Source organism: Bacillus sp. FSL K6-3149 (genome assembly GCF_038630515.1).
Taxonomy (GTDB): Bacteria; Bacillota; Bacilli; order Bacillales; family Bacillaceae; genus Bacillus; species Bacillus pumilus.
Genome location: NZ_CP152034.1, coordinates 3,280,999 through 3,338,009, shown reverse-complemented (window position 1 = coordinate 3,338,009; position 57,011 = coordinate 3,280,999). Strand labels below are relative to the sequence as shown.

67 protein-coding genes and 1 other annotated feature (2 of these 68 only partly in view) are annotated in these 57,011 nt (G+C 41.2%); of the genes, 54 read left to right on the top strand and 13 right to left on the bottom strand.

Features of this window, described 5'->3' with window-relative positions:
• Positions 1-111, bottom strand: partial view of a transporter substrate-binding domain-containing protein gene (locus tag MHB83_RS17045; protein ID WP_251190265.1) — the 5' portion only. 699 nt of this gene lie to the left of the window's left edge; only the first 111 of its 810 coding nucleotides appear in the window; the start codon lies at positions 109-111; the stop codon falls past the left edge of the window.
• Positions 112-124: 13 nt separating this feature from the next.
• Positions 125-853: an amino acid ABC transporter ATP-binding protein gene (locus MHB83_RS17040; RefSeq protein ID WP_342496506.1), complete on the bottom strand. Its 729-nt coding sequence runs from the start codon at positions 851-853 to the stop codon at positions 125-127.
• Between the two features lie 167 nt (positions 854-1,020).
• Here MHB83_RS17040 and MHB83_RS17035 point away from each other — a divergent pair, with 167 nt between their 5' ends.
• From MHB83_RS17035 to MHB83_RS16960, 16 genes are all read left to right on the top strand, one after another.
• Positions 1,021-2,085 (top strand): AI-2E family transporter, encoded by a 1,065-nt coding sequence (locus tag MHB83_RS17035; protein WP_251190266.1) that lies wholly within the window; start codon positions 1,021-1,023, stop codon positions 2,083-2,085.
• Positions 2,086-2,131: 46 nt separating this feature from the next.
• Positions 2,132-2,341 (top strand) — a binding site (T-box leader).
• Positions 2,342-2,422: 81 nt separating this feature from the next.
• Positions 2,423-5,059, top strand: a complete 2,637-nt coding sequence (alaS, locus tag MHB83_RS17030; RefSeq protein WP_342496505.1) for an alanine--tRNA ligase — start codon at positions 2,423-2,425, stop codon at positions 5,057-5,059.
• 89 nt (positions 5,060-5,148) lie between these two features.
• Entirely contained in the window at positions 5,149-5,415 is a 267-nt protein-coding gene (locus tag MHB83_RS17025; protein WP_034620648.1) for an IreB family regulatory phosphoprotein, read from the top strand.
• 3 nt (positions 5,416-5,418) lie between these two features.
• Positions 5,419-5,835: a Holliday junction resolvase RuvX gene (gene ruvX / locus MHB83_RS17020; RefSeq protein ID WP_003216519.1), complete on the top strand. Its 417-nt coding sequence runs from the start codon at positions 5,419-5,421 to the stop codon at positions 5,833-5,835.
• A gap of 15 nt (positions 5,836-5,850) precedes the next feature.
• A complete protein-coding gene (locus tag MHB83_RS17015) occupies positions 5,851-6,135 on the top strand; it encodes a DUF1292 domain-containing protein (protein WP_003216483.1) in 285 nt (94 codons plus the stop codon).
• A gap of 154 nt (positions 6,136-6,289) precedes the next feature.
• Entirely contained in the window at positions 6,290-6,856 is a 567-nt protein-coding gene (locus MHB83_RS17010; RefSeq protein ID WP_342496504.1) for a biotin transporter BioY, read from the top strand.
• Positions 6,853-8,316: an acyl-CoA synthetase gene (locus MHB83_RS17005; RefSeq protein ID WP_335365405.1), complete on the top strand. Its 1,464-nt coding sequence runs from the start codon at positions 6,853-6,855 to the stop codon at positions 8,314-8,316. The genes MHB83_RS17010 and MHB83_RS17005 overlap by 4 nt, the downstream gene beginning before the upstream one ends.
• A complete protein-coding gene (locus MHB83_RS17000) occupies positions 8,304-9,392 on the top strand; it encodes an acetyl-CoA C-acyltransferase (RefSeq protein WP_251190270.1) in 1,089 nt (362 codons plus the stop codon). Before MHB83_RS17005 ends, MHB83_RS17000 begins: the two co-directional genes overlap by 13 nt.
• Before the next feature lie 73 nt (positions 9,393-9,465).
• Complete coding sequence (gene mltG, locus MHB83_RS16995; RefSeq protein WP_137054921.1) at positions 9,466-10,548, top strand: endolytic transglycosylase MltG; 1,083 nt, start codon at positions 9,466-9,468, stop codon at positions 10,546-10,548.
• A gap of 210 nt (positions 10,549-10,758) precedes the next feature.
• Entirely contained in the window at positions 10,759-11,424 is a 666-nt protein-coding gene (locus MHB83_RS16990) for an O-methyltransferase (RefSeq protein ID WP_003216230.1), read from the top strand.
• Entirely contained in the window at positions 11,421-12,350 is a 930-nt protein-coding gene (locus MHB83_RS16985; protein ID WP_342496503.1) for a peptidase U32 family protein, read from the top strand. The genes MHB83_RS16990 and MHB83_RS16985 overlap by 4 nt, the downstream gene beginning before the upstream one ends.
• Before the next feature lie 20 nt (positions 12,351-12,370).
• A complete protein-coding gene (locus MHB83_RS16980; RefSeq protein ID WP_268459501.1) occupies positions 12,371-13,639 on the top strand; it encodes a U32 family peptidase in 1,269 nt (422 codons plus the stop codon).
• 7 nt (positions 13,640-13,646) lie between these two features.
• Positions 13,647-14,279, top strand: a complete 633-nt coding sequence (gene udk, locus MHB83_RS16975; protein ID WP_050943685.1) for a uridine kinase — start codon at positions 13,647-13,649, stop codon at positions 14,277-14,279.
• 651 nt (positions 14,280-14,930) lie between these two features.
• Positions 14,931-15,404 (top strand): transcription elongation factor GreA, encoded by a 474-nt coding sequence (greA, locus tag MHB83_RS16970; protein ID WP_003216248.1) that lies wholly within the window; start codon positions 14,931-14,933, stop codon positions 15,402-15,404.
• 50 nt (positions 15,405-15,454) lie between these two features.
• Complete coding sequence (locus MHB83_RS16965; protein ID WP_342496502.1) at positions 15,455-17,197, top strand: penicillin-binding protein 2; 1,743 nt, start codon at positions 15,455-15,457, stop codon at positions 17,195-17,197.
• Between the two features lie 67 nt (positions 17,198-17,264).
• Positions 17,265-17,930 (top strand): YrrS family protein, encoded by a 666-nt coding sequence (locus tag MHB83_RS16960; protein ID WP_050943687.1) that lies wholly within the window; start codon positions 17,265-17,267, stop codon positions 17,928-17,930.
• A 35-nt stretch (positions 17,931-17,965) separates the two neighbouring features.
• On the opposite strand, the gene MHB83_RS16955 is transcribed toward MHB83_RS16960, so the two are convergent.
• A complete protein-coding gene (locus MHB83_RS16955; protein ID WP_034620637.1) occupies positions 17,966-18,169 on the bottom strand; it encodes a YrzA family protein in 204 nt (67 codons plus the stop codon).
• 186 nt (positions 18,170-18,355) lie between these two features.
• Here MHB83_RS16955 and MHB83_RS16950 point away from each other — a divergent pair, with 186 nt between their 5' ends.
• The 7 genes from MHB83_RS16950 to MHB83_RS16920 all read left to right on the top strand — a co-directional run bounded on the left by MHB83_RS16950 (position 18,356) and on the right by MHB83_RS16920 (position 23,239).
• Entirely contained in the window at positions 18,356-18,997 is a 642-nt protein-coding gene (locus MHB83_RS16950) for a class I SAM-dependent methyltransferase (protein WP_226803762.1), read from the top strand.
• A 15-nt stretch (positions 18,998-19,012) separates the two neighbouring features.
• Positions 19,013-19,708, top strand: a complete 696-nt coding sequence (gene mtnN / locus MHB83_RS16945; RefSeq protein WP_342496501.1) for a 5'-methylthioadenosine/S-adenosylhomocysteine nucleosidase — start codon at positions 19,013-19,015, stop codon at positions 19,706-19,708.
• 46 nt (positions 19,709-19,754) lie between these two features.
• The gene (locus tag MHB83_RS16940) at positions 19,755-20,678 is read left to right on the top strand and encodes a cysteine synthase family protein (protein ID WP_342496500.1); all 924 of its coding nucleotides are present in this window, start codon (positions 19,755-19,757) and stop codon (positions 20,676-20,678) included.
• Position 20,679: 1 nt separating this feature from the next.
• Positions 20,680-21,828, top strand: a complete 1,149-nt coding sequence (locus tag MHB83_RS16935; RefSeq protein ID WP_342496499.1) for a bifunctional cystathionine gamma-lyase/homocysteine desulfhydrase — start codon at positions 20,680-20,682, stop codon at positions 21,826-21,828.
• A gap of 72 nt (positions 21,829-21,900) precedes the next feature.
• Entirely contained in the window at positions 21,901-22,131 is a 231-nt protein-coding gene (locus MHB83_RS16930) for a YrhC family protein (RefSeq protein WP_003216296.1), read from the top strand.
• 651 nt (positions 22,132-22,782) lie between these two features.
• Positions 22,783-22,917, top strand: a complete 135-nt coding sequence (locus tag MHB83_RS16925; RefSeq protein ID WP_003216232.1) for a YrzI family small protein — start codon at positions 22,783-22,785, stop codon at positions 22,915-22,917.
• Between the two features lie 166 nt (positions 22,918-23,083).
• The gene (locus tag MHB83_RS16920; protein WP_223251167.1) at positions 23,084-23,239 is read left to right on the top strand and encodes a hypothetical protein; all 156 of its coding nucleotides are present in this window, start codon (positions 23,084-23,086) and stop codon (positions 23,237-23,239) included.
• Between the two features lie 43 nt (positions 23,240-23,282).
• On the opposite strand, the gene MHB83_RS16915 is transcribed toward MHB83_RS16920, so the two are convergent.
• Positions 23,283-23,339 (bottom strand): YjcZ family sporulation protein, encoded by a 57-nt coding sequence (locus MHB83_RS16915; protein ID WP_269793919.1) that lies wholly within the window; start codon positions 23,337-23,339, stop codon positions 23,283-23,285.
• A gap of 335 nt (positions 23,340-23,674) precedes the next feature.
• Between MHB83_RS16915 and MHB83_RS16910 the strand changes: the two genes are divergently transcribed.
• Positions 23,675-24,277 (top strand): class I SAM-dependent methyltransferase, encoded by a 603-nt coding sequence (locus MHB83_RS16910; RefSeq protein ID WP_342496849.1) that lies wholly within the window; start codon positions 23,675-23,677, stop codon positions 24,275-24,277.
• A 421-nt stretch (positions 24,278-24,698) separates the two neighbouring features.
• On the top strand, positions 24,699-25,913 hold the full coding sequence (gene fdhA, locus MHB83_RS16905) for a formaldehyde dehydrogenase, glutathione-independent (RefSeq protein WP_050943691.1): 1,215 nt from the start codon (positions 24,699-24,701) through the stop codon (positions 25,911-25,913).
• A gap of 218 nt (positions 25,914-26,131) precedes the next feature.
• Here the strand turns inward: fdhA and MHB83_RS16900 are convergent, their stop codons facing one another.
• Positions 26,132-27,025: a LysR family transcriptional regulator gene (locus MHB83_RS16900; protein ID WP_342496498.1), complete on the bottom strand. Its 894-nt coding sequence runs from the start codon at positions 27,023-27,025 to the stop codon at positions 26,132-26,134.
• Positions 27,026-27,163: 138 nt separating this feature from the next.
• Here MHB83_RS16900 and MHB83_RS16895 point away from each other — a divergent pair, with 138 nt between their 5' ends.
• From MHB83_RS16895 to MHB83_RS16875, 5 genes are all read left to right on the top strand, one after another.
• On the top strand, positions 27,164-28,615 hold the full coding sequence (locus tag MHB83_RS16895) for an alanine/glycine:cation symporter family protein (protein ID WP_189282661.1): 1,452 nt from the start codon (positions 27,164-27,166) through the stop codon (positions 28,613-28,615).
• A complete protein-coding gene (locus MHB83_RS16890; RefSeq protein ID WP_342496497.1) occupies positions 28,612-29,769 on the top strand; it encodes an iron-containing alcohol dehydrogenase in 1,158 nt (385 codons plus the stop codon). Before MHB83_RS16895 ends, MHB83_RS16890 begins: the two co-directional genes overlap by 4 nt.
• Before the next feature lie 164 nt (positions 29,770-29,933).
• The gene (locus MHB83_RS16885) at positions 29,934-30,683 is read left to right on the top strand and encodes an SDR family oxidoreductase (protein ID WP_106032673.1); all 750 of its coding nucleotides are present in this window, start codon (positions 29,934-29,936) and stop codon (positions 30,681-30,683) included.
• Between the two features lie 371 nt (positions 30,684-31,054).
• A complete protein-coding gene (locus MHB83_RS16880; protein ID WP_342496496.1) occupies positions 31,055-32,275 on the top strand; it encodes an MFS transporter in 1,221 nt (406 codons plus the stop codon).
• 70 nt (positions 32,276-32,345) lie between these two features.
• The gene (locus tag MHB83_RS16875; RefSeq protein ID WP_050943700.1) at positions 32,346-33,386 is read left to right on the top strand and encodes a 2,3-butanediol dehydrogenase; all 1,041 of its coding nucleotides are present in this window, start codon (positions 32,346-32,348) and stop codon (positions 33,384-33,386) included.
• Positions 33,387-33,541: 155 nt separating this feature from the next.
• Here the strand turns inward: MHB83_RS16875 and MHB83_RS16870 are convergent, their stop codons facing one another.
• Genes MHB83_RS16870 through MHB83_RS16855 form a run of 4 tightly spaced genes read right to left on the bottom strand, consistent with a single transcriptional unit; the run spans position 33,542 to position 36,584 of the window.
• Entirely contained in the window at positions 33,542-34,255 is a 714-nt protein-coding gene (locus MHB83_RS16870) for an amino acid ABC transporter permease (RefSeq protein ID WP_342496495.1), read from the bottom strand.
• Between the two features lie 12 nt (positions 34,256-34,267).
• Positions 34,268-34,966, bottom strand: coding sequence for an amino acid ABC transporter permease (locus tag MHB83_RS16865; RefSeq protein WP_137054937.1), 699 nt, complete (start codon positions 34,964-34,966; stop codon positions 34,268-34,270).
• Entirely contained in the window at positions 34,963-35,823 is an 861-nt protein-coding gene (locus MHB83_RS16860; RefSeq protein WP_050943703.1) for an amino acid ABC transporter substrate-binding protein, read from the bottom strand. The genes MHB83_RS16865 and MHB83_RS16860 overlap by 4 nt, the downstream gene beginning before the upstream one ends.
• The gene (locus MHB83_RS16855) at positions 35,820-36,584 is read right to left on the bottom strand and encodes an amino acid ABC transporter ATP-binding protein (protein WP_342496494.1); all 765 of its coding nucleotides are present in this window, start codon (positions 36,582-36,584) and stop codon (positions 35,820-35,822) included. Before MHB83_RS16855 ends, MHB83_RS16860 begins: the two co-directional genes overlap by 4 nt.
• A gap of 144 nt (positions 36,585-36,728) precedes the next feature.
• On the opposite strand from MHB83_RS16855, the gene MHB83_RS16850 reads away from it, so the two are divergent.
• The gene (locus MHB83_RS16850) at positions 36,729-37,892 is read left to right on the top strand and encodes an acyl-CoA dehydrogenase family protein (RefSeq protein WP_137054940.1); all 1,164 of its coding nucleotides are present in this window, start codon (positions 36,729-36,731) and stop codon (positions 37,890-37,892) included.
• A 170-nt stretch (positions 37,893-38,062) separates the two neighbouring features.
• Positions 38,063-38,806, top strand: coding sequence for a BPU family class D beta-lactamase (gene blaBPU / locus MHB83_RS16845; protein WP_249118306.1), 744 nt, complete (start codon positions 38,063-38,065; stop codon positions 38,804-38,806).
• A 47-nt stretch (positions 38,807-38,853) separates the two neighbouring features.
• Here the strand turns inward: blaBPU and cyoE are convergent, their stop codons facing one another.
• Positions 38,854-39,759, bottom strand: a complete 906-nt coding sequence (cyoE, locus tag MHB83_RS16840) for a heme o synthase (protein ID WP_226803753.1) — start codon at positions 39,757-39,759, stop codon at positions 38,854-38,856.
• Positions 39,760-39,858: 99 nt separating this feature from the next.
• Between cyoE and MHB83_RS16835 the strand changes: the two genes are divergently transcribed.
• From MHB83_RS16835 to MHB83_RS16775, 13 genes are all read left to right on the top strand, one after another.
• Positions 39,859-40,455 (top strand): TetR/AcrR family transcriptional regulator, encoded by a 597-nt coding sequence (locus tag MHB83_RS16835; protein ID WP_253622398.1) that lies wholly within the window; start codon positions 39,859-39,861, stop codon positions 40,453-40,455.
• 78 nt (positions 40,456-40,533) lie between these two features.
• Positions 40,534-41,193 carry a hypothetical protein gene (locus MHB83_RS16830; RefSeq protein ID WP_342496493.1) on the top strand — a complete coding sequence of 220 codons (660 nt, stop codon included), beginning with the start codon at positions 40,534-40,536 and terminating at the stop codon, positions 41,191-41,193.
• A gap of 146 nt (positions 41,194-41,339) precedes the next feature.
• The gene (locus MHB83_RS16825) at positions 41,340-41,525 is read left to right on the top strand and encodes a hypothetical protein (RefSeq protein WP_342496492.1); all 186 of its coding nucleotides are present in this window, start codon (positions 41,340-41,342) and stop codon (positions 41,523-41,525) included.
• A 24-nt stretch (positions 41,526-41,549) separates the two neighbouring features.
• On the top strand, positions 41,550-42,179 hold the full coding sequence (locus MHB83_RS16820) for a hypothetical protein (RefSeq protein WP_342496491.1): 630 nt from the start codon (positions 41,550-41,552) through the stop codon (positions 42,177-42,179).
• Between the two features lie 56 nt (positions 42,180-42,235).
• A complete protein-coding gene (locus MHB83_RS16815; protein WP_251190281.1) occupies positions 42,236-42,841 on the top strand; it encodes a hypothetical protein in 606 nt (201 codons plus the stop codon).
• A 93-nt stretch (positions 42,842-42,934) separates the two neighbouring features.
• Positions 42,935-43,411 carry a hypothetical protein gene (locus tag MHB83_RS16810; RefSeq protein ID WP_253622405.1) on the top strand — a complete coding sequence of 159 codons (477 nt, stop codon included), beginning with the start codon at positions 42,935-42,937 and terminating at the stop codon, positions 43,409-43,411.
• Between the two features lie 188 nt (positions 43,412-43,599).
• Positions 43,600-43,947 carry a YxiJ family protein gene (locus tag MHB83_RS16805; protein ID WP_342496490.1) on the top strand — a complete coding sequence of 116 codons (348 nt, stop codon included), beginning with the start codon at positions 43,600-43,602 and terminating at the stop codon, positions 43,945-43,947.
• An 18-nt stretch (positions 43,948-43,965) separates the two neighbouring features.
• Positions 43,966-44,343, top strand: a complete 378-nt coding sequence (locus tag MHB83_RS16800) for a hypothetical protein (RefSeq protein ID WP_342496489.1) — start codon at positions 43,966-43,968, stop codon at positions 44,341-44,343.
• 53 nt (positions 44,344-44,396) lie between these two features.
• Positions 44,397-45,266, top strand: coding sequence for an alpha/beta hydrolase (locus MHB83_RS16795; protein WP_342496488.1), 870 nt, complete (start codon positions 44,397-44,399; stop codon positions 45,264-45,266).
• A gap of 75 nt (positions 45,267-45,341) precedes the next feature.
• Entirely contained in the window at positions 45,342-45,698 is a 357-nt protein-coding gene (locus MHB83_RS16790) for a winged helix-turn-helix transcriptional regulator (protein ID WP_034620552.1), read from the top strand.
• 189 nt (positions 45,699-45,887) lie between these two features.
• The gene (gene hxlA, locus MHB83_RS16785) at positions 45,888-46,520 is read left to right on the top strand and encodes a 3-hexulose-6-phosphate synthase (RefSeq protein WP_137054948.1); all 633 of its coding nucleotides are present in this window, start codon (positions 45,888-45,890) and stop codon (positions 46,518-46,520) included.
• Positions 46,517-47,074 carry a 6-phospho-3-hexuloisomerase gene (gene hxlB, locus MHB83_RS16780; RefSeq protein ID WP_342496487.1) on the top strand — a complete coding sequence of 186 codons (558 nt, stop codon included), beginning with the start codon at positions 46,517-46,519 and terminating at the stop codon, positions 47,072-47,074. Before hxlA ends, hxlB begins: the two co-directional genes overlap by 4 nt.
• A gap of 140 nt (positions 47,075-47,214) precedes the next feature.
• Positions 47,215-47,940 (top strand): DsbA family oxidoreductase, encoded by a 726-nt coding sequence (locus MHB83_RS16775; protein WP_342496486.1) that lies wholly within the window; start codon positions 47,215-47,217, stop codon positions 47,938-47,940.
• Positions 47,941-47,973: 33 nt separating this feature from the next.
• On the opposite strand, the gene MHB83_RS16770 is transcribed toward MHB83_RS16775, so the two are convergent.
• Positions 47,974-49,074, bottom strand: coding sequence for a GntR family transcriptional regulator (locus MHB83_RS16770; RefSeq protein WP_003216759.1), 1,101 nt, complete (start codon positions 49,072-49,074; stop codon positions 47,974-47,976).
• A 273-nt stretch (positions 49,075-49,347) separates the two neighbouring features.
• Here MHB83_RS16770 and MHB83_RS16765 point away from each other — a divergent pair, with 273 nt between their 5' ends.
• From MHB83_RS16765 to MHB83_RS16750, 4 genes are all read left to right on the top strand, one after another.
• A complete protein-coding gene (locus tag MHB83_RS16765; RefSeq protein ID WP_268459481.1) occupies positions 49,348-50,973 on the top strand; it encodes an FGGY-family carbohydrate kinase in 1,626 nt (541 codons plus the stop codon).
• Positions 50,967-51,671: an L-ribulose-5-phosphate 4-epimerase gene (locus MHB83_RS16760; RefSeq protein WP_268459480.1), complete on the top strand. Its 705-nt coding sequence runs from the start codon at positions 50,967-50,969 to the stop codon at positions 51,669-51,671. The genes MHB83_RS16765 and MHB83_RS16760 overlap by 7 nt, the downstream gene beginning before the upstream one ends.
• 17 nt (positions 51,672-51,688) lie before the next feature.
• Positions 51,689-53,110: an L-arabinose isomerase gene (araA, locus tag MHB83_RS16755; protein WP_106029117.1), complete on the top strand. Its 1,422-nt coding sequence runs from the start codon at positions 51,689-51,691 to the stop codon at positions 53,108-53,110.
• Positions 53,111-53,191: 81 nt separating this feature from the next.
• Positions 53,192-54,532, top strand: a complete 1,341-nt coding sequence (locus tag MHB83_RS16750; RefSeq protein WP_050943716.1) for a sugar porter family MFS transporter — start codon at positions 53,192-53,194, stop codon at positions 54,530-54,532.
• Between the two features lie 35 nt (positions 54,533-54,567).
• Here the strand turns inward: MHB83_RS16750 and MHB83_RS16745 are convergent, their stop codons facing one another.
• Both MHB83_RS16745 and MHB83_RS16740 read right to left on the bottom strand, forming a co-directional pair.
• Positions 54,568-54,780: a hypothetical protein gene (locus tag MHB83_RS16745; protein WP_003216677.1), complete on the bottom strand. Its 213-nt coding sequence runs from the start codon at positions 54,778-54,780 to the stop codon at positions 54,568-54,570.
• Positions 54,781-54,815: 35 nt separating this feature from the next.
• Positions 54,816-55,133: a hypothetical protein gene (locus MHB83_RS16740; RefSeq protein WP_342496485.1), complete on the bottom strand. Its 318-nt coding sequence runs from the start codon at positions 55,131-55,133 to the stop codon at positions 54,816-54,818.
• 178 nt (positions 55,134-55,311) lie between these two features.
• On the opposite strand from MHB83_RS16740, the gene MHB83_RS16735 reads away from it, so the two are divergent.
• The 5 genes from MHB83_RS16735 to MHB83_RS16715 form a co-directional block, all read left to right on the top strand.
• Entirely contained in the window at positions 55,312-55,605 is a 294-nt protein-coding gene (locus MHB83_RS16735; protein WP_003216648.1) for a CotD family spore coat protein, read from the top strand.
• 18 nt (positions 55,606-55,623) lie between these two features.
• Positions 55,624-55,791, top strand: a complete 168-nt coding sequence (locus MHB83_RS16730) for a hypothetical protein (protein WP_159037604.1) — start codon at positions 55,624-55,626, stop codon at positions 55,789-55,791.
• Between the two features lie 86 nt (positions 55,792-55,877).
• Positions 55,878-56,225: a GNAT family N-acetyltransferase gene (locus MHB83_RS16725; RefSeq protein ID WP_342496484.1), complete on the top strand. Its 348-nt coding sequence runs from the start codon at positions 55,878-55,880 to the stop codon at positions 56,223-56,225.
• Between the two features lie 31 nt (positions 56,226-56,256).
• A complete protein-coding gene (locus MHB83_RS16720; protein ID WP_310426653.1) occupies positions 56,257-56,796 on the top strand; it encodes a delta-aminolevulinic acid dehydratase in 540 nt (179 codons plus the stop codon).
• Between the two features lie 159 nt (positions 56,797-56,955).
• Positions 56,956-57,011, top strand: the start of a protein-coding gene (locus MHB83_RS16715; protein WP_339205748.1) for a polysaccharide deacetylase family protein. It continues 1,357 nt past the right edge of the window; 56 of the gene's 1,413 nt are visible here — the first part of the coding sequence; it begins with the start codon at positions 56,956-56,958; its stop codon lies beyond the right edge, outside the window.

Here is a 57,011-nt window from a genome sequence, read left to right as displayed (position 1 = left end):
GCTTCCTTTTTTTGCATCAGTCGAGCCTTTTTCAGCAGATCCGCAAGCAGCCAATGCAGCAATACAGCAAGTCATAAAGAGTAGTAGGCCAAAGCGTTTCATTTTTTTCATCAAATCATTCCCCCTAGTGATTTAAAATACGGCTTAAAAAGAGCTGAGCGCGTTTCTCACGCGGTTTCTCATAAAATGCAGCCGGTGTTGACTCTTCAAGAACTCTGCCTTCATCAATAAAGACAATACGGTCGGCGACCTCTCTGGCAAATCCCATCTCATGTGTGACGACAACCATGGTCATTCCTTCTCGGGCGAGCTGCTTCATCACATCTAGTACCTCTCCGATCATCTCTGGGTCAAGAGCCGATGTCGGTTCGTCGAACAGCATGACCTCTGGCTTCATCGCAAGCCCTCTTGCAATCGCAACACGCTGCTGCTGTCCGCCTGAGAGTCTTGAAGGGTAGGCGTCAGCTTTATTAGGAATGCCAACTTTATGTAAATAAAATTCGGCTGTTTCCCTCGCTTCTTCCTTGCTCACCTTTTTCACCTTCATTGGGGCAAGCATAATGTTTTCAAGCACCGTCTTATGCGGGTAGAGGTGAAAATGCTGAAACACCATCCCAATATTTTGCCTGACAAGATTGATGTTGGTCTTCGGATGCTGAACAGGCACTTCGTTGACGAGTACCTTTCCCTCATCAATGCTTTCAAGACGATTGATGCATCTGAGCATCGTGCTTTTACCTGATCCTGAAGGACCGATGATCACGACAACCTCACCTTTTTGAATATGTAGGTTAATGTCTTTCAGTACATGGAACTGGCCATAATGCTTGTTGACTTCTTCGAATGTGATCATGAAGAACCTCCTCTTGTACATGATGGAATATTCAGTGTAGACATTTTAGTGACTTTGGATGGAGCTGTATGTTTCATGTGTATTCATTTTTAACAAAGTTAGGACAAATTTTATTTACATGGATAATTACAGAAGATGGATAAACAATAAGAAAAGAGGTGAAAAAGGTGAAGAAACGTCCGGTCCAATTTCTGATATATGCCGCAGGGGTCCTGCTTGTCCTTGCATCCTTGCTCATTTTATTGCAGCTCGACGAGTTATGGATGCCTATTTTTTTGTTGTTAAAGGCGGTTCTAATTCCGCTGCTCATTGCCATTTTTATTTCTTATCTGCTTTATCCGATAGTGGAAAAATTGCACGCGGGGGGCTTGCCAAGGACTGTTAGTCTCTTATTGATTTATGTACTGTTTTTTGGCGGGATTGGGCTTGCGGTTTATAAAGGAGCGCCTGTCATGATCAAGCAGTTAAATGAGCTGTCAGAACAAATTCCTGTACTTGCGGAAACGTATAATGGCGCTTTATCACATATTCATCATCATACAAGCCATTGGCCCGACGGACTTCACGACCGCTTGGATCGCTTAATTGTTCAATCGGAGACATATGCAGCTAACGGCGCGGAGCGAATGATTCTTAGCTGTAAAGTATTACTTGATTACGCATTAGTTGCAGCGCTCATTCCTTTTCTTGTTTTTTATATGGTGAAGGACATGAATACGATGAAGCGGGCTGCATGGTATTTGACGCCGCCATCATTTCGGAAGAGGGGACATGCGTTTGTGAAGGCAGTTGATGAATCGCTTGGTAATTATATTAGAGGGCAGCTGCTTGTCTGTTCATTAATTGGAGGTGCAGCAGCCATTGTGCTTTGGCTGTTTCATATCCCGTATCCGCTTGTCCTAGGTATGCTGATTGGCGCAACGAATGTCATTCCGTATTTTGGACCGATTATCGGTGCGGTTCCCGCTGTCTTTATTGCGTTTACCATCTCGGTTAAATCGGTTATGATTGTGCTGATTACAGTAGCGGTGCTGCAATTTTTAGAAAGCAACGTCCTCAGCCCGATCATCGTAGGAAGAAGTCTTCATATGCATCCTGTCGTCATTATGCTTGTCTTGCTAGCAGGAGGAGAGTTATTTGGTTTAATAGGCATGATTTTAGCCGTACCAACTGCCGCTATCATCAGAGTGATCATTGTGCAATATATCCTCATGAGACGAAGCGTTCATTGACAAGAGAAGCCGAGTTGTCTATAATAATTTCGATTCATACTACATACTGAATTCAATGACGGACCCGAGTACGTTAAAAAGCTGTTGCAGAGAGAGGCTTTATTTTGCTGAGAAAAGCCTTATCAGACCTTTAACGGAAGCTAGTCCCGAGTGCAGATAAACACTGCCGCTCTCTTCCGGCGTTATCGGATGTGAAGGTGATAGACGGAATAGGTCTATAATCAGGGTGGTACCGCGAGAGCATCTCGTCCCTGTGTAAGTCGTTTTGTGCTTGCATAGGGCGGGATGTTTTTTCGTTTGTGTGGAGATTGATGAATGATAAGGGAGGATTTTTTGAATGAAAACTTTAACTTCAGCTCAAGTACGCCAAATGTTTTTAGACTTTTTTAAAGAAAAAGGACATGCTGTAGAACCGAGTGCATCACTCGTACCGCATGATGATCCGACACTTTTGTGGATCAACAGCGGCGTGGCAACATTAAAGAAATACTTTGATGGCCGCGTCGTACCTGAAAATCCGCGTATTTGCAACGCGCAAAAATCGATACGTACAAATGATATTGAAAACGTAGGAAAAACGGCACGCCATCATACGTTCTTTGAAATGCTCGGCAACTTCTCTATTGGTGATTATTTTAAAGAAGAAGCGATCGAATGGGCGTGGGAATTCCTCACAAGTGACGAGTGGATTGGTTTTGACCCGAATTTGTTATCTGTCACTGTCCATCCAGAGGATGAAGAAGCGTATGTTCTATGGAGAGATAAAATCGGTGTACCTGAAGAACGTATTATTCGCCTTGAAGGCAACTTCTGGGATATTGGCGAGGGCCCAAGTGGACCGAATACAGAAATTTTCTATGACCGCGGTGAATCGTACGGTGACGACATGAACGATCCAGAATTATATCCTGGTGGAGAAAATGAGCGTTATCTAGAAGTGTGGAACCTAGTGTTCTCTGAATTTAACCATAATCCAGATGGGTCATACACGCCGCTGCCGAAGAAAAACATTGATACAGGGATGGGTCTTGAACGAATGGTATCTGTCATTCAAAACGTGCCTACGAACTTCGATACAGACCTATTCATGCCAATTATTCGTGCAGTTGAGACCATTTCTGGAGAAAGCTATGGCGAGACAAAGGAAAAGGATACAGCATTCAAAGTCATTGCGGACCACATCCGGACGGTTGCCTTTGCTGTAAGTGATGGAGCGCTTCCTTCCAATGAAGGCCGCGGGTATGTGTTAAGACGTTTGCTTCGCCGTGCCGTGCGTTATGCAAAAACCATTCACATCCATCGCCCGTTTATGTTTGACCTAGTTCCAGTTGTGGCGGAAATCATGAAGGATTTCTACCCAGATGTACAAGCGAAAGAAGAATTTATTGCGAAAGTCATCAAGAATGAAGAAGAACGCTTCCATGAAACACTGAACGAAGGCTTAGCTATTTTGTCAGAAGTCATCAAAAAAGAAAGAGACAAAGGCAGCACACAGATTTCAGGTGAAGATGTATTTAAGCTGTATGACACGTATGGATTCCCTGTCGAGCTCACAGAAGAATACGCAGAAGATGAGAACATGACAGTGGATCGAGAAGGCTTTCAGGCTGAGATGGAGAAGCAGCGTGAACGTGCAAGAAATGCGAGACAAGATGTCGGCAGTATGCAGGTTCAAGGTGGCGCTTTAGGAGATATTAAAGTAGAAAGCACATTTGTTGGCTACGAAAATCTAACGGCAGATGCCCGTATCGTCGAATTGCTTCAAAATGGTGAAATTGTCACAGAAGCACATGAAGGCGATATAGTACAAATCTTGTTAGATGAAACACCTTTCTATGCGGAAAGCGGCGGACAAGTGGCTGATAAAGGGACATTGAAAAGCGCTGAAGTGAACATTGACATCAAAGATGTGAAAAAGGCGCCAAATGGTCAGCATGTTCATGAAGGAGTAGTCGTAAGCGGTACAGCCAAAAAAGGACTTGAAGTCACTGCGGAAGTGGAATCAGCTCTTCGAAAAGGCATTGTGAAAAACCATACAGCGACACATCTTTTGCATCAGGCGCTAAAAGACGTTTTGGGCAGCCACGTGAACCAGGCAGGATCATTGGTGAATGAAAATAGACTTCGCTTTGACTTCTCTCACTTTGGACAAGTCACAAAAGAAGAATTGTCTCAGATTGAAAAAATTGTGAACGAAAAGATCTGGGAAGGCATCTCTGTTGCTATTGACCTGAAGCCGATTGCTGAAGCAAAAGAAATGGGTGCAATGGCGCTCTTTGGCGAGAAGTATGGTGATATTGTCCGAGTTGTCCAAGTAGGCGATTACAGCATCGAGCTATGCGGCGGCTGTCACGTTCAAAATACTGCGGAAATCGGGTTGTTTAAAATTGCATCTGAATCGGGTATTGGTGCTGGAACACGCCGGATTGAGGCGGTGACTGGTAAAGGGGCATACGAAGAATTAAATGACCAGCTGACGATTTTAGAGCAGGCAGCGAGTGAGCTGAAGTCAAATACGAAGGATGTACCAAAACGTATCGCTTCATTGCAGGCAGATTTAAAAGAGGTTCAAAGAGAAAACGAATCTCTTCTTGCAAAATTAAGCCAGGCTGAAGCAGGCTCTATTTTAGAAAAAGTGACAGAAATCGGCGGAGTAAAAGTGTTAACTGAAAAAGTAAACGCGAAAGACATGAACCATTTAAGAACAATGGTTGATGACTTAAAAGCCAAATTAGGATCAGCTGTCATTGTGCTCGGAGCCGTTCAAAACGGAAAAGTAAACATTTCAGCAGGAGTAACAAAAGACGTCATCGAAAAAGGTCTGCATGCAGGGAAACTTGTGAAACAGGCAGCTGAAATCTGCGGCGGAGGCGGAGGCGGACGCCCAGACATGGCACAAGCAGGCGGAAAACAACCGGAAAAGCTAGAAGAAGCACTGGCAATTGTCGAAGAATCTGTCAAATCCGTTTTATAATCAGGCGATGTAGTGTAGAATAATGGTATTAGATGAGCGGTTAGAAAAAAGCTTGCTAGTAGAATGTTGGAAGAGAGGTGCAAGAAGCAGTGAGTTCATTTGATAAGACAATGAAGTTTAACTTCTCTGATGATTCAGCTGAAACCAATGTGAATGAAGTGCTCATTAAAGTACATGACGCACTCCAAGAAAAAGGATACAACCCGATCAATCAAATTGTCGGATACTTGCTGTCAGGCGACCCTGCTTATATTCCAAGACATCAGGATGCTCGCAACCTAATTCGTAAACTAGAACGAGACGAATTAATTGAGGAATTGGTTAAATCGTACTTAGAGACACATAAAGAGGCGTAAAACATGAGAATTTTAGGCTTAGATTTAGGCACGAAAACCCTTGGTGTTGCGATCAGTGATGAAATGGGATGGACAGCGCAAGGGATTGAAACAATTAAAATTGATGAAGCAGGCGGAGACTTCGGTCTCAGCCGCCTGTCCGAGATCGTCTCGCAATATGGAACGGATAAAATTGTACTTGGTTTTCCAAAAAATATGAACGGTACGGTCGGTCCTAGAGGCGAAGCCAGCCAATCATTTGCGAAAGTGTTAGAAAACACGTACAATGTTCCTGTTGTGCTTTGGGACGAGCGTCTGTCGACAATGGCAGCGGAAAAAATGCTCATCTCTGCAGATGTGAGCAGACAAAAGCGTAAAAAAGTCATTGATAAAATGGCGGCTGTTATGATCCTGCAAGGGTACTTAGACAGCTTAAATTAAAATGAGGTGAATCAAATGGAACACGGAGAAAAGCAAATTACAATCGTTGATGATAATGGAAATGAACAGCTTTGCGAAGTACTATTTACTTTTGAAAGCGACCATTTTAACAAATCATATGTTCTTTACTACCCAATTTCTGAGCAAGACAATGAAGAAATTGAAATTCATGCATCAAGCTTCACGCCGAACGAAAACGGTGAAGATGGCGAGCTAGAGCCTATTGAAACGGATGAAGAGTGGGACATGATTGAAGAAACGTTAAATACGTTCTTAGATCAAGAAGAAGACGAAGAATAGAACGAATAAAAGGCCTGTGAACGGATCTTCATGATCTTTCTTCACAGGTCTTTTTTTACGATCAATATGTTAACTTTATTTTATTTTATGTTGACATAATAAGTCGTACCTTTTACTCTATTTTTAACAATGAATTGAGTGAGGGGTATGAATATTGAAAATCCAAGACATGATGCAAATGGCGCTAATGACTGCGGTTATCGGGATGTTAGGATTGATCCCGCCGATTTTACTTACGTTTACACCTGTACCCATCACATTGCAAACGGCAGGTCTTTTGCTTGCTGGGGGTCTGTTAAAGCCAAAACATGCACTGATCAGTTTACTTCTGTTTCTTTTGGTTGTGGCAGCTGGGGCACCCCTTTTGTCAGGTGGGAGAGGCGGAATAGGGGTCTTCTTTGGTCCAAGCGGTGGATTTTTACTTGCCTATCCAGTAGCTGCCCTCATGATTAGTTTGTGGATCAACCGACTAAAAAAAGTGACCGCTCTGCGTCTTTTTATGATCTTTGCGGTATGCAGTATCGGAATTTTGTATGTATGCGGCATTCCTTTTCAAGCGATGATGATGGATATCAAGGTCACTCAGGCAGCTCTTCTTAGTCTGATTTATATTCCAGGTGATTTCATCAAAGCGGGCATATGTGCCGTTCTCACGGTGAAAATCATTTCGGCCATGTCATATCGAAAAAGGGATGTGCATAAAGGGAGGCGTGCAGTTTGAATAGAATAACGGAATGCTATGCATCACATGCAGAAATGAACCCAGATCATATCGCCATCATTGATGGACAAGAAAGGATCACTTATCAAGATTGGTATGAGCGTGTCCGGCTATCAGCGCAATGGTTACAACAAACGGCTCATGAGCAAAAAAGAGTCGCTTTTTTATTATCAAATGGTGCTTCTTTTCTCCAAATATTTGCTGGCGCTGCTTCTGCAGGGTGGACAGCTATCCCGCTTGATCCGAGATGGAGCCATGAAGAATGTGTAGAAAAGCTTTTGTTAAGTGAGGCAGCTCTCGTCATTATCGAGGATCGATATTTAAATAGATTTGAAAAGTACAGCGAAGACATGCATGTTCTTTCTTTATCTGAATGGAAGGAAAAAATGAGTCTCATCACACAAGGTCCATTTAACAAATGCGACAGCGAGATCGACCCTATCTTTTATATGGGATTTACGTCAGGATCAACGGGTTCGCCTAAGGCCTTTATCAGGCGTCAGCAGTCATGGATCGAAAGCTTTCGAACGACAGCCGATACATTTGGAATCACTCATCAAGATCATGTTCTGATAGCAGGCACACTCTTATCCTCTCACTTTTTATATGGTGCCATTAGTACATTATACTTTGGCGGCACAGTGACGCTTTTAGAAAAATTTACGCCAGTGAAAGCGAAAAAAACCTTACAGACAGGAGACATTACTGTGATGTATACTGTCCCGACAATGACAGAATCGTTGCTGGAAATAGACGCTTTTGCGAGAGACAATTCGCTTCTTGTCATATCATCTGGAGCAGATTGGGGCATTCCTTCAAAGAAACAACTCGTGACCAACTATCCGCATGTGACATTTTTTGATTTTTACGGCACATCAGAGCTAAGCTTTGTTTCCTACTTATCTTCAAATGACTTTCTACAAAAGCCTTCTTCTGTCGGACGGCCTTTCTCTCCCATTCAAATTGAAGTGAGGCGAGCTGATCAAACTGTCTGCCAGCCAAATGAGACAGGAAGAATTTATGTGAAGAGCCCGATGTCTTTTGCAGGCTACTTACATGAGGTGAAACCGCCGGAAGAGTGGATAACCGTTTATGATATGGGCTGGCTGGATGAAGACGGCTATTTGTATATGAGCGGCCGTGAAAATGGCATGATCGTCTATGGAGGGCTGAATATTTTTCCAGAGGAAATTGAGCGTGTGCTAAATGAACAGCCAGAGGTGAAGCGATCGGTTGTAGTTGGCGTTCCTGACCCATATTGGGGTGAAATCCCTGTTGCCATTATTGAACAAGGACAGCACACAAAGACGGTTCGGCAAGCTGTCAAAGAAAAACTTGCGGCCTACAAGGTGCCTAAAAAATGGCTTGTTATTGATCAAATAATTGAAACATCCGGCGGAAAAATAGCACGTGCCAGCATGAAAAAGTGGGCAGAGGAGCAGATGTCATGCAAGCAGTAATCGTACAAGCAAAACGGACACCCTTCGGTGATAAAAACGGGATGCTGAAGGATTATCGTCCAGAGCAATTAGCCGCGCCTCTTATTCAGTATTTGTCTAAAGGGATGACACCGGACGACATCATATTAGGAAATGTTGTAGGAGGCGGCGGAAATATGGCCCGTCTGTCCTCATTAGAAGCAGGGCTTTCTTTAGGAGTGCCCGGTATGACGGTTGATAGGCAGTGTGCCTCTGGTCTAGAAGCAATCCGAACAGCTTGCGTCATGGTTCGATCAGGGGAAGGCTCAATGTATATCGCTGGCGGGACTGAGAGCATATCCAGATCACCAATGAAAGAAAGAGCACGCTTTTCTCCGGAGTGGATAGGAGATCCGTCTATGGGAGAAGCAGCAGAGCTAACGGCTTCTAGATTTTCCGTCACAAGAAAAGAACAAGATGACTATGCACTTTTAAGCTGGGAAAGAAGTATAGACGCAATCAAACGTGGTACATATTCTGAAGAAATCGTTTCGATTGACGGACTGAGCATAGATGAAGCGGCCGCGAAAATAAGACCGATGGCGAAACTGATCCAGCGGGCAAAGCCTATATTTTCACCGGGAAAAGGATCTGTGACTGCCGCCAATAGCTGCAAAGAAGCAGATGGTGCAGCAGCGGTCGTTGTGATGGAAAGAGCGCTAGCGGAGGCGAATGGATTTCAGCCAATGCTGCGATATGCCGGAAGTGCTGTGGCGGCGATGCATCCCGATTTTCCAGCTGCTGCGCCGATTGATGCGATGAAGAAACTTCTAGATCAAGAGAAAATCAAGGCAGAGGATGTCGCACTGTTTGAAATCAATGAAGCTTTTGCTCTGAAAATAGCGCTGATTGCTCGTACGCTGGATATTCCTTATGACCGAATCAATAAAAGAGGCGGTGCACTTTGTCTTGGGCATCCATATAGCGCATCGGGCGCTGCGATGATGGTGAGACTATTTTACGAGGCGCGCACCTTACAGAATGGAAGCTATGTCATGGCTGCTATTGGGAGCGGTGGCGGCGTTGGTTTAGCCGTATTATGTCAAGTTCTGTCATGACATGCATGAGCAAGTAATTGCCGAACTCCGTCGAATCATGTACTATAAAAGCTAGATGTGAGGAGGGCCATGCATGTTTTCAGAACAAAAGAAACGACCATTTTTCAAAAGGAAAATGGGGATCGTCCTGTTATCTGTCCTTGCTGTCATCATCATTGCAGCATTATCAGGCTTTTTATATGTTAAATCAGCACTTGGACCGGTCGATCAAAAAAGCAAACAAACGATTAATATTCATATTCCTAATGGGACATCAGTCCGTGAGATTGCGGGAATTTTAAAAGAAAATGGGCTCATTTCGAATGACACGATTTTTACTTATTATGCAAAATACAAAAATGCGTCCGGCTTTAAAGCAGGATACTTTCATTTGAAACAAACGATGGACGCAGACACGCTGATTCAAAAGCTGACATCTGGAGGGACAGACTACGCCTTTCAGCTAGTGATTCCAGAAGGAAAACAGCTGTCTGATATTGCGGCAGTTATTGCAAACCAGACGAATTTTTCAGCGAAGGAAGTGGAAGCGAAGCTAGATGATCCAGCGTTTATTCAAACGTTAATGAAAAAATATCCGAAAACGGTGACTTCACAGGTAAATGGCAAACAGGTGAAACATCCGTTAGAAGGTTATTTATTCCCTGCGACGTATCCATTTTATCGTGAGGATGAATCACTCGAAACGATCATTGAAACAATGATTAAACAAACAGATCAATACGTGAAAACGTATGAAAAAGACATGAAAAAGAGAAACATGTCCATACATGATGTGTTAACGATGGCATCACTGATTGAAATGGAAGCAACGGAAAAGACGGATCGCGCAAAAATCTCCAGTGTTTTTTATAACCGGTTGAAAAAGGACATGCCGCTTCAAACCGATCCAACTGTTCTCTATGCACTAGGTGAGCATAAATCCCGTGTTTATTACAAAGACCTTAAGGTGAAATCTCCTTATAATACGTATAACAACAAGGGACTGCCGCCTGGACCTATTGCAAATGCTGGCGAATCTTCATGGAAAGCCGCACTGCATCCAGATAAAACAGATTATGTGTACTTCCTTGCGAAGAAAGATGGAGAAGTCGTCTTTACAAAAACGTTAAATGAGCACAACAAAGCGAAAGCCAAATACATCACAGGCAGCAATTAATGTACATGTGAATCGAAAAAGACTGTAGACAATACAAGATTGCCTGCAGTTTTTTTCGTTGGAATATCCATTTTATAGGTTCGCAATTACCACTTCTTTGTGGTAAAATATATCGGGTTGTTTTACTTAGATGAACGAAAGATTGACGAGAAAGAGAGCTGCAACAGGCAGGACTCTTCTTTTTCAGGTCATGAAGGAGCTAGACAAATAATGACTATCGAAGATGATCAAATGAATGATTATATTGAACATTTAATTCACCCAAGTCCTGATGCAATCGCTCAATTAGAGGCATATGCAAAAGAGCATCATGTGCCAATTATGGAAAAGGTGAGCATTGAACTTTTACTGCAGCTGCTGTCGATGAAAAAGCCGAAGAAAATTCTTGAGGTTGGGACAGCGATAGGCTACTCCGCCATTCGAATGGCGACAGCTTTACCAGCTGCTGAAATTTTTACGATTGAGCGAAATGCGAAACGCTATGAAGAAGCGACACGGAACATTGAGGAATTAAAGTTAAAAGAAAGAATACACGTGTTCTTTGGTGATGCCATGGAATCGGCTAAAACAGTCCAAACGATGGCGCCCTATGATGTGATCTTTATTGATGCCGCAAAAGGGCAGTACAAACGTTTTTTTGAGCTGTTTGAACCGATGCTTGCTCATGACGGAATGATTATTACAGACAACGTATTATTTAAAGGCTTAGTGGCAACGAACTATGAAGAAGAAATAGAAGATAAAAGAAAAAAACAATTAATTGGAAAAATTGATCGATACAATCAATGGCTTATGTCAAACCCCGATTTCCAAACGTGCATTATTCCAGTGGGAGACGGGATCGCCATTAGTACAAAAAGAGGTGACCAATCATGAAAAAACCAGAATTGCTTGTGACGCCAAGCAAGGTGTCAGATGTACTGCCATTAATCGAGGCGGGAGCTGATGCATTCTTAATAGGCGAACAAACATACGGTATTCGTCTTGCAGGCGAGTTTTCAAGAGAAGATGTGAAACAGACGGCTCTGCTTGCACATGCGCATCACAAAAAAGTGTATGTGGCGATGAATGCGATTTTTCATAATGATCGTGTGCAGCTGCTTGGAGATTACTTGACCTTTCTCGACGCATTAAACGTAGACGGCGTCGTCTTTGGAGACCCAGCTGTGATCATGGCCGCCAAAGAAGCAGGGGTAAGCCTGAATCTCCACTGGAGTACAGAAACGACTGGGACAAACTACTACACTTGTAACTACTGGGGCAGAAAAGGTGCAACGCGTGCTGTTCTTGCCAAAGAACTGAATATGGACAGTGTCATCGACATCAAAGAAAATGCCGAGGTGGAAATCGAAATTCAAGTCCATGGCATGACATGTATGTTCCAATCAAAACGCGCGCTCATTGGCAACTACTTTGAATATCAGGGCAAACAAATGGACGTCGAAGGCAGAAATATGGAGGAAGGACTATTCCTTCATGATCAAGAGCGTCAAAACAAATACCCTATTTTCGAGGATGCAAACGGCACTCATATTATGAGTCCAAATGATGTGTGTATGATTGATGAATTAGAGGAATTTGTTGATGCAGGCATTGACTCATTTAAAATTGACGGAATTTTAAAGTCACTTTCTTATATGACAGAGGTGACGTCTCTATATAGAAAAGCAATTGATTTATTAGCGACTGACAAAGACGCGTATGAAGATCAGAAAGAGGACTGGGTGAAGCGGATTGAAGAGATTCAGCCAGTGAATCGTTCAATTGATACAGGGTTCTTCTTTAAAGAAACGGTTTATTAATATAAGAGGAGGCAGAGGAAATGGCACTATTGAAAGATGGTATTTCTGAAATGATTGACGGGAAACGTGTCATTACAAAAAAACCAGAACTGCTTGCACCAGCAGGAAACTTGGAAAAGCTGAAAATTGCTGTACATTACGGAGCAGACGCTGTCTTTATAGGCGGAAAAGAATTTGGACTTCGTTCAAATGCCGATAACTTTTCGATTGAGGAAATGGCTGAAGGTGTTGCATTTGCAAAAAAATACGGTGCACGAATCTATGTGACAACGAATATCTTTGCCCACAACGAAAACATGGACGGGCTGGAGGAATACCTTCAAGGGATTGAAGGCGCTGGAGTAGCGGGCATTATTGTGGCTGACCCGCTGATCATTGAAACGTGTAAACGTGTCGCACCGAAGCTTGAAGTCCATTTAAGCACACAGCAATCTCTTTCGAACTGGAAAGCTGTTCAGTTTTGGAAAGAAGAAGGGCTTGAGCGTGTGGTGCTGGCTCGCGAGACAAGTGCGCTGGAAATTAGAGAAATGAAAGAAAAGGTCGATATTGAAATTGAAACGTTCATTCACGGTGCGATGTGTATTGCTTACTCTGGCCGCTGCGTGCTCAGTAACCATATGACGGCAAGAGATTCTAATCGCGGAGGCTGCTGCCAGTCCTGCCGCTGGGATTATGATCTTTATAAACTAGAAGGTTCTGAGGAAGCGCCATTATTTGGAGAGGAAGACGCATCATTTGCGATGAGTCCAAAAGACTTAAAGCTTGTCGAATCCATTCCTCAAATGATCGAAATGGGAATTGACAGCTTGAAAATCGAAGGGCGAATGAAATCAATTCATTATGTGGCAACTGTCGTGAGTGTGTATCGCAAAGTCATCGACGCCTATTGTGCGGACCCGGACAATTTTTTCATTGAGCAGGAATGGTTAGATGAATTAGATAAATGTGCAAACCGTGACACAGCACCAGCCTTTTTTGAAGGTGTACCAGGAACGGATGAGCAAATGTTTGGCATTCATGGAAAGAAAACGACTTTTGATTTCGCAGGTCTCGTTCTTCATTATGATGAAAAAGAACAAATCGTCACATTGCAGCAGCGTAACTTCTTTAAAGCTGGTGACGAAGTCGAATTTTTCGGACCAGAAATTGAGAATTTCACATGCAAAATTGAGACGATTTGGGATGAAAAAGGAAATGAACTAGATGCCGCTCGTCATCCGCTACAAATCGTCAAATTCAAGCTAGATCAAAAAGTATACCCAAGCAACATGATGAGAAAGGGGAAATAACAGGCACATGAGGAGTAAACCAGTTGTCATTGGGATTGCTGGCGGCTCAGGTTCAGGTAAAACGAGCGTCACCAATTCAATCTATGAAAAATTTAAAGGACATTCCATCCTCATGCTTCAGCAAGATTTATATTACAAAAATCAAAGTCATATGCCATTTGAAGAGCGTCTGCTTACGAACTATGATCATCCGCTCGCATTCGACAATGACCTGATGTTTGAGCATTTGGAACAGCTCTTAAAGTACGAATCCATTGAAAAACCAATATATGATTTCAAGCTCAACACACGTTCAGAAGAGACTGTCCATGTTGAACCAAAGGATGTTATCATCGTTGAAGGCATCTTTGCACTAGAAGACGAACGTCTAAGAGACTTAATGGATATTAAACTGTATGTCGATACAGATGCAGATCTTCGCATCATTCGCCGCATTTTACGCGATACGAAAGAAAGAGGCCGTTCAATCGATTCTGTGATTGAACAGTATGTATCTGTTGTCAGACCCATGCATAATCAATTCATTGAACCGACAAAGCGATACGCTGACATCATCATCCCAGAAGGCGGCCAAAACCATGTGGCGATTGACTTAATGGTGACAAAAATTCAAACGATTCTTCAAAACCGAGCAGAGTAAACGGTGGAGAAGAAAAAGACCTTTACATTGTAAAGGTCTTTTCAACATCATAATAAAGAGAATAAATACCATATTTCACTTGTTTCTAAAAGTAGAAGCTGCTTAAATATTTTAAGAAGTAACACTTTGAATGAAAGATTTGATATGATAGGAAAACAATGATGTGAAATAGATGTAGAAAAATGTCGTTTTCAAGCTGAATATTGAAGTGGTTTCGATTTTGTAAAAGTATATTAAAAAAACGACAAACAAATCATCACAAATTTTCAAACAATTCTTGATCAAAAAGCAATTATGTAATAATATAGCATAGACATATCGTACACTGACCATATTATGTATTGGGAAGATGGAGAATGGATAAGCTATTCTTCTACATATGATCGAAATGGCGAACGAGGTACAGGAGCTTCCTGTGCCTTTCCACAGTTTGTGCGATAAGATAGATCATCTTTTGACCGCTGCGGATGGTCCTATCTGAGAAAAGGCATAATAGTTGCATCTAAAAGGGACGCCATGTAAGATGGACTTTTACAAATATGGGACAGAAGGAATGAGGGCATGAAGAAGTCCTCATTCTTGTATATTTCAGTCGTCACTCACGTGCAGAAAGTATGTATGATGAGGATTAATAGAAGGAGTGAATGATTCATGGCACAAGAGAAAGTATTTCCAATGACAGAAGAAGGAAAACGTAAATTAGAAGAAGAGCTTGAACATTTGAAAACGGTTAAACGTAAAGAGGTTGTAGAGCGTATTAAAATCGCTAGAAGCTTTGGAGACCTCTCTGAAAACTCGGAATATGATTCTGCTAAAGAAGAGCAAGCGTTTGTAGAAGGGCGTATCACTACGCTTGATAATATGATTCGCAATGCCAAAATTATCGAAGATGAAGGAAACTCAAATATTGTCTCACTTGGTAAAACAGTCACATTCGTTGAATTACCAGACGGAGAAGAAGAGTCTTACACAATCGTTGGAAGTGCAGAAGCTGATCCGTTCGAAGGAAAGATTTCAAACGATTCACCAATTGCAAAAAGCCTATTAGGCAAACAAGTAGACGACAAAGTAACCGTTCAAACACCTGGCGGAGAAATGTTCGTCCAAATTGTAAAAATTTCATAATCACGTTTATACGATAAACACCTCGTCCACAATAGGGACGAGGTGTTTTTATGCGCAAAAAACGTAGAATTCAATGGACAGGTGCTATTATATTTATACTGCTGCTTGGTCTTCTCATGAGACTGGCAGAAATTCAACTGTTTTTCACAGAATCTTTTTCAAAGCTTGATATCAATTTAATACAAGAAAGTGTCAAACAGCGTACAGAAGAAGTGGTCATTTCAGATGGCCGCGGTGAATTTTTAGATCGAAACGGCGAGGCGCTTCTCACAAAAGAACAGCCTGCGGTGATCTTATTTCCTTTCCTGCAATATGATCTTCCTCATTTAAAACAAACCGCCTCTATTCTTGAGATGGAAGAAGATGAACTCAAAAAACAGCTGACAGAAACCAAAAAACCTCTGATTCTCAAAGATGACATCACGAAAAAAAAGCTGAAAGACATCAATGATATGAAATATTCAGGTGTGTACGGCGTATATATGAAAGAGAAGGACAAAAAAAGACTTGCCCTCCACACATTAGGCTTCACGAGCGAGAATCCAGAATTGCTCAGAAAGCGTTATCCTGACAAAAAAGAGCTTTCCATCCGTACAGAAATCGGCACTTTTGGGCTGGAAAGTACCTTTGACGAATTTTTATTACCCGAGCAAGACACAAAATTGTTATATCATGTGGACGGAAGGGGAAACCCTTTGTTTGGGATGGACGTCAAATATACAGCAGAGGCTCATTCATTTTATCCTCTTCAAGTTCAAACAACAATTGATGAAAACATGCAAGCTGAAATGGAGAAGGTACTGAAAGACCAGGGCGTCGAAAAAGGCGGGGCCGTTCTGCTCGACATTGAAAGCAGCAGTGTGCTGGCGATGGCAAGTATGCCAAACGTCACAAGCAAAAACCGGCATGAAGCAAGAAATTACATGCTGACTGCCATGGCACCAGGCTCTGTCTTTAAAACCGCTGTACTTGCCGCAGCAATCGAAAAAAACCTCGACCAGCCACAAACGATGTATGACTGTCGAAAGAATTTATATGGAGAGCCAGAAGGAACGCAGGAAGTGCTGAATCTGTCTGAGAGCTTTTCGCAGAGCTGTAATTATACCTTTGCAACACTTGCTGACAAGCTGATCCAAACAGATGATCAAATCATTGAAAAGACGGCTGCAAAGCTTGGACTCATTGATCGAGCTGGCTGGGAAGGGGATGTCTATCATAAGCAGCATTTCAAACAGTTTGATCGTGAAGAAACCGGCAATGTGTGGGGGGATAAAAGAGACAAGCATGTTAAAAAGGCTATTGCCCAAACCGCAATAGGGCAAAAAAATGTCAAAACGACTCCTTTGCAAATGGCCAATATGATGGCGTCGATTGCAAGAGGCGGAGAACGAAAAGAAGTGAAAATCGCTGAAAAAGTGCTGTATCAAAACGGAACAACGATGCTAACCTTTCAAAACAAACGACCAGTAGGGGGCAGTATTGACCGCTATACAGCACAAAAGCTGCAAAAGTACTTAAGGGAGGTGGTGACGTCTGACAAAGGAACAGGAAGAAGGTTTCAAGACCTTCCATTTGATGTGGCGGGGAAATCAGGCACTGCCCAAACTGGCAGTAAAGATAAAAAGGGGAATCCGCTTTATCATAAGTGGTTTGCTGGATACTTTCCGGTGGAAAAACCAAAATATGCTCTTGTCGTTGTTCACCTTGATGAGACAAGTGGCCGGGCTAAGACAAATGATGCGTTTTATGATATTGTAAAAAAGGTCAACGAAATTGAAAAGAAACAGACATAGAACATCCCTTCATGTCATGTTAAAATAGTAACGACTTAGGGAACAGAGGCAAAGGAGTGCAGAGATTTTGAGTAGAAATTCTCGATTTGAACATCGTGATAAGCGCAGAAAGGCCAATATGGTGCTTAACATATTAATTGGTATCGTTGTGGTGCTTATTTTGGTGGTCGCAACGAGTTTATTAATTTTTAATAAACCGAAAGACACAGATGTAGCGAAAGAACCATCTAAAACAGCGCCTGCAACAAGTGAAAATAAACAAAAATCAGATGAAGATGTGAAAGATCAAAAGAAAGACACATCCGATGATTCAGATGCAAAAAAAGATGACTCATCTGATCAAGACGACGATGCGAAGAAGTCAGATGATGAAAAAGAGCCTAATAAAGATGCGTTAAAAGACGCCAAAGAAACAGATGGCGGCAAAACGAGTGACGTAGACAAAACATACGAAAGCGATGACTGGGAGCCTGTAGGAACAGAGCAATCCGGTTCACATACAGCAACCTATGATTCTAACTCAAAAGACTGGAAAGAAATGATGAAAGCCATGTCCTATGCAACGGGAATTTCAGAAGATCAAATGACAGTTCTTTGGTTAGGAAATAACGGAGGCCCTCAAGATGCAAAGGGAACCATCCGTGACAAATCAACAGGCGAACGCTACCGCGTGGAAATCACATGGGTAGATGAAAAAGGCTGGAAACCTGTAAAGGTTGAAAAATTAAAATAAACATGAAAAAAAGATAGCAGCCATGCTATCTTTTTTTAGATATTCGCCTTAAAATGAACAACCGCTGTATACAAAATTCGGTCATCGATCACAGTCGTTTGATGACTGACAGAATGAACGGTCAGCAAGATTGCCTGATTATGTTCAATTTGTTTTTGGATCTTTTGTTCAAGTTCTTTTAAAGACGATGCTTCAAAGAATTCAATTTTATCCTTTAGAAAATCCAACTGGAAATCCATTTGATTCACCTCTCCATACTCTTCATTCATCTTAATCTCTCTCCTCTAAAAGAGCAAATATTTTTCTACCCCTCCCAGTATTTTTTAGTAGGAAAGAAACTGAACATGTGGTAGGATAGGAACTGTTCGACGGATTAAAACATACTATACGCATAGGAATAAATAGATAAAGTGGAGGAAAAGAAAATGGGACGTGAGTTTCTTTCTTTATTTGATCATTGGGCTGACTCTTATGACGACACGGTAAGTGGTCATGATGAGCAGTATGAAGAAGTGTTTCGCCGGTATCCGGTTATTTTAAAAGAAATTGTTCTGCGTGCAGGTCAAGATGTTCTTGAGTTTGGAAGCGGCACGGGGAATTTAACAGCGGCACTGCTCGCAGCAGATAAGAACGTATTTGGCGTTGAACCATCAGACGCCATGAAGAAAGCGGCTCTTCAAAAGGGAATACCCGATGTGTTTCATGATGGGGATTTTTTATCATTTCCAGCGCCGCCATTTGAGCCGGATACAATCGTCAGTTCATATGCTTTCCACCATTTAACGGACGAAGAAAAAAAACAAGCCATTCACACCTATAGCAACATCCTTCACTCAGATGGTAAAATAGTCTTTGCTGATACAATGTTTCAAAATCAAGCAGCACATCAAGCTGAAATTGACAAAGCGAAAGCGGCAGGGTTTGATCAGCTTGCTGAAGATTTAGAAACGGAATATTATCCATCCATCGATGTGCTAAAGCAAATCTTTGAAGAAGAAGGTTTTAGTACGTCCTTTCATCAAATGAATGATTTTGTTTGGATCGTAGAAGCGAAGAAAAGGGAATGAAAGGATGTTTTTGATTTGAAAATCGCAGTCATAGGTGCAATGGAAGAAGAAGTGACGATATTAAGAGATCAACTAAAGAATGCTACACAAGAAAACATCGCTGGGTGTGAATTCACAACAGGTGTTTATGAAGATAAAGAAGTGATTTTATTAAAATCAGGGATTGGAAAAGTGAATGCAGCGGTCAGCACAACACTTCTGCTTGACCGCTTTCAGCCGAATTATGTGATCAATACAGGATCAGCTGGCGGTTTCCATCACACATTAAATGTAGGGGATATTGTCATCTCTACTGATGTTAGACATCATGATGTGGATGTCACGATCTTTAATTACGAATACGGACAAGTACCAGGATTGCCAGCTGCTTTTGTTGCAGACGAAAAGCTTGTGAAGCTGGCAGAGGAATCGGCTTTAGAGATCGATCATATCCAAGTGGCAAAAGGAACGATTGCAACCGGAGATTCATTTATGAATGATCCGGATCGTGTAGCGTTTGTGAGAGAGAAGTTTCCAGAGCTATATGCGGTGGAAATGGAAGCCGCAGCCGTTGCACAAGTTTGCCAGCTCTTTGGAACGCCATTTGTTGTCGTTCGAGCGCTATCTGATATTGCAGGGAAAGAATCCAATGTCTCATTTGATCAATTTCTTGAACAAGCAGCGATTCACTCAACCGACCTTGTCTTGCGTATGATAAAGCAAACTCAATAAAAGAAGGGGATTCCCCCTTCTTTTCCATACAAAGGAAGGGAATCATATGGCTGTCATACAGGATATTACAGAATTAATTGGCCGCACACCGCTTTTAAAATTGTCAGGAATCGGCATCCAGGAAGGTGTAGAGGTATATGCAAAGCTTGAAATGATGAATCCGGGTGGAAGTATTAAAGATCGTTTAGGTGATATGCTCATAAGAGAAGCATTGGCATCTGGCAAATTGCGCCCTGGCGGAACCATCATTGAAGCAACTGCTGGAAACACAGGAATTGGGCTTGCCCTCAGTGCAAGAAAGCATCAATTGCGGACCATTTTTTGCGTACCAGAACATTTTAGTCAAGAAAAACAACAGCTCATGAAGGCGCTCGGTGCAGAGATTATTCATACACCAAGAAAAGAGGGCATGAAGGGTGCGATTGATCGAGCCCTTGAACTAGAGGCAAGCCTTGACAATGCCTATTGCGTTTTACAATTTAAAAACCAAGTAAATCCATTGACTTACTATAAAACACTTGGCCCAGAATTATGGTCCGATTTGCAAGGAAATATCGATGTATTCGTTGCAGGAGCGGGATCTGGCGGGACTTTTCAAGGGTGTGCTGCCTATTTAAAAAAGCAGCATCCTGCGTTAAAAACAGTTGTTGTCGAACCTGAAGGATCGATTTTAAATGGAGGAGATCCGGGTCCGCATAGAACGGAAGGAATCGGCCTTGAATTTATCCCAGATTATATGGAATCTGCTTTATTCGATGAGATATATACCGTCAGTGATGATGATGCTTTCCAAATGGTGAAAGTAGCTGCTGAAAAAGAAGGCGTTCTCATCGGGAGTTCTTCGGGTGCAGCGTTATTTGCCGCTTTAGAAGAAGCGAAGAAGGCAGCACCTGGGACAGTCATCGTCACCATTTTTCCTGACAGCAGTGAACGGTATTTAAGTAAAGGAATTTATGAGGGAGGAAAATAAAATGAAACGAAAAACAATGATGATACACAGCGGAACAACTGGTGATGAAAAAACGGGCGCTGTGTCTGTGCCGATATATCAAGTGAGCACATATAAGCAGCCGAAAGCAGGCGAACATACAGGATATGAATATTCAAGAACTGCGAATCCAACAAGAACGGCACTAGAAACCGTCATTCGTGATCTTGAAGGAGGAGCAAACGGCTACGCATTTGGTTCAGGAATGGCTGCCATTACGGCAGTGATGATGCTGTTTAACAGCGGAGATCATATTGTCCTGACAGATGACGTATACGGCGGAACGTACCGCGTCATCACAAAGGTACTCAACCGTATTGGCATTCAAGCGACCTTTGTTGACACAAGTGATCCTGAAGCAGTGAAAAAGGCGATTTTACCTGAAACAAAAGCAGTTTACATTGAATCACCAACCAATCCTTTACTGAAAATGACTGATCTCAAAGCGATCGGCCAATTGACAAAAGAAGCCAACATCTTAATGATTGTTGATAATACATTTTTCACACCTTATTTCCAAAGGCCGATTGAATATGGGGCGGACATTGTCCTGCATAGTGCCACTAAATATTTAGGCGGCCACAGTGATGTCGTAGGCGGGCTAGTTGTAACAGCGACGGAAGAGCTTGGGGAAGAACTGCATTTTGTTCAAAATTCTACTGGTGGAATTCTTGGACCGCAGGATTCATGGCTTCTCATGAGAGGAATCAAAACGCTTGGACTAAGAATGGAAGCACATCAGCAAAATGCACAGAAAATCGCTGAGTTTTTAGAACAACATCCAGCAGTCACACGTGTTTATTACCCAGGCCTTGATGCTCACCCTGGACATGAACTTGCAAAAACGCAAGCATCAGGCTACGGCGGCATGATCTCTTTTGACATTGGAAAAGAAGAACATGTCGATGTGTTTTTAAGTCAGCTTAAGCTGTTTACGATCGCAGAAAGCCTTGGAGCGGTTGAAAGCTTAATCTCTGTTCCTGCTCGAATGACTCATGCGTCCATTCCAAAATACCGCCGCGAGGAGCTTGGCATCACTGATGGGCTAATTCGTATATCCGTCGGGATTGAAGATGTGGATGATTTACTGAATGATATGAAGCAGGGGCTAAACGCACTAGTGAATGGATAGATTTACATGCCACTACCTTTCTTTTACTATGTTAAGCTATCAATAGACATGTTAAACAGGAAGGTGATTCAAGTGAAGAAAAAGTGGAGTGGTTTAGTGACAGATTACAAGCAGTACGCTTTTATTTTGCTTGCTGTCAGCACCTTTTTATATATTGGTACGATCATACCAAGCCAACACATCGAAGCATCTCCAAAAATGCTGATGATGGGAATTGATTGTATTTTCTTATTAGCAGCTTTTCTTTGTGTGAGACGCGCGATCTTTTTTCAAAAGAAACTGCAAGAACTAGATGAAGATTAATTCGAAAAGTCTCCTCATATACGTGAGGGGGCTTCAGCGTGTAGACAAACCCTCGCATTCGTTGTCAGGTCTGCGCTCCGGTGCTCACGAATGTCAAATTCGCTCCGCTCCGGTGCTCGCCCTTCCTAGACTGCAAAGGTTTTCTATCACGCTGAAAAGAAGACAAAGGGCTAAAATAAAAATCATTTTAGCCCTTTGTCAACAATCTGAAGTCTCCTCATATACGTGAGGAGACTTTTTTTGATTGTATTGGACAATCGGACAAGAATAAATGTAGAAATTTAGTCAAACACACAAAAATCATCTATTTTACTAAAAACAGGTTTACAAAATGGTGCTTGCTGGATATACTAACAAAGTAATTAAAAACGTAAAGGAGGCTGAAGAATATGTTATTCGTATCTACTTGTGAACAATTCAACCAACAATTTCATCATGTCATCAGCCTGTGGAAGAGCTCGTGTCCTTCCTTTACCTTATACGGTGCACACGCTTCAAAACTGTTAAAGTAAACGAGGATTTTACGTATCATCCATTGCAGGTTGGAAGACACTGTCTTTTGATCTGCATTTTTGTGTGCCCACAGGTCAACTGACAAAGAAGATCTGCGGGCTATTTCGCGTGCCGCGAACTTAAGGGAGGTGAGCGTATATGACAATCCATTTATTTTTTATCACATTGACGATCCGACGAAAATACAAAGACATTGAAACAGTTCTTTATGAACAACAAGTCGAAACATTGTATGAAGAAATGAAGCAGAAACAACTAAAGTACATGAACTAAAATACGAAAAGAAAAATGCGAAAAGGAGGAGATTGACATGTTTATGATGCTTGCAATACTTGATTGTTATACTATGGAGAAGGACCAGGTTTAGACACGCTCCACATTGATCATCTGCACATATGATATCCGTAAAAGGAGATTGTGAGGTGATCAACGAATGTCGATGTCACCATATATGAGGTTTCCGTCAGTGGGGCACGGATATGCATCCATTCCGCATTCCTTAAAGCATGGATACGGTAATCCGTACCGAATGCAAAGAGAGCAAGAGGAAATGCTCAGACAATATATGTATCAGTACCGAGCTTATTGGTATTAAAGAAAAGGAGCAGGAAACGTTATCGTTTCCTGCTCCTTTTACATTAGCAAATCCAGCTTGCACCGATGATGATCAACAAAATGAACAGTACAACAAGCAATGCGAATCCGCCTGCAAAACCGCCACCGTAACCACCGCAGCCTCCAGCATAACCGCCACCAAAGCCCATAATCTAGCACCACCTTTATCTAATCAAGATACATTCATAAAATATGCAGCTCATGCAGAAAACGAAATCAATCTGAGCACAATTAATGAAAACGCCTATTCGGATTAAATTTTTTGAAGTTCTGCGAAACATTTTCTGAAAAGATGCCGTCTAATCAATAACAAATGATTAGGACTAGGTCTTAAACTTTGTTAGGTGTGAGCCGATATGAAAAGTAAGAAAATTCGTAAATAGTTTTATTTACTGGTGCAAAGCAGGTGTTAACATTGATTCAAAGCTGGATTGGAAAACAAATGAGGGAACCAAAAGGCTTGTTCTCAAAATGGGTTGCCCGCTATATGGAAAAAAATCATCATAATATCAATGAATGGACGATTCAACTCTTAAATATACAAGAAAATGACCGGATTTTAGAAATCGGTACTGGAAGAGGCGTGACATTATCGAAGGTAGCAGAGAAACTTGATCGCGGTAAAGTATATGGAGTGGATGCCTCTCGTCATATGATCAAATATGCAAAAAGAAAACATAAGAAGCTTGTGGAACAGGATAAAGCCGTTGTGACTCTTGGTAAAGCCGAGCATTTACCTTTTGAAGACAGATCATTCAATAAATTATTTACGGTGCAGACCATTTATTACTTGAAGGATATTGAGCAAGTCATGAAGGAAGTGTACCGCGTTCTTCAAGTGGATGGAGAAGTATTCTTATCATTCCAACAGCAGGAACTGATGAAGGAACAAAAGCGGTCACATTCTTTTTCATCGTATAGTGAACAAGAGATCAGCCGCCTATTTTCAGCGTATCACTTTAGAGAAGTTTCGGTTTATCACTATGATACATACATCTGTATCAAAGCGTTAAAATGATGAAAATATTTCCCAGGTAATGAACAAGCATTCTAAAAGAGGCTCTTCGTGAGAGGAGCTTCTTTGCGTGTCATTGAATCATGTTTGAACGAATTAAAAAAAGTCTCTTCACCAGAAGAGACTTTTGTATATGATGTAGGCGCCAGCCAGGTGTGTAAGGAATGATAGTATATATAAGGAATTTGTTTGTCGATTAAGGATACCTGTCTGGCTTATTTATTATATCGACACCGTTCTTCAAAAGTTTAGCTTTTTTTTCAATATTTTCTTTTTTATTTGACTGGAAGATACATTTTTCTCTCCGTGATAGACATTTTTCGCTTTTTTTTTATCAATTGTGCCATTTGGAGCAGGGAATTGCTTCAGAAGTAGAGAAAATTGTAAAGACTTCATTTTTAAACAAAAAGGGAGGAATGAAAATATGTCGGGAAACAAAGGTGTCGTTTATAAAGGAGCAGGAAATGTAGCAGTTGAGGATATTGGATACCCTGATTTGATTTTAAGAGATGGCCCGGGTGTACCGAAAGCCAATGTGGGGCGCAAATGTGAGCATGGCGTCATTTTAAAAGTAGTGACGACGAATATTTGCGGAAGTGACCAGCACATGGTGAGAGGTCGTACCACTGCGCCTGCAGGACTAGTCCTTGGTCATGAAATTACAGGTGAAGTCGTTGAGGTTGGACGAGATGTGGAGTTTATTCAAAAAGGAGACCTTGTGTCCGTTCCCTTTAATATTGCTTGTGGACGATGCGTCATGTGTAAGGAACAAAAAACCCATGTGTGCTTAAATGTAAACCCGGACCGTCCAGGCTCTGCCTATGGATATGTCGATATGGGCGGATGGGTTGGCGGCCAATCCGAGTATGTCATGGTGCCGTATGCAGATTTCCAGCTGCTGAAATTTCCAGACAAAGATCAAGCGATGGAAAAAATACTTGATCTGACGATGCTTTCCGATATTTTCCCGACAGGTTTTCACGGTGCTTATACGGCTGGAGTAAAGCCTGGTTCAACCGTATATATTGCCGGTGCAGGGCCAGTAGGTCTTGCCGCAGCGCATTCCGCTCAGCTTCTTGGCGCTTCTACGGTCATTGTCGGTGATTTGAATGAACAAAGGCTGGAGCAGGCCAGAAGCTTTGGCTGTGAGACGATCAATTTAAGAAAACATGATCGAATCGGCGAACAAATCACCAATATCTTAGGAGAGCCAGAAGTAGACTGTGCCGTCGATTGTGTCGGCTTTGAGGCTTCAGGTCATGGAGATCAAGGAGAAGCGCCTGCAACCGTTTTAAATACAATTATGGATATTACCAAAGTTGGCGGTAAACTCGGAATCCCAGGGCTTTACGTCACAGAAGACCCAGGTGCAGTGGATGCTGATGCAAAAGTTGGATCACTGAAAGTGCGAATTGGACTCGGCTGGGCAAAAGCCCATACCTTTGTGACAGGCCAAACCCCTGTCATGCAATATCACCGCAGTCTAATGAAATCCATTTTAAGCGGAAGAGCACAAATCGCCAAAGCGGTGAATGCAACCGTCATTAACCTTGATCAAGCCCCTCAAGGATACAGCGACTTTGATTCCGGTGTAGCGAAGAAATTTGTCATTGACCCGCATGGGATGATTTCTAAATAATGAATCAATGAGAATAATCGAAAAAACTTACGGGAGATTATATCCTGTAAGTTTTTTTGTGTAAATAGACTTTTAAGATTCAGAGGTTTCCATTCTAAATATAAGAAACAAAACTTACACAGCCACTGATTAGCTTTGTTTAGTTATTTAGAATGATCAAATCTCTCAGTAAGTTGTTATAACAGTCCTTCTTTTATTTAATCTAGAGTTGATCTCTGCTAGCCATGCAAGAGTATGTAGTCCTCTGTTAAATCCACAAATGCTTTTAAAGCAGGGGACATCCATTTGTTTTTATGCCAAAATAGTTGGATTTTCGTCGTGAAACTGGGTTCCACCCAATTGATTTTGATGATATTGCCTTCTAAAATTTCTCTTTTCACAGAAATTTCAGGAAGTACAGCAATTCCTAAGCCTGCCATTACACATTTTTTTATGGCTTCTACATCTGCTAATTCTAGTTTACTTCGCGGTTTTGCTCCCGCCTGTGTTAATGAATGTTCAAAGGCGTAGCGATAATCACAGTCTTCAGTTAACAACAATCTTTGCTCGTTCAAATCAATTGGATATACTTTTTGTTTTTTGCTCAAAGGATTTGTTGGGCAGCATACAATGGCCATCGATTCATCTTTTAATTCTTTTACAAGTAAATGTGAGGATACTACAGGATTCATGGATAATAAAGCGACATCAATTTGTCCTTCTAATAATAGATTTAGAACATCCTTTTCCGCTATTCCTGGGCGGAAGATCAGTTCGACTTTTGGATACTTTGTTTGAAAGTCCGTTAAAATATGAGGAAGCCGGTAGGTGCATTGTGTTTCAGATGCACATATTCTCAAAATGCCGCTTGGCTCATTCATTCCGCCAACAGCCTCTAATGCTTCCCCTGTTAAGCCTAAAATTTTATCCGTATAATGTTGAAATTGTTTGCCAGCTTCTGTTAAGATCACCCTTTTTCCAAGCCTTTCAAATAGAGGGGTTCCTAGCTCTTCTTCCAATGCCACAATATTTGCTGTGATGCTAGATTGAGCATAACCAAGCATTTGTGCAGTTTTTGTAAAGTTTAATACTTTTGATGCTGTTTGGAACATTATCAGTTGTTTGATCTCCAACTTCAAGCCTCCCTAAATCGGATCAGCCGATTGATATCATCAGAAAACCTCTATAGATTGATCATAACATTTTTACTATCATAAAAGTAAGCGCTTGCAAGTTGTGTTATTTCAAATATTCAGATTTGCAAAGGGGAGATGGCTTTGTTTGAAATGATTGTCAATTCAGTGAATGATTTTTTATGGACATATATTTTAGTAGTCATGTTAATCGGCATAGGAATCTACTTTACAGTGAGAATGAAATTTATGCAAATTGTCTTACTAAAAGAGATTTTCCGTTCTATTTTTGAAAAAGCGCCCAAAACCAAAAAGGGAAGTCATGAAATTTCATCTATGCAAGCTTTTTTTATTGGAGCTGCTACAAGAATTGGTACTGGAAATATGGCAGGCGTAGCCATTGCCATCACAGTGGGCGGTCCAGGAGCTATTTTCTGGATGTGGTTTGCGGCCGTTTTAGGGGGAGCTTCTGCGTTTGTTGAAAGTACACTAGCTCAAATCTATAAAATTAGAACAAATGATGGATTTAAAGGGGGACCAGGCTACTATATTCAAAAGCAATTCGGAATGAAGTGGCCAAGCAGGATTTTTGCCTTTTCTGTTATTCTTAGTTTCGGCTTAATTTTTAACGCTGTACAAACGAATACAATTACAAATGCCTTTCAATATTCATTTGGGATCAGCCCAATTGCCATGGGGCTATTTGTCACAATTTTTACTGCTTGCATCATTTTTGGTGGTGTCAAGCGAATCGCTAATTTTACACAAATCATTGTGCCAATTATGTCGGCATTTTATATCATTTTAGCACTTTATGTGATTGTCACAAATATCGGTGCTGTACCCGCGGCATTAACAAGTATTATGAAAAGTGCGTTTGGGTTAGAGCAAATCGTTGGGGGCGGGATTGGTGCTGCGATAATGAACGGTGTAAAACGTGGGCTCTTTTCCAATGAAGCAGGAATGGGAAGTGCTCCAAATGCCGCTGCTGCCGCTAATGTTTCGCATCCAGTAAAACAAGGGTTTGTTCAATTATTAGGTGTATTTTTTGATACATTAGTTGTTTGTAGCTGTACTGCCTTTATTATTATGCTATCGACAGTAGAAACAGCTGGTGAATTATCTGGTATCGAAATTACACAAGCAGCAATGGCACAGCATTTTGGATCTTGGGCTAGTATTTTCTTAGCATTTGCTATATTTACTTTTGCTTTTAGTTCTATTGTAGGTGGCTACTATTATGGTGAAGCCAATATCGGTTTTATCCATAAAAGTGTAACAGCGCTATTGATGTATCGAATTATGGTATTAATGATGATCATGTTTGGGGCTGTGGCCAACATACAAATCGTTTGGACGTTGGCCGACTTGTCGATGGCCATTATGGCAATTGTCAACTTGATTGCGATTGCAATTCTAGGCAAGTTCGCTTTTGCCGCTTTGGATGATTACATTCAACAAAGATTGTTAGGCAAAGATCCTGTCTTTTATGCATCTAGCATACCAGGTTTAAAAGAAATAGAATGGTGGGGAGCAGAAAAACAAACTGCTAACTCCATAAACACAAATGAAGGAGTAGAAAAATCATGATGAATTTTGAATATCATTGCGAAACAATAATGATGATGGGGACTGGTCAATCAAAAGAAATCGGATCTATAGTAGAAGATATTGTATTGCCAGGTGCCACAGTTATGCTGGTGACGGACTCTGGTGTGAAGAGCGCAGGGCTCGTTCAGCCTATTGAAGCGTATTTGCAGGAAGCTGGTTATTCTGTCGTTGTATTTGATCAAGTATCTCCAAATCCTAGAGATAGTGAATGTCTAGCTGGTGCAGAGCTCTTTAGAAAAGAACAAGCATCAGCGGTCATTGCGATTGGTGGCGGAAGTCCAATGGATACGGCGAAAGCGATTGCTTTATTAGGTCCAAATGGCGGCATTCCTGAAGATTATATATCAGGGAAGAAGGCGTATGCTAATCTATCTCCATTAATTTGTATCCCAACAACGGCTGGTACTGGTTCTGAGGTGACCCGTTCATCTGTCATTACGTTAGCTGCTTCACATAAAAAAATCACATTAAAGCATGGCTTGCTTCGGCCAACCATTGCGATTTTAGATCCTGCTCTTACATTGACGGTGCCAAAAGGCATAACAGCCGCAACAGGCGTGGATGCATTGGTACATGCTATTGAAGGCTATTCATGTAAAGTAACAAATCCAATTTCCAAAGCAATGGGTTCAAGTGCAATGGAGACAATTGTGAAATACTTACCCAAGGCATATGAAAATGGATCTGATCTAGAAGCGAGATATAAAATGCAGGAAGGGAGCTTACTAGCCGGCTTATGCTTCGGTTCAGCCGATGTCGCAGCCGTTCATTGCTTAGCAGAAGCACTTGGTAGTCTTTATGATACACCTCATGGTATCGCAAACGCGGTATTTTTGCCTTATGTTATGCAATTCAATGCAGTCGAAAACAAGGTATTACACGCAGAGCTTGCCAAAATAATGAGCTTTGCAGATAAAACGGATTCAGATGATGTGGCGATTCAAAAATTAATTGATGGCATGTATACATTCACAAAAAATTTAGGTATTCCAGCACTAAAAGATTTATCTTATGTAAAAGAAGAGGATTTTGAAAAAATGGCTGAATTAGCAGAACAAAACGGCTCTACATCAAGTAATGTTCGGACTGTTACGAAAGCCGACTACTTAGATATTTTAAAGGCTGCTTTTTAAAATCACCATATAGAAAAATAGAATCAATGAATTCCAAAGAAACACCCTCTTCATGACACGATTACTTGGAGGGTGTTCTTTTATGTTTCATGTGGCTAGGTATCGTCTATATATGAGTGGTATGATAGACGACAACATCTGATGGAGAAAGGGTTGGATAAACAATGAAATTTCACAATAAAACCGTTATCATCACAGGCGCAGCCAATGGAATTGGTGAAATGATCGCCTGGGGCTATGCAAAAGAAGGAGCACGAGTGGTGCTTGCGGATATAGATGAAGAAAAGGGTAAGCGCTTGGAGGAAGAGCTAAAAAAAGAATCATTAGAAGCTTATTTTAAGAAAACGGATGTGAGGCAAGAAAAGGAGATTCAGCAGTTCATGTCGTTTGCGGCGGAGCGCTGTAAAACGATTGATATTCTCATTAATAATGCTGGTGTCATGTGCACAGTATCGCCTTATGAATTAACGCTTGATGAGTGGGATCGTGTGTTACAGACGAACCTAAGAGGGACTTTTTTATGTGCAAGAGAAGCAGCACGTTATATAAAAGAGAATCCAAAAGGCGGTTCTATTGTGAACATTTCATCCACCCGCGCGACCATGTCAGAGCCTCATACAGAAGCATATGCCGCATCAAAAGGCGGAATATCTGCGCTGACTCATGCCTTAGCGGCTTCTTTTAGTTCGGATCATATCACGGTGAATAGCATTTCACCTGGATGGATTGAAACGAAGGATGAGGAGAATCTTCGAGAGATCGATCACCAGCAGCATCTTTCCAATCGAGTCGGCACGCCAAAGGATATTGTGAAGGCCTGCTTTTATTTAACCGATGAGGAGAATCAATTTGTGACCGGCACAGATTTAGTCGTTGATGGCGGCATGACCAGAAAGATGATCTATGCTGATTAACTTGAAAAAACATTGACGCTTTGATCAAGGCGCAGTACAATATGTAACAATTCAACTGAAGATCGTGATGAAATAAAGACATAGCGAAAATAGAGAAGAGTACATCATGAGCTGTCCCGCACAGAGAACTCCGTGAAGCTGAGAAGGAGCCGGGCAGCATGATGGAACCAAGCCTCTTAGCTCTGCACCGGATTCCTTCGGATGGTGGTGCAGCGATATTCTCCCGTTACAGAGATGGGTTCATGATGACCTGCTAAGGTTCATCTGGCAACAGATGAATAAACTGAGGTGGCAACGCGGAGTAAATCCCGTCCTCAAGACAGAAATGTCTTGGGGGCGGGATTTTTTTATGACAAATAGGAGGAAAAGTGATGAAAAAACATTGGCGGGATATGAGTTTACTGCTTGGAGCCATCGGAATTGCGAACATAGGAGAATGGATTTATATGATTGCTCTCCATCTGCTCATTTTTCAAGAAACGGGCTCTGTGCTGGCTGTAACAGCCGTCTATATGCTGAGACCGGCTGCGGCTCTTTTGACAAACAGCTGGTCTGGCAGTTTGATTGACAGGCTGAATCAGCGGAAAGTGATGATCAGCTTAGATATCAGCCGGGCAATCCTAATCGCATGTATACCCTTTGCGTTATTTTCAGGACATCTCCTTATCCTTTATGTGCTAGTGCTTCTCATTCAAATGGCACAAGCGATGTTTCATCCAGCGTCGATGGTCTATATGACAGGATTGATCCCGGCGAATAACCGAAAACGGTTTAATGCCATTCGCTCATTATTACAATCGGGTGGGTTTTTACTTGGCCCCGCTGCAGCAGGTCTGCTTTTTTTAGTCGGTACACCTGTTTTTTCAATTTATATAAATGCGATCTGCTTGTTGGTATCTGCTCTATTAACAATGTGTTTACCGAATTTGCTCAAACAAGATGCTGGCCAAAAGGGTTTTACCCTTTCAATGTTAAAAGAGGATGCGAGGCTTGTTCTTCGATTTAGTTTGACATCACGCCAAATTATGGCGGTGTATTTATTATTTAGTGCCGCTATCACGGTACTTCCTACTGCCATTGACTCTCTTGAAACAGCCTTTGCAAAAGAAGTGCTTCTGCTAACTGATACACAATATGGTCTTCTTGTGAGTATAGCTGGGGCAGGCATTATCGCAGGCGCAGGTCTCAATTCGGTGATTGTGGAGAGGCTGCCTGTTTCGATCATGCTTGGGATTGGCAGTTTGTTGGTGGCATGTGGCTATCTCATTTATGCTTTTTCCAGCACATTGTTTATAGCCGCTGTTGGATTTTTTATATTAGCATTCTTTTTAGCATTTGCGAACACAGGTTTTATGACTTTCTATCAAACGAATATCCCGGTAGAGGTGATGGGGAGGGTAGCCAGTTTTTATGCTTTAGTTGAAGCCATTCTGACGATCATGCTGACAGGTGTCTCTGGTGGGCTTGCACATGTTTTATCAATCCGAACCTCCGTTGTCACCGGGAGTCTATGTATGCTTCTTGTCTGTTTATTGCTATGTTTTGTCATCTTTCGTCCATTGACTGACAAAAAGATAGTGCATCCTACTTAGAAAATTAAAAAAATTATGTTATGATTATTTAAGTAAGTTAATTAAATTGATGAGAAAAGGAGTCTTACACATGAAAGCACTACGCTGGCACGATCAAAAGGACATTCGACTAGAGGAAATTGATGAACCAAAAGTTGCTCCAGGAAAAGTGAAACTTAAAGTGAAATGGTGCGGCATTTGTGGTAGTGATTTACATGAATATCTAGGAGGACCTATCTTCATTCCAGTGAATGAACCTCATCCACTGACAAAAGAAAAAGCACCTATTACACTGGGGCATGAATTTTCTGGTGAGGTTGTTGAAGTAGGAGAAGACGTCAGCAATTACAAAGTAGGCGACCGAGTGGTTGTTGAGCCTATTTTTGCAACTCACGGACATCAAGGTGCTTACAACTTAGATGAAAACATGGGCTTTTTAGGACTTGCCGGAGGCGGCGGTGGATTCTCTGAATATGTATCTGTCGATGAAGAATTACTTCATTTATTACCAGACGAAATTTCATATGAGCAAGGGGCACTTGTAGAGCCTTCAGCAGTTGCTTTATATGCGGTTCGTTCTAGTAAAGTACAAGCTGGGGATACAGCGGCTGTGTTTGGTTGCGGACCAATTGGCTTGCTTGTTATTGAAGCATTAAAAGCAGCTGGTGCTACTGATATTTACGCAGTAGAATTATCTAAAGAACGCCAAGAAAAAGCGAAAGAGCTTGGAGCGATCATTGTTGATCCTTCTCAATATGAAGATGTTGTTCAAGAAATTGCACGCCGTACAAACGGTGGCGTCGATGTTTCTTTTGAAGTGACAGGTGTACCTGTTGTATTGAAGCAAGCAATCCAATCAACTAGAATTTCAGGTGAAACAGTCATTGTAAGCATTTGGGAAAAAGGCGCAGAAATTATGCCAAATGACATCGTCATTAAAGAACGTACAGTTAAAGGGATCATCGGCTATAGAGACGTATTCCCATCTGTATTAAACTTAATGAGAAAAGGCTATTTCTCTGCTGATACACTCGTTACGAAAAAAATCAAGCTTGACGATGTAATCGAGGATGGCTTCAATGCATTAATCAATGAAAAAGATCAAGTGAAAATTTTAGTTAGTGCTGAATAGTAAGACAACGAAGGGGAATGGCAAAAGCCATTCTCTTTTCTATTCATAGTGATCAATCAATGGAAAGAGCAGGACAATTTCCTTTAACATACTTAAAAAAGGTGAATAAATGGATCAAAAAAAGTCGATCAGGTTCTCGTGCCTGATCGACTTTTTTATCGTCCAAGAGATCTTCCGTACACGCTGACTCGTTTCTCTAACAAGGCAAAAGCGAGTTCAAAGAAAATGCTCAGCAGCCAATAGATCAAAGCAGAGACGAGATACGTTTCTAAAAACTGATAGCCGTCGTTCGCAATGATTCGGGAAATCCCCATGATCTCAAGTACTCCAATCGTAAACGAAAGAGAGGTGGCTTTTAATAGCTGAATGAGCTGATTGCCTAAGTTCGGCATGGCTACCACAAATGCCTGCGGCAAAATAATGCGCATCATCGCTTGGCGTGTCGTCATCCCCACAATTTTTGCCGCTTCAAGCTGTCCTTTGTCTACCGCAAGAAGTGCACTCCGAACGACCTCTGTTAAATGGGCGGCTGAATGAAGGCTGAATGTAATAAGGGCAACAGCTAATGGAGAGACCATATCTGGATGAAAGGTCAACCCGAATGTACCGCTCACTTTGGTTAGAACAAAAGGAAGTCCATAAAAGAAAGCGAACAACTGAACAATAAGAGGCGTTCCTCTAAAAAAGGAGACATAGAGCGTCACAAGCTGCCTGAGTACAGGAATGCGGAAGAGACGAATGAAAGCAAAAACAGATCCAATCATCAGGCTTACAGCCATGGAAACGAGTGCAATCAATAAGGTAAAAGGAACGCCTTTTAGAATATGAGGTACTTGGTCAATCGCAAATTGAATATCAATGGTTTGCATCAAATCGCCTCCTTAACGTGACAGGCTGGTGCGGCCTTTTACAAATTTCCTTTCAAGCAGCATGGTGATCAGTTCAATACTCATGCAAATAAGCCAATACACAATCGCAATGATCACATACACCTCAAACAGACCGATTCCGTAGTTATTTCCTAAAATGATCTTCACCTGTCCCATGATATCAATGAGTCCGATTGTAAAGGCAATTGCCGTGTCTTTGACGAGATCAATGGTGTAATTTCCGAGGTTCGGCAGTGCAATGAGGAAGGCCTGCGGGATAATGATCCTAATCAACGCTTGTGTATCTGTCATCCCAACAATGTAGGCGGCCTCCAGCTGATCCTTCCCGACAGATGAATACGCACTGCGAAAAACTTCAGATAAATAAGCGCCCGTATGTAAAGAAAACGTCATCATCACAAATAGCACACGATCCCAATGATTGATTTGAATCCCTGCCACAAGCAAAAGCTGAGGAAGTCCAAAATAAATCAAGAAAAGCTGAACAATTAAAGGCGTACTCCGTGTAAAAGATAAATAAATAACAGCCAATTGCTTCAGCACTGGGATTTGCTTGATACGAATACATGCAAATAGCAAGCCGATGATGATGGCAAAAAACAATGACACGATAATAATGAGAAAAGTGAGTGGCAGGCGTTCAAGCACCTGTAAAAAAATGCGCAGCCAATCTCCAGCTGTAAACGTCATGACGCTTCATTCCTTCCTTCATTTTGATCGCCTTGCTCTGAGATGTCATCAATATCTTGAAAGAAATCAATCCCAAACCACTTTTTCGCCAGCTTAGGCAGTGTTCCATCATCAATCATCTCTTGTGTGATCCGGTCCAAATCTTTTGCAAGCTTCTTCTCGCTTGGCTGTAAGACAAGATAGATAGGCTCCTTTGACACAATGCCGCCAACTTTGACCTTTAGGTTTAAATGCTTTTGAATGGTATCAAAGGTTGAAATGTTCATAAATGCTGCATCTGACCGTCCACTTTCAACGCGCTTTAAGTTAAGCTCATTTGAAGGGCTCTCAATAGTCGTCAGCGGAATATCCGGATCATGCTCTTGATTATATTGATTTAATATCGAACGCAAGCCTCCGCTAGGGCTGACAGGAGCCAGCTTTTTAGATGTCATATCATCAAGCGATCGAATCTCTTTGTCTGATTCATTCACAATTAAACCTGTCATCGAATAACCATACGGAACCTTAGGGTAAAGGAAACGCTTTTCACGTTCAGGATTACTAAAAAACCAATTAGCCGCCATTTCAAACTTCCCTGCGCCTACACCAATTAAATTCGATTCTTCCTCGCCAAAAATGTAATCAAAATGTACGTGAGGAAGTCTTTTTTCCACTTCATTTAAATAATCAATGTTATAGCCAATTGGTTCGTTTCGGTCATTTGTTGCTAAAAAGGGTGGATTGACCTCTGCACTTAGTGCGACTTTTACAATTTTTCTACCATCATCTGTCGTGGTTTTCACACTGCTACAGCCCATCAGAGAAAGAAAAAGCAGAAGGACACCGGACATCATGAATGCTGTCTTTTGTTTCATTTGTCTTTCTCCGATTCTTGCCACATGCCGCGATGAATTCTTGATAAAAATTGTTTCGTTCGTTCATGCTGTGGCTTCAATAGGACGTCTTCTGGTGAGCCTTTTTCAACGATTTCGCCATCTGCCATAAAGATCACCGTATCCGCCACGTCCTTTGCAAAAGAAATTTCATGCGTCACAATGACCATCGTCATGCCTTGACTTGAAATATCTTTGATCATTTCTAGAATTTCTCCTACCATCTCTGGGTCCAGTGCCGACGTAGGTTCATCAAACAAAAGCACTGAAGGGTTCATCGCAAGAGCGCGGGCTATGCCAATTCGCTGCTGCTGACCGCCGGATAATTCACTCGGAAATGCATCTTTTTTATGAAGCAGTCCAATCCGCGTTAAAAATTGCTCCCCGACCTTTTCAGCTTCTTTTTTAGACATGTTTTGAGACACGATCAATCCTTCTGTAATATTTTCAAGTGCTCGTTTATTCTGAAACAAGTGATAATGCTGAAACACCATGGAGGATTGCTGCCTGAGTTTTAGCAGATCTTTTTTATGATATCGTTCAAATTGAATCGTGGCTTCACCAACCGTCAGCTCACCTTTGTCTGGAATATCGAGGCTGTTTAAGCTGCGAAGAAGTGTTGTTTTTCCTGACCCGCTCGGTCCAATAATGGCGACCACTTCACCTTCTTGTACGGTGAAATCAATGCCTTTTAACACATGGGTCTGCCCATAAGATTTATGTAGATTAGTAGCTGAAATCATAAAAGCATCACGTTCCTTTGACATATGTACTTAATATTGATAAAATTTAACACATTAAATCCTATAAGTAAAGTGTGTTTTATTTATTCCGATTGGAAAAATCAGATATGATAGATTGTGAGATATAGAGGAGTTGGATACGTTTTGTCTAAAGCATTATTTGTCGATACCGATTTTCAAAAAACATGGCTCAATCAACTAGAATCTCTTCGTGAAACGATCGAACAAACGGCAAAAGAACATGATGAAGGCGCTTATTTTCCTGAAAAAAATATTGAATCATTAGTAGAGATGGGCTATACGACGTTGTCTCTTCCTGCTGAATACGGAGGCGGAGGTCAATCTGTGAAGGATATGGTTCTGTTTCAAGAGACGCTCGGCAGTATGGACGGAGCGACTGCCTTATCAATCGGCTGGCACCAAGGGGTTGTAGGCGAAATTTACGAAAAGAAACAATGGAATGAGCAGCAGCTGCAATTCTTTGCGGAAGAAGTGAAGAAGGGCGCCCTTGTCAACCGTGCCGTGAGCGAGGCGCAGACAGGCAGTCCAACAAGAGGCGGGAAGCCTGGGACAACAGCCACTAGATCAGGTAATGAGTGGATCATCAATGGACGTAAAATTTTCACAACGATGTCACCGGCACTTACATACTTTTTAGTCGGCGTATGGATCGAGGAAAAAGAGGCCATGGGCTTCTTCTTAATTCACCGTGAGACAGAAGGTGTTTCAATAGAAGAAACGTGGAATGTTGTGGGCATGAGAGGAACTGAAAGTCATGATTTAATCTTAGATCAGGTGAAGGTTTCAGATGACATGCTTGTGGAGGTGCAAAAAGGGCCGCGGGGTGTTACGCTAAATCCTTGGATTGCACATATTCCTTCCTGCTATTTAGGGATTGCGCAAGCGGCAAGAGACTATGCTGTTCAGTATGCTATCACCCACTCACCGAACAGCATCAGCGGAACGATTAGTGATCTGCCAAATGTCCAAACACTGATTGGCGAAATCGACTTACTATTAAAGCAAGCACGCCACGTCATCTACTCAACGACCACTTTGTATGAAAAGCCAGAGAAAAGAGAGCTGTTAATCAATGAATTTGGTGCTGTAAAGCATACCGTCGTTAATCACAGTTTGCAAGTTGTCGATAAAGCTATGCGTTTAGTGGGTGCGAAAAGCTTAAGCCTAGACTGTCCACTGCAGCGCTACTATCGAGATATTCGTGCCGGGCTACATAACCCGCCAATGGACGATATGACGATATCAAAAATGGCGAAACAGGCCATTCAAGAGAAAAAAGAGAGCTAATATACAGTAAAAAGCCGGATAAATCGGCTTTTTTTTATTTGAAAGAAAAGAGGACAAGCGTACCTTATATCCCATCGCTTAAACATGCTACAATCATGGCAATCATGGGAAAAGGAGCGGTTGTCTTGAAGAAAAAGTATATAAAATGGCTGTTTTCTAGCATCATGCTGATGGCACTTTGTATCAGCCAGCCTTCATCAACTGAAGCAAGATCACCAGCGTGGTCAGTAGATGAATTCTTTAAAAATCGGGAAGGCACGTTTGTGATTCAAGAAGTAAAAGAAAAGTCTCCTTGGGTGTATAACAAAAATAGAGCGAAAGAGCGCTTTGCACCTCAATCGACATTTAAGGTAGCAAATGCTTTAATCGGACTCCAAACAGGCGCAGTGAGAGATGAATACGACATCAAATATTGGGATGGCGTAAAAAGAGAGATTGACAGCTGGAATAGGGATCATACATTAGGATCTGGCATGAGAGATTCAGTCGTCTGGTACTATCAAGCCATGGCGCGTGACATTGGAGAAGAACGCATGAATCATTGGGTGAAAGCCATTCATTATGGGAACAAAGACATATCTGGCGGAATCGATCAATTTTGGTTAAGCAGTACCCTGCGAATTTCTCCAATCGAACAAGTTCGTTTCCTCAAACAGCTATATGAAGAGACTCTTCCATTTGACCTAACTGTTATGAGAACAGTCAAACGAATGATGGTACAAGAAGAAGAGAAACACGCCACCCTATACGGAAAAACAGGCTCTGGATCAGGTATCGGCTGGTACGTAGGCTTCATCAAACATGAAAACAAAACCTACATCTTTGCCACAAATATCGAAGGCACCGGAATAGAAGCAAAAGAAATCACCTATCGCATTTTGAAAAAATATCATTTGATTGAAGCATCCGTTTAGGGTGCTTTTTTATATTATGGTTATCTACAAAACTAATGTTGTATTAATTAAAAAATGTGACGAGTAAGTGAATAGATAATGACCGTTGAATAAAGAGTTGTCATATAAATTAGTGAATAGACAAACATAATTGATGCCCACTTCTCGGAATGCATTCTCTTGTAACCGAAAATACTTAAGCAAATCCATATAAGGCCTAAAAAAAAGGATACAAGCACAAGCCCTATGCTTAAAGAATGGAAAAGAAAACTGCTTAAGGTAATTGCTAAGATATAAAGATTTGTTTGCAAGTATGTTCTTTTCATTCCTTTTACAACCGGTAACATGGGAATGTTTGCTGCCTTGTATTCATGTTGTTTTCTAATAGCTATCGAATAAAAATGCGGCATCTGCCAAATAATTGTAATGAAAAACAACCCCATAATAGCTGGGTGTGATATATCTGGTGAAATAGCTGCCCAACCAATGAGAGGAGGCATTGCTCCAGAAATACTACCAATTTCTGTGTTGTATACGGTTTTTCTTTTACTCCATATTGTATAAGGAAAAATATAAAAAAATAAACCAATCAATCCTATAATAGCTGCTAGATAGGTTGTAAATACTAAAAAGCCTAATCCTAAAACAGACATTAAAATACTAAGCCATAGAACTTTTTTAGGATTGACTTCTCCTGTGACAGTAGGTCTGTTTTTTGTTCTATTCATCACGGAATCTATGTCCCTATCATACAAATTGTTTAAAGCTCCAGCAGCACCAATTAATAAAATTGAACCTGCAAATGCCAATAGTATCTCAACAGATTTATGAAGGATGTCAATTTGATATGTGTATAATGCCAAGGTTAAGCCAGCACACATTGGGATCAAATTTGATTTAATAATCCCTGATTTAACTGTTTGAGCGATTATGTCCATTTTCGTTTTGTGAATTTTTTTCCCCATCTGTCGCATTGTTTTTCTCCTTTTCACATTATATACCTTGTTAAATTTACATACTAATTGGTATGTTAATTCCATATGGTATAATTGTCAATATAAGGAGGTAAAGGAATGATTAGACAAAGAAAGACGCAAAATGAAAGGAAAGAAGAAACAAGGAAATTACTCTTAAATTCTGCAGTTGAGAATTTTGCTAAGTATGGTTTTCATGGGGTCTCCATTGATAAATTGACAGAATATGCGGGATTTAGTAAAGGGGCCTTTTATGCGCATTTTCATTCAAAGGAAGAGATCTTTTTGGCACTATTGGAACAACAAATGCAATTACATGTAGAAAAAATCAATGCTTTATTAGCAGAACAACCTTCTCTTTTACACTTTTCAGAAAAAATGAATCAACAGTCTATTCAAAGACGTGAAGAAAATCGGACGTGGAGCCTGCTAAATATGGAATTTCTTCTGTATTCAATGAGAAATGAGGAAGTAAAGTGTCAGTGGTCAAATATGATTCTACAATCGGTAAAACAAATCTCTCAATCCATTGAGAATTTAATAAAAAAAGAGAATCTTACATCTACTCTTTCATCTGAAGAAATGGCATGGACAATTCTTTCATTGGAAAATGGTGTAGCGATATTCCACTATATTAGTCAAGACCATATACCAATTGATTTATTAGAAAAATCCCTAAAAAGAATAATTTCATAATGAAATACGATTTATGAATGTGGCAAGTCTTTACCCTAATAGGGGAGAGGGTGATTCTAGAAAGGAGGCTTATAAGGAGTGCACTTGAAGAATATACAATTAATGTCGGATGATGATCATGGGAACTTAGCAAGCCAATCCCTTTGTGTGACAGAAATGTTTTTATGGGAATTAGGGAAAAGAATTCAAACGAAAGATTGTGAGGCCATTGTTTTGATATGTGGCTCATTTAAAGACTACAAATTAATGAGTACCTCAAAAGAAGAACCTAACATGTTATTTTTAAAAAATACCTATGAGCTAGAAGTACCCCTCAGTTATAGTGAATTTGAAAATGCAGTAAATAAGAAAGAGATCTTAGCTGATACTTTAGAAAAAGCGATGCTCTATCTATGTGAACTGAAAAATTGGGACAGTCAGCTAGTCAAAGCGGCATTTCAAAAAATGAAAGAAAAGGAATATAAAGCGGAGATAAAAGGAAAACAAACAAAATTAAGTCCAGATAAAAAAAAGAAAGCATATCCTCTGATCGAGTTAGATTTAAATCAGTTTACTCTCTATCTTGTCATTGAAGACAATAAAAGAAAGATCTTATCTAAAAAATTAATTGCTAAAACCGATACCTATTTAGAAGAAATTTCTTATCACATGCGAGAGCTTAGGTGGCTAACTGATCATGAGGTGGCACTATTCAAACATACAAATAAACCTGTTTATACAAGTGTGCGGTTATCGTGATAAAGCAAAATGAGAATAGCATAACACTTGTGGAAATCAAGAACGCAACTTACAAAGGAGTGTATGTTTTTAATGGGTTTTTGGGAAGAAGGACATAAGAAAAAGAACATCATTATTGGTGATGAAGATTAGATAATTTTGAAGAATTGTCTGAACCAGGGAGAAAATCATTACCAGAAATGATTGATTTAGACGATTTGATAGAAGAGTGGCTGCCGGGAATGATAGCAAATGGAATCAATCCTTCCATTTTCTATAATCGAAATGACTCGGTTTCAATTAAAATTCATACATTAAAAGAAGATATAGAGGAAGAATTAAAAAACTACTAGTTCGACAAGAGTGGAGGTAGTTGTTTGAAACGGCTTGAAGACTTATTTATTCGTTCAGAAAAAGAATTCAAATTCTATCAGAATTTAGTAGACAATGTGTTTGACACAAATAAGATGCTGCCACAACAAGTCTTCCGGAAGACATTTGATTGTTTTTTGTTTCAAGAGTTTGATTGGGCATTGAGTGATGATATTTTACCAACCATTAAAGAGTTATCAACTGTTACACAAGATAGAGAATTTTTAACTGCAGTCCTTCAACAAGATCCAGCAAAATATTATTTGAAGGAATTTGGGTATTATAATTGGCTGAAAGCGAGTGTGGATATTACAGGTGAGGATTATGTAAATGCACTATGGATGCACCCAAAAGAGTCTATAGCAGATGATATCATAACGAATTCGTACATAGTGGTCTGGCTATCGTATTCTTTGCAGTGGGCGATTTGGGCAGATAGGGATATGGAAATTTGTATCATAGGGATGTTATCAGCAAAAGATTCTGTGAAAAATAGGTTATTAAAAGAAGGGTGGAAACCAATGGATCACCCTGTTTTAGCAAATTGGCTTGAAGGATTATTGAAGGGTCAAAAAACATTCAATGACTATTACACCCAAATGCTTTCTCATTATGCGTCATGTTACAAGCGGTGAAATGGAGTATCAATGACTGATGATAGATTTACCCGAAGATATGAAAGGAGCATAAAGTGAAACATTTGTTTATATCCGATCCAAAAGAATTTGAACATGTTCTATCGTTTGTTCATTCGCTTGTTCACAGTACAAAGACATTCCCTACTCAAGTGTTGAAAACGAAAACACCTCATTATTTATTCGAAGAATTCCATTGGTTGTTATCAGATGATAGCTGGGAAATGTTAAAAGGTTTAGCTTTGAATCATCATGATGACTATATACTCATGGCTGTATTAGATGAGCAGAAGAGCATGGATGATTATTATCGGAATTTTGGTTATTATCCTTGGGTGAAAATCCCGTTAAACCTCACGCCAAGTGATTACCTTGATCTCTTAACGGATTATCCGATAGAAAGTGTAAATGATAGCATAATGGATATTGCTTCACGTGTGATATGGGTTTCCCCTTCTGCGAAATGGATCATTTATGGCGAAAGAGGTTATGAGATAGGAGTATTAGCGATTCATCAATTAGAACAGATGAATAAACAATTGTTAAAAACGTGGAGAACTTTAGATGAGATTGTATTAGGTTGGATTTCAGTTGTATATCCGAATCAAAAACTTCCTGATGATTTTAGAAAAGAACTGATTCGAAATTATAAAAATAAATAATAAATGTTACATATATCTACATGTTCTGATTTTGATACTGTAGAATATTTTTAGTTTTGTTTGATGTTTTAAATCGATGAGGTGGAGCAAGTCATGAGAATCGTATTAGCAAAAGAGGAAAATTTATTCAAAGTAAATGAATTAATAAAGAAAATCAATTTAAACGTAGAAGAGTATCATTGGGTCATAAGTGATGTGACACTCACAATGGTTCATGGTCGGAATAATCAATTTCATTCAGAAGTCATGCCGGATTATACGGATTTTTTATTTCTGAAGGGTGAACATTTCAAAAAATTCTTACATGACTATTCTTATTCTTTTATTTTCGCTGTTTTGACCGCATTGCCTCGTCATGTAGATCATTTGAATATCAGTTCAATACCTCAAATTGAAGATAATGAACGATATTGGAACGTGAATTATACACCCGTTATTCCTCAAGCCGTGTTTGAAATCGGTTTTTTTGATTCGACAGATGTTATTTTTACAGGAGATCAGAAAATCTTAAGCGAATTTCGAAAAAAAGCGGACTTTATTTCATTTGAAGAATATTTACAAACTCCGTGATATGATTCGTTAGGAGAAATGAGATGTTTAGTAGTTTAGAAAGATGGATCGAATGCAGCTACCGTACTCATAGAATATGGAACCTGTACAATGAACTATTTGAAGAATTTGATACAAATGCAAATTGTCTATTTAACATAAAAGTCTAGATGAGATTTTAAAAACAATGAGAGATTGGGGAAAGGTCCATGAAAATCAGCCGTGATAAACAAGATTTATTCGATGATTTAAAACAACGTTATCAATACTTATTAGATTCAGCTTATCCAGATGAAATCGTCTCTTTTGAGGAAGAAACTGGTATATGTTCAGATGATTTTTATATGTTTTTTTCACTTGTTGCAGGCAGCTTAAGTTATGTGATCGATCATAAACGAATACCGAAAAAACAGTTAAACGTGCTACGTCAGTCATTTGAAGAGCAATATCCCCAAATCAAATCGTATCAACAGATCCTTGAATCGTACCCTTTATTGCATTCCTATGTTCAATACCATGAAGAAACAAGAAAACGAATGATTGCACTTATAAAATAACCTCTTGGAGGACAAATGATGACATGGTTTTTAAATGAAAAAATCCAGAAGCAAATCCCTGATTTCGATATCAGTCTTCTAAAGCAAATCAATGAATTTCACTACTTTAAAGAGTATAATGAACATTACGACTTGATCAACTGTATTGTTCTGCACATCCCATATGAGTCCCCGAATCTACAAGCAGACATTCATCTAAAATTCACCAATGTCGCTTCTGTTCAAATCAAAAATTTGGAGTTAACAAACGATGACTATATTTTATTGGACATACAGTTTTTGGATAGAGGCTGGGGAAATTTGAATTACTTTGTCGAAGATTTTGAAGAACAGTATTTTTCTTTTTATTGTCAAACGGTACAAGTCATACAAGTCGTATCAAATGAATCGGGCTAGTCTCTTTACATATGTGCGAATCAAGCTTCCCCATCCCAACACAGAAAGGTGCAATGACATTGAATCGAATCATGAAATGGCTCTTATTTGCGGTGGTCATCGCTGGATTATTGGTATGCGCATTCTTTGTGTTCCGTTTAAACCAGCCTAAGCCGACGACAAACATCCATTATGCAGACATACAAAACAAACAGCAAACACTCGATATGTATATGCCAAAGGGAAAAGATGAAGACAAAAAGAAGAAGCATCCAGTCATGATCTATCTCCATGGCGGCGGCTGGACAGGCGGAGATAAGAATAGAGTCGCTTCAAAGGCGGATTATTTTACTGGTCAAGGGTATGTGTTTGTTTCGATGAATTACAGGCTTCACCCTGATGCCAACTATGAGCAGAAGGCAGATGATACGGCAAACGCCATCAAATGGGTCAAGGATCATGCAGATGAGTATCAAATTGATTCATCAAAAATCAATGTCATGGGTCACTCAGCGGGCGGTCATTTGACGGCATTGGTGGCCACAGATTCGACTTACTTAAAACGTGTGGGGCTGTCGCCAAAAACGATCAATTCTATCGTGATTTTAGATGGTCCGTTAAACATCAATCAATTTATCCAAGCCATTCCATCGTATAAAAAAGTATTTGGTAAACAGGAGAAGAACTGGACAAAGGCATCACCTGTCACTTATATGAATCAAGCGAATGTACCGCCTGTTTATTTGGTCACGGGGTGGGAAAATCCTGAGGTGTATCAATTTGCAGAAAAACTGAACCATGATAAAGGTTCTAAGTTTGTGTTTCGGGTCCATTCGCTGAGCCACAGTGACTTGAATAAATGGTTTGGATCAGACAGGGCGCCAAAAGAAGCGCAAAACATGACAAAGGCTGTGATGGCTTTTGTCAAAAAACAAAATCAATAACGAAGACCGTATGCTCGACAATCCATTTTGCCGCAGTATATGATAAAGCGTAAATGGTTTGTACCAAAGGAGTGTATGTTGTTGTCATCACGTATGGAAAATAAAGTGTTCAATTGCGAAAAAGAGCTGACGCTAAATATTATCGGCGGTAAGTGGAAAATGCTGATTTTATGGCACCTGGGCAGAGAAGGGACAAAACGGTTTGGTGAGCTAAAGTCGTTAATGCCTGGGATCACGCAAAGAATGCTTGTCAATCAGCTAAGAGAATTAGAGGAAGATCACATTGTGCATCGGGAGGTTTATCCTGTCGTTCCGCCAAAGGTTGAGTATTCCCTGACAGAACTAGGAGAAAGCTTAATGCCGATTTTAGAGTCGATGTATGATTGGGGAAGACAGTATCTCGACAGCAATTTTTTAAAGGATGATAAATAGTAATACATGCAAAAGATACTGGTCGAAAGACAGTATCTTTTTTGTAACCATATGCGAAAAAGTATAGTATGTAAAAAAAAAGTGCGTACTTGGATTGCTCCCATCCTGTTGTTATACTCATTTCATCGTGCAAGAAGCCCTATTCACGGAGCTCTTGAAGATGAGATGAAAAAACGGGAGTGAACATTCATGAAATTACAATTAGCATTAGATTTAGTGAATATACCAGAAGCGATTGAGCTGATCAAAGAAGTAGAAGGATCGATTGATGTAGTCGAAATTGGAACACCTGTTGTGATCAACGAAGGCTTGCGTGCCGTCAAAGAAGTCAAACAGGCATTTCCAAACTTACGTGTACTCGCTGATCTGAAAATTATGGATGCGGCCGGCTATGAAGTGCAGCAGGCATCCGAAGCTGGAGCAGATATCGTGACCATTCTTGCAGCGGCAGAAGATATGTCCATTCAAGGAGCGGTGAAAGAAGCGAAAGCAAGAGGGAAACAGATTTTAGTGGATATGATTGGTATCAAAGATATCGCTGGCCGTGCAAAAGAGCTGGATGAGCTAGGAGTCGATTATATTTGTGTGCACACAGGCTATGACCTGCAAGCGGTTGGACAAAACTCATTTGCTGACCTTATGACCATTAAACAAGTCGTCAAACAAGCGAAAACAGCCATTGCAGGCGGAATTAAGCTTGATACGTTACCTGAAGTCGTAAAATTAAATCCTGATTTGATCATTGTCGGCGGCGGTATCGCAAGCCAGGACAATAAAGCAGAAGTGGCCGCACAAATGAAGCAGTTGATCTCACAATCATGAAGACCAGTGACTATGTGAAAGCCATTTTGAATGAGCTTTCTGAGCACTCGCCCGCTATTCAAGACGAACAAGCAGAGCGGCTTGTCTCAAGCCTTTTAGCTGTAAGAAAGGTCTTTGTGGCAGGTGCTGGCAGGTCTGGTTTGATGGGAAAATCATTTGCCATGAGACTTTCGCATATTGGAGTCAAGGCTTATGTGGTCGGTGAGACCAATACACCTTCCTTTACTGAAGAAGATCTCTTGATTGTGGGGAGCGGATCTGGCCGAACAGAGACTTTGCTTGTCCTTGCAAAAAAGGCGAAAGCAATTGGCGGAAAAGTGGCAGCTTTCACGCTTTCTGCTGAGTCACCTCTAGCTGATCTATCGGATAAAGTCATCTTACTGTCAGGTGCACCAAAGGATCAACAGGAAGGAAGCCATCATACCATTCAGCCAATGGGCTCGCTATTTGAGCAAGCGCTACTTCTGACATACGATGCGGTCATTTTACGTTTAATGGAAATAAAAGAACTCGACACTCTTAAAATGTACGGTCACCATGCCAATTTAGAATAGTCATTTTCAAAGCCTTTCCTTTCTTAAAAGGAGAGGTTTTTTCATTTCAATCAAGATCAGAATCTTGACATAACCGATTTGTTGTAACTATAATTGTTACATCGTTAAAGAAAAAGCGTAAACACGGAAGGAAGATGAACATGAAAGTACAAATCTGGTCAGATATCGCCTGTCCTTTTTGTTATATAGGAAAAAAACAACTAGAAACAGCGCTTGAACAATTCCCTCAAAAGGAACAGGTAGAAATCGAGTTTAAAAGCTTTGAGCTTGATCCACATGCACCTGCTCAGGTCGATTTTGATGTCCATGATATGCTCGTCAAAAAATATGGGATGAGCCGCAGCCAGGCCATGGCGATGAATGAGCAGGTGAAGCAGGCCGGCAAAGAGAAAGGAATCGATTTTCAATTTGATCCACTCGTGTTGACAAACACCTTTGATGCCCACCAGCTGGCGCAATATGCTGGTCAAATGGGAAAAGGCGATTTCGTCATGGGAGAGCTGTTTCAAGCATATTTCACAGATGGAAAGCATGTTGGTGATCGTCAAACCCTTTTAGATATTGCAGAAAAAGCAGGTCTTGATTTGCAGGAAGTACAGCAAGTTCTAGGCGGCGAAGAGTTTGCAGATCATGTCCGAAAAGACGAACAAGAAGCGAGACAGCTTGGTATCAATGCTGTTCCGTTTCTCTTGATCAATGGCAAATATTCAGTGGCAGGTGCACAGCCAGCCGATACCTTCCTGCGTGCACTTGAAACGGCTTGGACAGAAGAAGCAGCTCAAGCTGAGAAAGAGGCTGCCAATTCATTTGAAGCAGCATGTGCAGATGGCGTATGCGCAGTGCCTGCCCCTAAAGAAGAGATCTAACCATATAAAAAATGAGCCTTCTCCAAAAAGGGCTCATTTTTTTCTTGCATTCATTTGTTTGATCGTTTCTCCTGGAACCAATTCAGGTTCGTAAAAGGTTTGATGAGGGAGATTCTTCTTCCCTTGCACCTTTTTAATCATCCAGTCTGCTGCATCCCGGCCCATTTGCTCCTGAGGGTGCGTCAGTGTTGTCAGCTTCACATGGGCATTTTTCTGGGCAATATACGAATTATCCTGTCCAATAATGGAAAGATCCTCTGGAATGGACAGACCGATGTCACTGCATACATTGGCAACTTCTAATCCAACCTCATCGTTATAGCAAACAAGGGCAGTCAGCTCATGCTGATGCTTTAATAAGAAAGTTTTAATATCATCCCCCAAATGCTGCTTCGATTCTGTATCGAAAAAGAGGACGTGCTCAGGCAGGAAATTAAGCTTGGCTTCACCGAGCGCTTGAATATAGCCCTTCATTCGGTACTTTCCCTGTAAATCATCTGTTTTTGAGATCAGGCCGATTTGCTGATGTCCCGAGGTGATCAGCTCTTTTGTGGCTAAATAGCTGGACTTCACATCATCCAAACAGAGAAAAGGAACCTCTAACTGCTCATAATAGGCATTGATCATAATGAGCGGTACATCCTGTTCTTTAAAAGATAGGTAGTACGAGATGTTCGGGTTGTATAAATTGCTTTTCGTCGGCTCGACAATGAGTCCGTCCACACCAAAGGACAGCATCATTTCGAGCGCTTTTTTCTCCTGTTCTACATCATTATTCGTACTCGCCAGTAACAAAGAATAGTTCTCTTCGTTTAATCGGCTTTCAATGCCTCGAATGATGGAAGGGAAAATGTAATCGGATATGTATGTCGTGATAACCCCAATCGTTCTCATATGCGTATGTCCAGCAGGCTTTGTTTGATATTGATTGGTCACAAATGTGCCTGAACCCTTTTCACTTCGCAAAAACCCTTCACTCGACAATTCTAAGATGGCCTTTCGAACCGTATGCCTGCTCACTTGATACATCTCCTGCAGGCTTGATTCAGTTGGAATACGTTCCCCGATTCGGTAATCCCCTGTGAGTATTTTGCTTTTTATATCATCGATAATGATCTGGTACTTCTTTTTCATCGTTTCACTTCTTTCTCAGTTGATCATCTACTCGGATTGAGAAGAAATTGTATGGACATATTTTAACATGGTTGTCGAATCAAAAACAGGCGCTTCCCCTTTCTGTCTTACCAGCTTTAGAAAAGTGCAGGTTTTTGTCATATCGTGTATGTACAACTATATTTATTATTGACATATGTACGTACAAATATTATATTGTGAATGTGCACAGAGAATCAATGAATCTAGAAAACGAAAATTGAAACCGTTATCATTCATGGAGGTGAACGCAGAATGAATCATGAAGAGACGACCAAAGCCTTAAAAGAAGGACGGACATCTTTAGGGATTGAATTTGGTTCAACACGAATTAAAGCCATTTTAATAGATGAAGCGTTTCAGCCAATTGCCCAAGGTGCATTTGAGTGGGAAAGTTCTCTCCAGGAAGGAATTTGGACGTACAACTTAATTGATATCATTACAGGTCTTCAAGTAGCGTACCGAGAGATGAAAGAGCAAGTCGAGCAAAGGTATGGCGTGACCATTCAAACCATTGGCTCAATTGGGGTATCAGCTATGATGCATGGCTATGTGGCGTGTGATCATACAGGAGAGGTCCTCGTTCCGTTTCGCACATGGCGGAATGCAACAACCATTGAGGCGAGTCAAAAACTGACGGATGTCTTCCAATTTCATATTCCAGAAAGATGGAGCATTGCCCATTTGTATCAAGCCATATTAGAAGAGGAAAAACACCTTTCCCGTTTAGAATATATAACCACTCTATCAGGATACATTCACTGGCTGTTAACAGGAAAGCAGGCCATTGGCATTGGGGATGCGTCAGGCATGTTCCCAATTGATGAACAAACGAAAGATTACAATGAAGAAATGCTCCATCAATTTGAAGACTTGATCGCAGAAAAAGGCTATCCGTGGAAGCTCCGTCACCTTCTGCCGCGTGTTTATTTAGCAGGCGAGGAGGCTGGCGTGTTAACGGCAGCAGGAGCAGCCATTTTAGATCAAGGCAAACATTTGCGGCCAGGCATTCCATTTTGCCCCCCGGAAGGTGACGCCGGAACGGGCATGGTGGCAACAAACAGTGTAGAAAAACGGACAGGGAACATTTCAGTTGGGACATCTGTTTTTGCCATGATTGTGCTAGAGCAGGAGCTAAAGGGTGTGTATCCAGAAGTGGATATGGTCACAACGCCGGACGGACTGCCAGTCGCAATGGTTCATGCGAACAACTGTACAAGTGACTTAAATGCTTGGATGAATATCTTCAGAGAGGCATTTGACGCACTAGGCGTGCAAGTGTCGTCAGGAAAGGTATACGAAGCCTTGTTACAGCAGGCGTTAGAAGCAGATCGAGATGGCGGCGGACTCTTAAGCTATGGCTATTATTCTGGTGAAAATATTACAAGACTGCCAGAAGGAAGACCTCTTTTTGTCAGATCAGCTGAAAGCCGCTTTAATCTGGCTAACTTCATGCGTACCCATCTTTTTTCTGCTTTTGGCGCAATGAAAATAGGGATGGATCGCTTAAAAGAACAAGAACAGGTTGTGATTGATCGTTTATTAGCACATGGAGGGTTATTTAAAACACCACTCGTTGGTCAAAAAATGGTGGCAGCAGCGCTTGATACACCTGTATCAGTCGTTTCCACTGCGGGAGAAGGCGGTGCGTTTGGAATGGCTGTCCTTGCTTCCTATATGGTCCATCATCAAAAGCAAACATTGGCTGAATTTCTCACGCATCAAGTGTTTGCCCATACATCAGAAGAACTGATAGAACCCGATCCGCTTGATGTCAAAGGCTTTGGCGAATTTTTAAAGCGCTATCAAGACGGCCTTCCGATTGAAGAGGCGGCAGTAGCACATCTGATACCAAAGAAAGGAGTGACAACCGTATGCTAGAACGCTTAAAAGAAGAAGTATACGAAGCCAATTTAGATTTACCGAAATATGGACTTGTGAAATTCACATGGGGCAATGTCAGTGCGTGTGATCGTGACAGCGGTCTATTCGTTATTAAGCCTAGCGGTATAGCGTATGACCAATTATCAGCTAAAGACATGGTTGTGGTCGACTTTGACGGTGAAGTAGTGGAAGGGGAATACAGCCCTTCATCAGATACAGCAACACATGCTGTCCTTTACAAACATTTTGAGGAAATTGGTGGTATATCACATAGCCATTCCATGTGGGCAACCGTTTGGGCGCAGGCAGGTCTCGATTTACATGCAATGGGCACAACGCATGCCGATACATTTTACGGCGCTGTTCCGTGTGCTCGATTTCTGACAGAAGATGAAGTGAATCGTGGTTATGAGGTAGAAACGGGCCGGCTGATCATCGAAACGTTTGAGAAAAGAAACCTAGATGTGATGGCGGTGCCGGGTGTATTGCTTCAAGGTCACGGTCCATTTACGTGGGGGAAAGATGCAAAAAGTGCGGTCACAAACAGTGTGATTTTAGATGAAGTTGCCAAAATGAATTTGTTCGCAAAGCAATTAAATGAATACGCAGAACCTCTTCCGCAGCGAATTTTAGATAAACATTACTTAAGAAAACACGGCGAACATGCGTATTACGGACAAAAACCTTCAAGATAAAGAAAAGAGGGATATCTATGTTAACAAGTCAACATAAAGAATGCTGGTTTATTGTCGGATCACAGCATTTATACGGAGATGAAGCACTGCAGAAAGTAAAAGCAGATGCACAAAAAATGACGGATGCCTTAAATGAGAGCGGTTTACTTCCTTATCCAGTGATCTTGCAGGAGCTAGCTGTCAGCGCGGATCAAATCACAAAGCTGATGAAAGAGGTCAATTATCGTGATGAAGTTGTCGGCGTGATGACGTGGATGCATACATTTTCACCGGCAAAAATGTGGATACGCGGGACCAATCTTTTGCAGAAGCCTCTTTTGCATCTTGTCACACAGTATTATGAAAAGATTCCGTGGGACACGATCGATATGGACTATATGAATCTTCATCAATCTGCCCATGGAGACAGAGAATATGGCTATATCAATGCACGTTTAAATAAACAAAACCAAATTGTTGCCGGTCATTGGTCTAAGCCGGATGTGCAGCAGCAAATCGCTGATTGGATGGACGTGGCAGCTGCCTATCATGAAAGCTTTCAGATCAAAGTGGCTAGGTTTGGTGACAACATGCGCCACGTGGCTGTAACAGAAGGTGATAAAATCGAAGCCCAGATTCAACTAGGGTGGACCGTTGATTACTTTGGCATAGGCGATCTCGTCGAATATGTGAGTGCAGTAGAAGAAGCAGAGGTAGATGCATTATTTGCAGAGTATTTAACGCAATATGATGTGGATTATGGAACGTATTCAGTTGAAGATTGGGAAAAAAGTGTTAAGGTGCAAGCGCGCTATGAAATCGCTATCAAACGCTTTTTAGATGAAGGCGGGTACAATGCCTTTACGACAAACTTTGAAGATTTACATGGAATGAAGCAGCTGCCAGGACTTGCGGTACAGCGGCTAATGGCAAAAGGATATGGCTTTGCCGGGGAAGGCGATTGGAAAACTGCTGCGCTGGACCGGTTATTAAAAGTGATGAGTCATCATCAATCCACTGGTTTTATGGAGGACTACACGTATGAAATGACCTCTGGACAGGAAGCAGTGCTGCAATCTCATATGTTAGAAGTAGATCCAGCGCTCGCCCATACGAAACCTGTCATTGTCGTATCTCCGCTTGGAATCGGAAACAGGGAAGATCCAGCTCGCCTTGTGTTTGATGGAAAAGCAGGGGAAGGTGTTGTCGTTTCTATTGCTGACTTTGGAACTCATTTCAAATGGCTCATACAAGAAGTCGAAGCCTTTGAGCCGGAGGAAGCAGCACCTCATTTACCGGTTGCACGTGTGCTCTGGAAAATCAAGCCGAATTTTCAGGACGGCGTCAAAGCATGGATTAAGCAAGGTGGGGGTCATCATACAGTCGTATCTCTCAATTTAACGGTCGATCAAATTGTTCATTTTGCAAAACTTGTCAATGCAGAATATGTGGTTTTATAGAAGGGTGAAAGGTCTTCTACTGAGTGCAGTAGAAGCACGGGATGAAATGAAAGCGGTTAATTAAGTGAGGGGGTCATCCACTTGGAGAAAAAAGTGTCAAGCAAATTTATTTTCTTTTTCGGATCCTTTGCAGGCATCTTATTCGGATATGATATTGGTATTATTGCAGGGGCAGAAGGACATATTCAGCAAGAATTTCAGCTCAGCCCATTATGGCTTGGAATTGTCGTCTCTTCATTAATGGGCGGGGCGATTATCGGCTCCATTTTAAGCGGTCTGTTAGGGGATAAATTTGGCCGTAGAAAGCTTATTTTGGTCTCATCCGTTATCTTTTTTGTCGGAGCGATCGGATCAGCTATCGCACCAGAAGAGATTTCATTAACCATTGCACGTATCTTTTTAGGAACAGCCGTAGGAACTGCCTCATCTTTGGTGCCGGCATACATGTCTGAAATTGCTCCTGCTAAAATTCGCGGGAAATTGTCTGGGCTCAATCAGCTCATGATCGTGAGCGGACTATTGCTGAGCTATATTGTTGCATTTGTGTTTGAACCTGTTCCAGACAGCTGGCGCTGGATGCTCGGTAGTGCCGCTTTATTTGCCATCGTACTTTATATTGGGATGCTGAAACTTCCTGAATCTCCGAGATATTTAATTAAGCACGGAATGCCTCATAAAGCACGAGAGGTATTAGGATCACTACGCTCTTCTCGTGAAGAAATCGAAGCAGAGATGCAGGAAATTTTAGAAGTCGCAAAAGAAGAACGCTCTGGTATTCGTGAATTGTTCCAAAAGAAATTTAGAATGGCTCTTTTCATAGGGGTTGGGATGGCGACCCTTCAGCAAATACAAGGCGCGAACTCCATAGTGTATTATGCAACGAGTATTGCTCGGAATGTAGGGCTTGCACCTCAGGTTGCAGCAGGTTTTACAGTCATTGTCGGTGTCATTTTTGTCGTCACCACCGTGATCTTTTTACAATTTGTCGACCGGTTCGACCGCCGAACGATTCTCACCGTAGGGGGAACGGGCATGGCCCTTTCTTTCTTTGCACCAGCCGCATTAGGTGCACTTGGCGTGAGTGAAGGGATTTTAAACTGGGTGACATTGATTTCGCTTTGCTGCTTTATCTTGTGCTACGCCTTCTCATGGGCACCGATCACGTGGATCATCATCGGCGAAATCTTCCCGCTTTCTGTCAGAGGTATCGGCGCAGGTATTTCATCTGCCTTTAACTGGACGGGATCGTTAGCCGTCGGACTCGTGTTCCCTATCCTGGCAGATAAATTCAGCTTTGGGGTCATTTTCTCCTCATTTGGTGTCATCTGCTTAATCGGACTATTGTTCACCCGCTTTGTACTAGTTGAAACAAAAGGAAGAAGCTTAGAGCAAATCGAAACCGATATGGCAGCACGAGTATAAAGAAAACCCTCTATCCCATGTGGATAGAGGGTTTTTTACTCAAGCGTCTGTTTTAGCTCATCTGGCAATAAATCAATCAATTGATCATAAGAAGATAAATCCAGCACTTCAAGCAGCGCATAATATTTTGCATAAACCTCACTCAGCTGATCAGGATGATTCGTTTCATATCGATTCAAATGCAATTGAGTCAGTTCAAGTGCAATGTCCAGCTTGTTTCGTTCGATTGGTTGTGTCGTATTGATCATATCGTTCACCTCGTGTTTGATGATGAGTGGGAAGGTTATGGGGCGGTACAGCAGCTAACCTTATATTCATTTTTCTCGACCTTTTTCGAATAGCAGACAGAAGGTGTCATCCCTGTTTCACTTTTCCAAGCCTGCCAGTAAACATCATAAAGCTGGCCATACTCAGGATCTTTGTACTTCGTTTTTTTCAAAATAGCAAAATAGCTTTGGTAAGGGTATCCTTCTTGGTAAATTGATTTCCGGATAGCGCCTTTTTCGGTTGAATTTGTGAAGATCATAGGTGATAGCATTGGAAGAGCAATGATGATGACAATAAATGTCATGAATAAAAAGAGTTTATGTTTTGTTTTCATAGATGTCCTTTCTGCGCAAGATATCATTTGTATAATATGTTAAAAATGACCTTTTGTAAAGAAAGAGAAAACGAGATGAATAGTGGATTTTTTAAAAAATAGACAAGCATCTAATCACAAATGACGTCTCTTACATACGATAGAGTGTAAGTGAAAGACAAATTGAAGGGGTGTTGAGATGAGCCGGAATCGATTAGATGATTTTTTCTTTGGACCTCGCAGAGGAAACCATGGAGAAGATGAAACGGTTGTTTTCCCCACACGTCAAATTGTCAACACAAGAACGAATGAACAAACCATCAGAAAAATTCATCCAACGCATATCACAAACGTCAATAAAAATATCAAAAGAATTGAAAACTACTATCCTGTCACTGAGTCGACTCATAACGAGTATATCGTGAAAGAATACGATTGCGGCAGTGATATCAAAAACCCTTGCTGCCGTCCAGTGAAACGCTGCAAGTGGTAATGAAGGGGGCATCCTTTTATGGGATGCCTTTTTATTTTCAGAAGAAAAATTTTGATCAAAATCTCCTTTCAAGATAAAATTGGAAGTATGAATCATTCTGTTGGGGGCGATGTTCTGAATATTCGATTGTTAATTCCAGATGATGCTGAAGAATATGCCGCGTTGAGACTAGAAGCACTACGATGACATCCAGAGGGCTTTGCGATGAGTTATGAAGAAGAGCAAATCGTACAATAGAAAAATACGCAGCTCGTTTTGCTTCGGTACAATTGATGTGGACCTTTGGCGCCTTTGATCAAGGGAAGCTAGTGGGCATGGTCACGCTTATCCAAGAAAACTTACAGAAATTAAAGCACCGAGCGAATGTGGCAGCGATGTATGTTACAGCGGGTGCCCGCGGAAAAGGAGTAGGCAAGACCTTGATGACAGAAGTTCTTTCATTCGCCGGAGAACGACACGACATCGAGCAAATGTATTTATCAGTCGTGACGACCAATCACTCAGCCAAACGCCAGTATCGCTCTATTGGATTTGAGTCATACGCGCTTGAAGAAAAAGCACTAAAATGGTCAGATCATACATATGCAGATGAGGAAAAAATGGTTTTATTTTTATCATAGTCTGGAGGAGATAGAAGTGGATCAACAAGCCATGTGCATCACATTAGTAGCAGGACCCAATAGTGAGCTGGAATCTTTTGCACTGCGTGCAGCACTTGAAAACTTCGGCGCGAAAGTCGATATGCATTGGATTGGAAGACCGAATGACCTGATTCATGTGTTATCTGGTAGAAATAGAAGAGAAATAGATTACCTTCTTTTATCGTTTCACGGTGAAGAAGGAGCATTGATCATGCCTGAATTAGGGGAAGATGTATACGAAGATAAGGAGCCTAGAGGCGCTGCTTTTGGAGCGGATGAAATCAAGCAGTATGCTTCATTAAAGGGGATTCACGTCATTTCTACAGGCTGCACACTAGGTGAGAAAAAATTAGCAGATGCCTTCTTAGCAGCAGGTGCCCTGTCCTATATAGCGCCGGATGATTACATTGATGGAGATGCGGCATTTATCTTTGTATTGACTATGCTTTATGAGCGCTTGAACAATACAAAGACGGTCAGAGCGGCTTTTGATCGAGCGAGTTCGATTGATGAAGAAACGAGATTATTTCAACTATATATGCAAAAATAATGATAGGGCTGAGAAATCAAGCCCTTTTTCTATTCCTCTTTTAAAATGTGTCTAAAGTGTGACGATTATGTTTTTTGAAAACTAAATTAGGTTCGCACAAAGTCTATCCTACAAACACACGTCATCAAGGCATGACGCCATCACGAGAGGGGAATCATTGTGTCAATGAAATGGAAAATCAGTCTCGTCCTATGCGGACTTGCAATCATCATCGG

Bases quoted from the DNA above. Each gene is read 5' to 3' on its own strand.
- MHB83_RS16760 (WP_268459480.1), top strand. From the start codon at position 50,967: ATGCTAGAACGCTTAAAAGAAGAAGTATACGAAGCCAATTTAGATTTA.
- mltG (WP_137054921.1), top strand. From the start codon at position 9,466: ATGTTTTCAGAACAAAAGAAACGACCATTTTTCAAAAGGAAAATGGGG.
- MHB83_RS16765 (WP_268459481.1), top strand. From the start codon at position 49,348: ATGAATCATGAAGAGACGACCAAAGCCTTAAAAGAAGGACGGACATCT.
- MHB83_RS16855 (WP_342496494.1), bottom strand. From the start codon at position 36,584: ATGATTTCAGCTACTAATCTACATAAATCTTATGGGCAGACCCATGTG.
- MHB83_RS16890 (WP_342496497.1), top strand. From the start codon at position 28,612: ATGATGAATTTTGAATATCATTGCGAAACAATAATGATGATGGGGACT.
- MHB83_RS16990 (WP_003216230.1), top strand. From the start codon at position 10,759: ATGACTATCGAAGATGATCAAATGAATGATTATATTGAACATTTAATT.
- MHB83_RS16805 (WP_342496490.1), top strand. From the start codon at position 43,600: ATGAAAATCAGCCGTGATAAACAAGATTTATTCGATGATTTAAAACAA.
- MHB83_RS16790 (WP_034620552.1), top strand. From the start codon at position 45,342: ATGTTGTTGTCATCACGTATGGAAAATAAAGTGTTCAATTGCGAAAAA.
- MHB83_RS16810 (WP_253622405.1), top strand. From the start codon at position 42,935: ATGAGAATCGTATTAGCAAAAGAGGAAAATTTATTCAAAGTAAATGAA.
- udk (WP_050943685.1), top strand. From the start codon at position 13,647: ATGAGGAGTAAACCAGTTGTCATTGGGATTGCTGGCGGCTCAGGTTCA.
- MHB83_RS16925 (WP_003216232.1), top strand. From the start codon at position 22,783: ATGACAATCCATTTATTTTTTATCACATTGACGATCCGACGAAAATAC.
- MHB83_RS16935 (WP_342496499.1), top strand. From the start codon at position 20,680: ATGAAACGAAAAACAATGATGATACACAGCGGAACAACTGGTGATGAA.
- MHB83_RS16730 (WP_159037604.1), top strand. From the start codon at position 55,624: ATGGGATGCCTTTTTATTTTCAGAAGAAAAATTTTGATCAAAATCTCC.
- MHB83_RS16860 (WP_050943703.1), bottom strand. From the start codon at position 35,823: ATGAAACAAAAGACAGCATTCATGATGTCCGGTGTCCTTCTGCTTTTT.
- MHB83_RS16740 (WP_342496485.1), bottom strand. From the start codon at position 55,133: ATGAAAACAAAACATAAACTCTTTTTATTCATGACATTTATTGTCATC.
- MHB83_RS16735 (WP_003216648.1), top strand. From the start codon at position 55,312: ATGAGCCGGAATCGATTAGATGATTTTTTCTTTGGACCTCGCAGAGGA.
- fdhA (WP_050943691.1), top strand. From the start codon at position 24,699: ATGTCGGGAAACAAAGGTGTCGTTTATAAAGGAGCAGGAAATGTAGCA.
- MHB83_RS16795 (WP_342496488.1), top strand. From the start codon at position 44,397: ATGACATTGAATCGAATCATGAAATGGCTCTTATTTGCGGTGGTCATC.
- MHB83_RS17040 (WP_342496506.1), bottom strand. From the start codon at position 853: ATGATCACATTCGAAGAAGTCAACAAGCATTATGGCCAGTTCCATGTA.
- MHB83_RS16885 (WP_106032673.1), top strand. From the start codon at position 29,934: ATGAAATTTCACAATAAAACCGTTATCATCACAGGCGCAGCCAATGGA.
- MHB83_RS16800 (WP_342496489.1), top strand. From the start codon at position 43,966: ATGACATGGTTTTTAAATGAAAAAATCCAGAAGCAAATCCCTGATTTC.
- MHB83_RS16865 (WP_137054937.1), bottom strand. From the start codon at position 34,966: ATGACGTTTACAGCTGGAGATTGGCTGCGCATTTTTTTACAGGTGCTT.
- MHB83_RS16870 (WP_342496495.1), bottom strand. From the start codon at position 34,255: ATGCAAACCATTGATATTCAATTTGCGATTGACCAAGTACCTCATATT.
- hxlA (WP_137054948.1), top strand. From the start codon at position 45,888: ATGAAATTACAATTAGCATTAGATTTAGTGAATATACCAGAAGCGATT.
- blaBPU (WP_249118306.1), top strand. From the start codon at position 38,063: ATGGCACTTTGTATCAGCCAGCCTTCATCAACTGAAGCAAGATCACCA.
- MHB83_RS16875 (WP_050943700.1), top strand. From the start codon at position 32,346: ATGAAAGCACTACGCTGGCACGATCAAAAGGACATTCGACTAGAGGAA.
- MHB83_RS16775 (WP_342496486.1), top strand. From the start codon at position 47,215: ATGAAAGTACAAATCTGGTCAGATATCGCCTGTCCTTTTTGTTATATA.
- MHB83_RS17000 (WP_251190270.1), top strand. From the start codon at position 8,304: ATGCAAGCAGTAATCGTACAAGCAAAACGGACACCCTTCGGTGATAAA.
- MHB83_RS16955 (WP_034620637.1), bottom strand. From the start codon at position 18,169: ATGGATTTCCAGTTGGATTTTCTAAAGGATAAAATTGAATTCTTTGAA.
- MHB83_RS16980 (WP_268459501.1), top strand. From the start codon at position 12,371: ATGGCACTATTGAAAGATGGTATTTCTGAAATGATTGACGGGAAACGT.
- MHB83_RS16895 (WP_189282661.1), top strand. From the start codon at position 27,164: ATGGCTTTGTTTGAAATGATTGTCAATTCAGTGAATGATTTTTTATGG.
- greA (WP_003216248.1), top strand. From the start codon at position 14,931: ATGGCACAAGAGAAAGTATTTCCAATGACAGAAGAAGGAAAACGTAAA.
- MHB83_RS16725 (WP_342496484.1), top strand. From the start codon at position 55,878: ATGTGGACCTTTGGCGCCTTTGATCAAGGGAAGCTAGTGGGCATGGTC.
- MHB83_RS17015 (WP_003216483.1), top strand. From the start codon at position 5,851: ATGGAACACGGAGAAAAGCAAATTACAATCGTTGATGATAATGGAAAT.
- hxlB (WP_342496487.1), top strand. From the start codon at position 46,517: ATGAAGACCAGTGACTATGTGAAAGCCATTTTGAATGAGCTTTCTGAG.
- MHB83_RS16745 (WP_003216677.1), bottom strand. From the start codon at position 54,780: ATGATCAATACGACACAACCAATCGAACGAAACAAGCTGGACATTGCA.
- MHB83_RS16880 (WP_342496496.1), top strand. From the start codon at position 31,055: ATGAAAAAACATTGGCGGGATATGAGTTTACTGCTTGGAGCCATCGGA.
- MHB83_RS16950 (WP_226803762.1), top strand. From the start codon at position 18,356: ATGGGACGTGAGTTTCTTTCTTTATTTGATCATTGGGCTGACTCTTAT.
- cyoE (WP_226803753.1), bottom strand. From the start codon at position 39,759: ATGCGACAGATGGGGAAAAAAATTCACAAAACGAAAATGGACATAATC.
- MHB83_RS16835 (WP_253622398.1), top strand. From the start codon at position 39,859: ATGATTAGACAAAGAAAGACGCAAAATGAAAGGAAAGAAGAAACAAGG.
- MHB83_RS16985 (WP_342496503.1), top strand. From the start codon at position 11,421: ATGAAAAAACCAGAATTGCTTGTGACGCCAAGCAAGGTGTCAGATGTA.
- araA (WP_106029117.1), top strand. From the start codon at position 51,689: ATGTTAACAAGTCAACATAAAGAATGCTGGTTTATTGTCGGATCACAG.
- MHB83_RS16720 (WP_310426653.1), top strand. From the start codon at position 56,257: ATGTGCATCACATTAGTAGCAGGACCCAATAGTGAGCTGGAATCTTTT.
- MHB83_RS16770 (WP_003216759.1), bottom strand. From the start codon at position 49,074: ATGAAAAAGAAGTACCAGATCATTATCGATGATATAAAAAGCAAAATA.
- ruvX (WP_003216519.1), top strand. From the start codon at position 5,419: ATGAGAATTTTAGGCTTAGATTTAGGCACGAAAACCCTTGGTGTTGCG.
- MHB83_RS16920 (WP_223251167.1), top strand. From the start codon at position 23,084: ATGTCACCATATATGAGGTTTCCGTCAGTGGGGCACGGATATGCATCC.
- MHB83_RS16940 (WP_342496500.1), top strand. From the start codon at position 19,755: ATGGCTGTCATACAGGATATTACAGAATTAATTGGCCGCACACCGCTT.
- alaS (WP_342496505.1), top strand. From the start codon at position 2,423: ATGAAAACTTTAACTTCAGCTCAAGTACGCCAAATGTTTTTAGACTTT.
- MHB83_RS16965 (WP_342496502.1), top strand. From the start codon at position 15,455: ATGCGCAAAAAACGTAGAATTCAATGGACAGGTGCTATTATATTTATA.